Raw genomic sequence first — 57,671 nt, forward strand, 5'->3', positions numbered from 1 at the left:
CCCGATTTTTCTTGAGGGTGAGCAATTATTTTTTGTTTCCCATCTAAAATGAAAGCATAGCCTTTTTTGCCAATATTGATTAACTTCGTTGTTTTCAATAAATTATCTAAACTTAAATCTACCGCAACAACACCATTTTTATCTTCAGTTTGTTTTGCGATTGTTACGACAATATGTCCATTTCCTTGTGCCTTATATGGTTCAGTGACAACAATTCCACCTTGCTTATTCACTGCATCTTTATACCAAGAACGCGCTGTTGGATCATAATCTGCTACAATTTGTATATTTGGTTCTTGTACAAATTTTTTATCGTTTCCGGCAACATACACTTGTTCAATATCTTTGTTCAAACTAATATATTGAGATAATGTTTTTCTTAGTTCATCCTGATTATCCCCTTGATACATATCAGTATGAATCACTCGTGCAAAATTATTTACATCGTTGAATTTCGCTTCAATCATTTGATTGATTAAATTATCCAATATTTTTATATTATCCTGAGCACTACTCATAATTTGTGATTCAAAATTCTTTTTTGCTGTTTGATACGACATGCCCCCAATAATAGAGACTGCCGCAATTAATATAACAAAAAATGAAATTAATAGTTTTTTTGCTACTTTCATATCTCTAAACCAACTTACTAGTTTACGCATTATAAACCTCCTGCATTTCAATATTAAGCTCTAAAGAATAAATGAGCTAATTTTGAATATATCCATTCCTTAGTTTTTATTTTTATAACTTGTTTTGATGAACACTTTGTAAAGTTTAAACAAATTAATTCTATTTGTCTATATATATGAATAATATTAATATGAAATTTACAAATACAAAAAACCAAAGGAACAAGCCCTTTGGTTTTTTATATTTTTTTATGTTGTTTAGAAATCTTTTTCCATCTATCTCGTTCCGCTCTTGCCAGAGTAATGTTTTGTTTTCTCATAACATATGCCAATTCTCTTTGCAACTTTTTATAGCTTAGCAAGCGCTCTACAGGTATAATTCCGTTATCTATAGCACTTCGCACTGCACATCCTGGTTCACCGTCATGTTTACAATCTCGAAAGCGGCAAGTATTTGCAAGATCTTCAATATCAGAAAATGTAGTTTGAATTGCCGCGCTTCCTTCCCAAAGCTGAAGTTCCCTCATACCAGGAGTATCAATTACTAAACCGCCACTTGGTAATTGGAACAATTCACGGTGAGTTGTCGTATGTCTCCCTTTACTATCTTCTTCACGTATATCTCCGGTTTTTGCTACAACTGTTCCTATTAATGCGTTTAACAAAGTAGATTTCCCTGCACCTGAAGATCCAACTAAAGCAATTGTTTTTCCTGGTGAAACAAATTGCTGCAATGATTCTATTCCGACGTACGCTAAGCTATCAACAACAAATATTGGAACACCGATTGCTACCGCTTCAGTTTCTGCAATTTTCTGTTCCACATCTTCACATAAACTACTCTTCGTTAAAACAATAACAGGCATTGCACCACTCTCATAAGCCAATAGTAAATAACGTTCCATCCTTCTTACGTTGAAATCATGATTCAGAGCATTTACTAAAAAAAGATAATCTATATAAGTTGAATTAAAAGATTACAATCGAATGCATAATCGATCGATCACTTTTTCAGGTGTGCGATTTAATTCCTGAATAAAAGCCTGTACATTTTTTTGAATTTCATAAATCGATGAATAAAAAACATTATGAATGATGTCTGATTTGAGCCATTTCCATACCCCTTCAATTAAATTTAAATCGGGACTGTAGGGAGGTAAAAACACTAATTCTAAGCGATGACAGTGTTTCCTTAAAAGTGGTTGGATGAGCTTCGCATGATGAATACGCGCATTATCTAGAATAAGAGCTATTTTCCCGTTGGGATACAGTTCAAGTACATGCTGAAGAAAACGAAGAAATGCTTCGGCATCATACCGCTCCTCTTCTACACAAACTAACTCACCTGTTTCATAATTAAGTGTACCAATAAGTTTAACACCTTGGTGTTTCCCATAAGTAGGAATACTGCGTTGTTTTCCTTTTAAAAACCATGTATGCTGCAGTGCTTGGTAATCGCGGATCATGGACTCATCTTGAAACAGAAGATGGTCAATCTCCTCGTTTAAAAGTTTTTTTTTTATAGGCGGGGAAGGTAACTTCCCTAAACTCTTGTTGTTTCACCGGGTCTGCTTTCGCTAATGTATACGTCGGTTTTGTGTAACTAAGCCCTAAATCATGTAAAAGTCGAGACACCCCGCGAAGTGTGTAACTTACGTTCCATTCTCTTTTAATGAAAGAAGCGATAATGGATAAAGTCCAATTATGTTTAGCTGGAAATCCAACATCAACGGGTAGATGAGATGCAATCACTTGAACTAACTCCTGTTCTTGTTCAGGGGCTAATTTACGTGGTGCTCCTGTTGATTGTCCCATGAGTAAGCCATGCAATCCTTTTTCTTTGTAAGCATTCACATAATTATAGATTGTTTTTTCAGAACGACCAATCATGTTCATTATTTCTTTTATAGAAAAGCCTTGTACATAGAAATAGATCGTTTGATAACGTTCATACATTCGTTTCGTTTTAGTCGTTTTCATTGCTACAAGTAGGCTTTCTTTTTCGTTTTGGTGTACATGTGTCATTTTGCTCCGCTCCATTTGTCAATATATGTTACTTATTATATTTCGACAAACAGTAGCTGTAACCTTTTAATTCAACTTATATACATTCGTAGCTATAATTTGTTCCTCTGTTCGGTAGCCAGCCTCTTGTCTAGAAAAAGAGCTTCTCCTTGGAAAAACACGATGAATAATTGCCTTTTTCTCATTTTCTATTTTCTTTATATACACCCAATCACCAACTGCCGGATAATCCCCTTTCGTTAACACTTCATGACGAAACTTTCCAGACAGTTCCGCTACATATTCACCATCATTACAAATAATCCGATACATATGCTTATGCTCAAGTAAAATACGTCCTACTTCATAATTCTCTACAGCTTGTTCCTCAAAAAAAGAATCCCATCCGAACGATTCTAAAATATTTTGATCCAAATTGATATCCTCCCTAGTTTGAACTTAGTGGAAGGATTGTGCGCTCACTTATAGAGTATCGCCCTTTCCATCCACCTTTGTATTTGGTTTATTATTCATATACGTCAATTTCGCCATAATACATCACCCCGTTCTAATTTTAATTACTCTCATTATATGGAATATCCCATTAAAAAGCTACCTTATTTAACGTAATTTTCAAACAAATTATTTTTTAGCATTTTAATTTGTCCGCGATGACTAATTTCATCTTCTAGCACATGAAACCAAAGGTAGTGCTGATTATACACTACGCCATTAGGCCACTTTCTTTCTGGCATTAGCCATTCGTCACCCTGTTCACTCAAACACTTTAGTGTTTCTTCTCGCACTTTTTGCAAAAGTTGTACATAATACGGTATGTCATAGCCACGAATAGATTTCCCCGCTTCCCCTAAATACAGTGCATCTTCCCATATTTCTAATTCTTCTTTTGTAAAATCACGATTTTGAAAAGAAATAAGCTGATGGACTTTTTCAATAGCTGCTATATGTTTTAATAAAGCACCAATTGAATTTCCACCACTCGGCATACTTAAATCTAATTGCTCAACTGATAGATTTTTTATTTCCTGTAATGTTACAGCCCTCGTATGCTCCATCATACTTACTAATTCCCCTATATTTTTTGTATAACCATCTACACTTCTTACTCGATAATCTATATTCATATCACACACACCTTTCTGTATTCATATTATTGTATAAGCGATTCATATAATAGACTGAAATATATCGGAATTTTCTGTTATAATTAAATTGAATAAAGAATATACCCAAACAAACTTTCTCAATACGCTTATATGAAATATTAAAAGGAATCAATATGAAAAAATCGAATCTTATTCACTAAAAGGAGTGGATTCGATGGAAATGTATCAATGGCTAACCGCTGTTCTCGTTGGTGGCATTACTGGCTTCGTTTCCCATCTGATCAATAACCAAGGCAAGTTATTGCTTCCACGCCGTTTAAAAACTTTTTTTCATTTTGGATTTTTAACTGATATTTTTACAGGTAGCCTAGCCGCACTTCTTGGACTCGTTTTATTCGATGTCACCTTAATAAAAGAAATTATAAAAGTCTCCATTGTGACCGCTATTTCCGGTCAAACGTTTTTACTTCACCAAGCTCTTGGTGGTGAACAGGCTAAAAATACGCAAATTGGGAAAGTTGATGAGAAAATCCAAGAAATTGACAAACTATTACGACGTTAGTCTATACTTTCTTTAAAAATTATTGTTATAATAAAAAATAAATATTTTCTATTGCGTCGTTTGTCAGAAGAAAGGGTGTTTCGTATGACAAAAAAGAAAATAGAAGATTTCTTAACAAACACCGAAAAAGAGGAACTGCTAGAAAACTATAAATGTTTACGAGAAGCCCGCACAAAAAGCGAAGCTAACTATTTTGGTGAAGCAGTAAACCATCTATTAAATAAAGCTAAAAAACGAATTGTTGATGATGCAGGAATACATGATGAAAATGCAGCAACTGTTCAATCAAAGAGAAAAGCACTGTTTTAGCTAAAACAGTGCTTTTTATTACGGCATTTTTCACATTACTTTCATATCTATTTCACAACCGTATGTACTTCAATATAGTAAACTAGGTATATCCTTTTCCAAGGAACGATATGCCGATATATAAATCCCTATCTCTTTAGGGATTTTTTATTGTTTTGGATTTCCCCGATTTATTTTTAAAGGCTTTATGATGCAATTCCTGTTTCACTATCTTCATTAAGCTTTTCACTTTTTCTAAACAAAAATAAAGCTCCTATATATAGTAAAGCAGTAAAACTACCTACAAGTATAAAATTGTGAGATGCTGCAAATAACATTCCTGCTATTGCCGCTCCAATCATTTGACCAATATACATAGAAGCATTAGCTAGAGCGGCTCCTGTTCCTCTTGCTATACTAGACATATTTTGTAAGCGCCCCATCATAAATACAAACAAAATTCCTGTCACAAAAAATAAAACAAAGAAAAATAACTCTACAAATATAATGTTCTTTAAATGAGGAAGTATGACATATAGCACTGCTGTAAATACAATTCCACCATAGAAAGAAAGGTTATAACCAATTTTATTTACGATTCTCGGCCCAAAAATGTTACCAGTTAAATTTCCTAATCCTAATACGAGCATAGCTGTACCTACTTCATGAACTTGTAAGCCAAATTGACTGGAAAGCCACACACCAAAGAATGAAAATGCTGCAAAATTACCAGTTTGAAAAACAAAATATGCAAAATAAGAAAGTGAAACCTTTGATTCTCTAAGTAATTGTTTATAGCGCTTTAATATATTTTTTTCATTTCCACCTATTTGAACTGGCTGTATTTCTGGTAATGTAACATAAATAAGAACGACAAGTAGTGCTGATAATATACCAATAACGAAGAATGGTGTTGTATAATGTATCGTTGCTAAATATGCTCCAATTGGCAGCCCTAAAATTTGGGAGATTGATAACCCTGCTGTTGCAATCCCAATCGCTTTCACAATTTGCTTCTTCTCTATAAGTAGTGGAATAGATGCCCACACTTGCGGAGATACAAACGCTGCACTTACACCTGCTAAAAACCGAAAAATTAGCATCCATAAAAAACTAGGTGCAATTCCGCACAAAAACGTACTAATTGCGAAAAAAATCATACCTAGTATCATTACTTTTTTTCTGTTTAATCCATCTGATATAGGACCAGCGATTAGCGCAAATCCAGCATATCCTAAAGCATATGAACTAACCATCCATCCTGACAACTCAGTTGAAACATGATACACCTGTTGTAAAGTTGGCAAAAGTGGTGAAATTAAAAATGTATCCGTACCAATCATAAACATTATCATAAAGAATACAGCTAGTACTCTGTTCATTTAGACCTTCTCCTTTTATATAAAAAAGAGGGCACTACCCCTCTTTTCAACTAATCTTCTAAAATAGATTCGATTTCTTTCATAATCTTTTTATTCAATGAAACGTCCACTGCTTTTACACTTTCTCTTATTTGCTCTGCCCGTTTCCCACCAGGAATAACAGTATCAATTCCTTCTTTGTTTAATAACCATGCTAACGCTAAATGAGACACTTCTATATTATTTTCATTAGCTATACCTTTTAGCCTTTCAACTTTCTTAAAGTTACTCTTATATGTATTTTCTTCAAATAAACTTACACTTTGGCGCCAATCACCTTCATTCAATTTAAAATCTTCTGTATATTCACCACCTAATATTCCAAATGCAAGAGGTCCATACGGAATAAATGAAATATCTGCTTCAATACAATACGGCAATAGTTCTTCCCCAGCAGTACGATTTAACATATTGTAAGGCGCTTGTACAACATCTATATCTCCATATCGATTTGCTTCTTTTAATTGTTCTACACTTACATTTGAAATCCCAATCGAACGAATTTTCCCCTCTTCCTTTAAACGGGTAAGCTCTCCAATTGAATCTATGTAACTTGTTTCAGGATTTGTAAAATGTAAATAATATAAATCAATATAATCAGTTTGTAATCTTCTTAAGCTATTTTCCACAGCATTTCTTAAATAGCTTGGCTCATTGTTAATATACGTTTCTCCATTTAATAACGGCTGAATTCCACCTTTTGTAGCAAGTACAAATTCGTAGCGTTTTCCTTTCAATACTTCTCCTACCAATTCCTCTGATCTACCGAAACCATATGAATCCGCTGTATCAAAAAATGTGATACCTTGCTGAATAGCTTCTTCTATTAATCGCTTTCCTTCTTCCTCATTCACATCAGTGTATAAATTATGTCCCCCTACTGCATTCGTTCCTAACCCCAACTTAGAAATATTTAGTCCTGCCTTTTGCAATTTTGTGTACTTCATTTTTTCTCCCCCTATATTTCTATTGTTCGATTATATTCGAACAATAGAAATATACCACTTTATATGTTATAGTGCAAATAACTTAACTTATACGAGCAGGTGAAAAAATGCGTACACTCTATCATCCAAATCGAGAAGAAATTCAATTCTCTTCCGTCTTATATGCACTTAGCGATCAAATCCGTTTACAAATTGTAAATATGTTACTTGAGAAAAGCGAACAATCTTGTGGCTCATTAAACATCCCTATCGCGAAATCAACTTTATCTCATCATTTCAAAGTTTTACGTGAATCAGGTGTTATGTATACACGCCTTGAAGGAACTCAACGTTTCATTTCAATTCGTGAAGAAGATTTAAATGCTCGATTCCCTGGTTTATTAGATGTTGTAATACATGCGACAGAACCATACTAAAAAACATCTCATATTCATATGAGATGTTTTTTAGTATTTTCTATTCTTTTAATAAAGTAAAACTTTAATCAGTGAGGATTTCGTTCATCACCCACTGCTAAATCATCCATTTCCTGCAATGTTACTCCCCCCGTATGTTCCATCATACTTACAATATACATCCAGGCGCTATAAATGATCTACAAAACCATTGACACACGAAAATATATAATCCCAACAATTACTTTTTCACCCGTTAGGAATACATGCGCTTCATTCTTTTTTACTTTATTTTTGTACTGGACCCTTTGGATACTTTAAGGATTTGATTACATTTTATACACATCATTAATATAGGACCACCCACCTGTTTCAATTCCTGTAGTTGCTTATGCTCGCACTTCCCCATATGATTACCTCCCTTATCATATAATTAGGCCATTTTGTAATCACCATAACTACCAGGTCCATTCCTAATTTAAAGTTTGAATAAAACATTTAAACGCCGATACCCCTTCTTCGTCTCGTTTAAAAACACCAGCATCTTCAAGCGCCTGTACAAATTTCCATCCCACCTCTTCTCTTACAATCCCCTGTACATTTTGTTCATCTATCCGATTTCCATATTTAGTTTTTAATTGTTCTGCCCATCGTATATGATGCGATTGAATATCACTTGGAATATCAAGTAAGAATTTTTCCACTTCCCGAAGCTCTGTTTTTAAACGAGCAGGAAGTACAGCTAACCCCATTACTTCAATCAGGCCGATATTTTCCTTTTTAATATGCTGTACTTCCGCATGAGGGTGAAAAATACCCAGCGGATGTTCTTCACTTGTACAATTGTTTCGCAAAACAAGGTCCAATTCGTACATACCATTACGGTAGCGTGCAATCGGAGTAATCGTATTATGTGGAATTTCATTCACAAATGCAAATATATTAACAGAAGGATCACTATATCCCTTCCACCTCTCTAATATGTACTCCCCTGCATTTACTACTTGTTCTATGTCGTTACTTCTTAAGCGAATAACTGACATAGGCCATTTAACAATAGAACATTGGATTTCTGGAAAGTTGGTTAGTTCAAAAATTAGGTCATTCGATGAATTTGCCATTGCAAATTCATAGTTTCCACCTTGATAATGGTCATGTGTTAGAATAGATCCTCCTACAATTGGCAAATCTGCATTGGAGCCAAGAAAATAATGCGGGAATTTTTCTACAAATTTTAACAAACGTAAAAAGGCTTGGCGGTCAATTTTCATATCACGGTGTTCTGCGGACAATACAATACAGTGTTCATTGTAGTATATATATGGAGAATACTGCAGAAACCACCTTTCATCTGTAAGGTCCATATGAATCATACGATGATTCGATCGCGCAGGATGTCCAATTCTGCCCACATATCCTTCATTCTCAATACAGAGTAAACATTTTGGATAACTCGTACTTTCCAATACTTTTTCTCTTGCAATTTGTTTGGGGTCTTTTTCCGGCTTTGATAAGTTAATCGTTATATCAATGGTACCGTATTCCGTATTTACTTTATAATTTATATTTTTGGCGATTTGCTTCATTTGGATATAGTTGCTGTTTTTACTTGATTCATAGAAGTAATCTGTCGCAGCCTTCGGATTTTGTTCGTATTTTTCATAAAATAGAGCATTGATAGCGGACGGTTTGGACATAAAAACATCCATAATTGCACTTGCTAAAATCTCCTTCTCGTCCAGTACGTCCTCGATGACTTTATGTATACAAGCATATTCAATTAACTCTTCCAATAACTCCGAAATTGCTTTCTTTGCAGGTGCTGACGCTTCCACTACAAAGTCATCTAAACAAAGTAAGGAAAGGATTTTATTCCTTGTATATATTGCATCTTCTTGTTCAATCAATTGAACTTCAATAGCACTATCAATTAACTGCTGGATAGCTTGATATATCATCAGCGTTTACCTCCTCTATCCTCATAGCCGTTTGGGTTGTTGTGATGCCAGTTCCATGCATCTTTTATAATTTTATGGACAACCGTACGAGTTGGCCTCCACCCTCATGTAAGAATCGCTTTCTCCGAACAAACTATTAACACACCTCGGTTTCCCGCTCGTTTTGCAAGCTATTTTGTTAAATTATACGTATGTAAAAACTCTTTCACAATAAACATCTTGTCGTATTTTTTAGACATCTTGCTTTTCATTTGTAAAAACTCACAAAAAAAACATACAAAGGGAAAGAGATTTTTCAAGAGAAGTTTCCGATGGGTCAATGAACACAATGAGGCCTATCTCCTTGGAGATAGGCCTTTGCTTTACGATGTTACTCTAAGTATGAAACAACCTTCAACTTGAATCAAGCTCTTTACCTCAAAAACTCAATGAGCCTCTCCCCCTGGAGCCAATCTTTCAATGCGTAGATTATCTAACATAAACGTACCTGCTCCGGTATCCCCGTTTAAACTAGTTCCATCACTGAAAATTCCAACATAAGTTTGACCGTTCTCAGAACCTGTCACAGTAAACTCTGCTGTTTTTGTGTCAGTAGATGCAGTAAGAGTGTTATTCACACTCAACCCCTTTGCATTCGCAATATCTCGAACATCAATTTCTTGATCCCCTGAAATAAAGCGATATGCATTTGCTGTTGTTTGATAGTCAAATGATACTTTATATGTTACTCCAGGTTCGAAACGATAATTTTGAGGAATGGTACGATATAACAAACCTTTGTTTCCAGTGTTCACTTTAACGGACCAATTCCCACCTAATACATCATCGACTAATTTTTTACCTGCCCATCCTTTTTGCGTATATGGAGCATGCAATTCAGACAAATGAATTCTGTTGTCTTCTACACCTTCTGTGTTACCAATAACAAACGGGTAAATTCCTTGTACCACCGATTCAAAATCTTGTTTAAATTCCGTCGGTGAGACATTATTTTTTAAGGACTTTTGAACGATCCGAATATCATCAAATTTTGTGTTTCCTTTTCCAGAATCACGGCTGAGAGTTAATTTAGCTTTATTAGTTACAGCTGTAAAGCTCACTTGCATGATTTGCATTTTGCTATTGTATCCATCATTTGAGGCATGTGAATCTGCCTTAACATAGTTCTTTTGCAGGCTGCGAAGTGTGTAATTGTTAACGTCTTCTTTCCCACCTGTTACTGTAATTCCGGCCTTGACATCACTATTGTTTTCAACATATACCTCTGCTACGTAATCTTTTCCTGGTTCCAAACCAGTAAGGACACGAGAAACAGTTGTATCTTTTGATGGACTATCAATATTCAAATAGTAATCTCCACTACTTAAATTACGGTTGCTTCCAGTTTGATTCGTTCTAATGGCGCTTACAGCTTTGTTATCACCCTCAATAGTTGTATATGCACTTATTTTTCCTGTATTGAATCCAGCGTCATATATATGAGCACCCTTGCTCCAATCATAGTCAAGGATTTCCAAGCCCTTATCTTTTTTTGGTACAACAACATAAGGCGTTGCCGCACTAGCTGTCAAAGTTACCTTATTATTTACGACTTTGACTTCTTTCACATCTGTTCTACCGCGATCTGTCAATTTGTATACATAAACATTAGATATACCCTTATATTCATCTGGAAGTGTCCAAGTAGTTGTACCACCTTCCAAATTCCAGTGATACAGTTTTTCAGAATCAGAAGTTGGATTTTTAAAGTCTTGTTTCACCCAAGGAATTAAATAAGCCTTTCCATCAAGTATTACATTTCCATTCAGTGTAATAACACGTTCCCTAGCATTGTCTTTTCTAGTTACATCGACAACATCCCCATTACTTGGGTCCTTCAATTTTATTTCCTTTTCTAAGTTTGTCTTGCTTTTATCACCTTCTACATCTGTCCAATTCGTTACATAATATTTTTGTAGGAATTTAGTAGGTAAATTAGTATCAAATGTCATGCGAATAAAGTTATCGAAATTCTTATCAGATTGCCATCCTTCGAAACCAGCTAATTCAAATCCACCAAGTAATGGATGGTCAGCAGTTCCACCTACTTCAGGCCAATTCAACACCCAAGAATCTCTTTGGTGATTGCTAATAAAGCGCAGTACTTCTGAGTTAATGCCCTTGCTTTCCGGACCACCGTAGTTCTTATCAGTAGCCCAATGTTGCCACGTTGAATAATTGGCCATAGAACCACCAAATTCCGTTGTTAATCTCCAACCTCTATCTTTAAATTGATCTGCTATTCTATTTGATTCCCATTGATTTTGATACCATACATCCAAATAAATAAAGTCAAGATCTGGAGCAGCAGTTTTCAATTCATCTAGTCTTTTCGCACGCGATCCAGAATACAAATCTTTTAATTTATTAATTGTATAAGATTGATCTAACCATCCCCATCCTAAAGAACTTGGACGATCAATAAAATCATTATTGAAAGCTTTCGCTTCAGGATAAGTTTCTTGAGCATTTATATGGACACCAAATTGGGTATTATACTTACGCCCCTCTTTAATAAGCGTATTTAAATCTTTAACGCCGCCCATACGTTCACCCACATCACCATAATCTGGATGACCACTATCATGCCCTTCGTTTGCATATCCTTTTAATATTACAGCTTGCCCCAATTCATCTGTAGCAAGGGCAACCTTTTTTACATTATCTGATGTTTTTAAGAATGGTTGTTGTGCTTGTGATCCGAAATTCATTGTAATACGCATTCCAACATTATTGTTTACATCTTGGTATCCTTTAATGTCTTGCATAATATCACGGTATGCAATCGCCGCATCCTGCCAGTCTGCCTTATTATCATTATTCAAATCTTTAGCAATAGCTATTTTAATAGTTGGTTTATTCTTTTGTGGCTCTGGCATAAAATCTCTTTGGTAATAGAGTGCACTAGAACCTATTCCCATTGCTTTCGCACCATTTTTATTTACATATCGATTAGCAACTAAGTTTTTATAGCCGTCCACTTCTGAACTAGACCATACACCTGCACTCAATTCGTCAGTTGACAAAAATGCTGTATAATTTTTAGTAGATGTACCTATTTCCTCCATGGAAGAATCTACTTTTACATCTACATCACCTGTTTTCCTAACATCTGTACTAATATTCGTTAATTTAGCTTTTGCACCTTTTTGCTCCGAATTTACCGAAATAAAGTTCATATCAGCAAACTCAACTGTCTCAATTTTGGCACTACCATTATTCTTAATTTCATCGAAACTATAAATAACCTTATTATCATTCACCTTCAAAGATACTTTAAATACAGCATCAAGGTTTTTCATTTCATCCACAACTTTTAAGGTATATAGCACTTCACTATCCTTTAACTTTTCAAAGTTTACTTTAGGATAGTATAGTCCACCATTTACTTTCAATCCGTAAACAGGAGCTTCCTGTCCACTCATTACTTTATCGCCAACTTTGTATTTCACAATCCGCGGGAATACTTGGTCAATTGTGACGTCCATATACTTTGACTTTAATGTATCTTCTACTGGTGGAGTATCTGGAGGTTTTGGCGCACTATATTCTTTTATTTTGACATTTGAAATCGTAATATCGGCAGCACCTCGGCTTTTTTCAAACCCTAGTAAGCCCGCTTGATCTACACCACCTGTTAAAGTCCAAGAATCTACCTTTTTACCATCAATGTATAACGTCGCAACATCGTCCATGAATACTAAACGTAAATGGTATGTTTGTTTTGCTTTTAACGGCACGTTTGAAGTCATCGACGTCCAATTGTTTATAGGACCAAAAGTTTCACCAAAATACTGATCGTTCGTATCCCCTGTACCTACATATGTGTATGTAGATGAATTTTGAACACGATAGATTAATCCAAAGCGATTCATCTTGTCGGTATTAGTAGTAACATTCGCTTCAAAAACACCATTTTTAATCGCCTTCATTTGGTTGTAGACAATTCGATTCTTTTGGGTAGATGTAACACCGAAAGTTGCTGAACCATCTTCATTATAAGTAACTTTTCCGTCGCCTGAGATAATTTTAAAGTCTCCTTCTTCTAGTTTATTATCCGTAATGTCGACAAGTTTTTCATCTCCTGGATCCGTGCCTCCATCACCAGGTGCAGCTCCTAATTCAATGAGAACTTGACTTTTTTTATCTCCAAAAGCACCGAGTTTAACTGCTTCCTTACCTGTAAGGAGGTTATTTACATCATTAGGTAAAGTAACCGGTCCAAATAAATCTTTTCCATCTAATGTAATATTCATAGTAGTTCCGCTATAATCGATTTTTATGGAATGTGAGGTCCCAGCCTCTGGAAGTGGAACATTCGGTCTCGTTTTTAACCAATCACCTTTTCCTTGATATTTGTATTCATAGAACCATCCAAGTGAGTCGTAGCCTACAAAAACGAAGTTATTATTGTCAATATAATGAGGATAGAAACCAAATCTAGTATCTTCTCCCTTGGTTTCTGGAGTAAAGGTATACGCCATCGTTCCCGATTCTTTAGCGGCTTTATTTTGTTCTTGAAAAATTGCGGCTTTAGCCCCATTATCATTTCCAGCACCTGCTCCAAGCCTTGCATAAGACTTCCCATTTTGTTCTATTAATACATTGACTTCGTTTCCTCCAGATGAAATTGTGACCCATGGATTAGACACCTTTGCTCCTACGTGTAATGGCACAATCATACTAACTAAAAATGTCGGCACAATTAGCACAAGTGCAAGAAGGGTATTAAAAGCTCTCTTGAAATGCTTACTCTCCAATTCTTCTCCCCCTTTGAAATTTAAATTTTAGTTAAAAACAATACCTGCACATTCATTTTTAAAATATACCAAAACCTGAAAGGTACCGCTTTCACTTATGTTTAGAATAGTTTTTTTCAAGTGCCCACTCAATAAAGATATTGTTTCTTTTTTTAGATATATTGTCTTTTTAAAACGCTTACAAAATAAGGATATTGTTACCTTTTCAAGTATGTTTTTTATTGAATTTTATACGATAATTAATATTCTTCGGTTTATTTATATGTAAAGGTTGCTCTCCTCCCCTTAGTCATGATCACTGCTCCCTTAACTGTTCTTAGCTTTCACCCTAGAATTTGTGGCCATACTGAACGCAAATAAAAAATGAGCAGACGAATGTCTACTCATTTTTCTTCATTCCATTTAAAAATGGAAGAAAAGATATTGTACTAACTTTGAAGCTCAGCTGCTACTTTTACTTTAGCAAACCATGAGTTAGCTGTCTCTTTCAATACGAGATTTAATTCTTCAGTATTCCGTTTACCAATATCTTTTAACCAATCACGACCTGCTTGTTCACCGCCTATAGCAAACGGTATCACACCGTCTTTCCAGGTTGCCCGACCACATAACACTCCGTTAAAGGTAGAACCGGAGTCTTTAGCAAATTTTAATGTTTCTTGAAATAATTTTGCGCTTACTCCTGCACTCAGGAATATAAACGGCAGCTCGGTTGCTTCACTTTGTTCTTTGAAATAGGAAGCTGCTTTTTCTTTACTGTAAACAAATTCACCTTCTGTATATCCTTCCACAAAGTTCATATCTACTGGAACCTCTACTTTTAAAACATCTACTTTGTATTGTGGTTTCGAGAACTCCTTCATGGCCTCAATTACTTTATACGGTTTTATTTTTGCATATGCTTTACTTTTCACATCATCATTTTCAGCATCATAAGTCACAATCTCCAAGAAAAATGGTATGTCTTCAGCTGCACATTCAGATCCGATACGTTCCATATAGACATGTTTATAGTTATTAATTTTTTCATCTTCATTGAAATCATAGTAGAGTAAGAACTTAATAGCATCGGCACCTGCTTCCTTTAATCGTTTCACTGACCATTCCGGTAATAGATCCGGCAACCGTCCTACTTCTGACGCATCGTAGCCAGTTTTTTCATACGCTACTATTAATCCTGATTCTTTATCGCGGACCTTAGCCGCTGGCAAACCGTATTCTGGGTCCAAAAGAATCGCCGTTGCAAATGGTGTTAATTCCTCAGAAACCAATTCTTTGAAACGGATAATGCCCTCGTCTCCAACATGACTTGCACCGCCAGATGCGAGCATTTTTTTTAATGAACCGCGTTGATCAATAGCCAATGCTCCAATTATGCCATTTTCAGCAGATAAACGTTTTAGAGCTTCCAATTTATTTTTGGTTAGTTCTAACATCAACATTCTCCTCTACCAATCTATTTTTTCAACTTTAACGAGATCAAAGTAATGTTTAAACTTATTCATATTAATATAACCAGTTCCAGCTTCCATAGCATTTAATATTCCCGTAGTCATCGCTGTTTTAAGAACAGTCTCTACCGTTTGATTTTGATGTAGTGCCACAGCTAATCCTGCAACTGTCGCATCACCAGATCCAACAGGATTGACCACTTCTATTTTCGGGATCGTAACTCTGTAATATTCCTCGCCATATCTGACAAAGGCACCTTCGCCACCCAATGACACGATAGTCCACTCAATCCCAGTAAATAGTTCATGGTTTAATGCTTGCTTCAGATCAATGATTCCTGCTTCCATGTTAATGCCCAGCAGCTGAGATAATTCCGCTGTATTCGGTTTGATGGCAAATGGTTTTTCTTTATTCATCAAGGCGTTTTTCAAAGATTCCCCTGACGAATCCATAATCACTGGAATTCCGTTTTTATGACAGATTTCTAACATTTGATAATAAAAGTTAGTCGGTAATCCTTTTGGCAAACTGCCCGAAATTGTCACAAGTGAAGCTGTTGTAAGCAGCAGGCATTCAAATTTTTCTAAAAAATCCGCCCCTTCTTCTTCGGATAATGTCGGCCCAGATTCTAAAATCTCTGTTTGCATCCCTTCATGAAGAATGGCAATACAATTTCTTGATTCTTTTTTAATTTTTAAAAAGTCATTTGGAATATTGCTTTTATTTAATTCTTGAATAATGTATTCGCCAATCGTACCACCAATAATACCTGTCGCTAGGACGACTTCTTCCATTTGAGCGATCACTCGCGCAACATTCAAGCCCTTTCCACCAGCAGTTTTACGAACCGTTTCTACACGGTTGACAACATCTAACTTTAATTCATGAATCGGATAGGAAATATCGACAGATGGATTCATGGTGACAGATAAAATCATTGGTAATCCCTCTTTCAGAAAAATATTTAAGCTTGAAAACGGCACACACCATCAAGATAAGTAGCAGCTAAATCCATCGCTGGCGTCATCACAATAAAGTCAGCGGCATATCCCTCGGCAATCTTCCCACATTCGCCATCGATTTGAACACTTTTAGCTGGTGCAGTACTCGCCATGTAAATCGCTTCCTCAGGTGTAGCAATTCCCCACTCGATGACATTTTTGACAGCATCTTTTAATTGCAAAATGCTACCTGCTAAACTTCCGCTTTCCAAACGAGCCATCCCATCTTTTACTTTCACAGGAAATTCTCCCAGTTGATAAGTTCCTTCAAGCATACCTCCAGCCATCATACAATCGGATACCATCACAATCTTTTCTCTGCCGCGGACATTCATTAAAATATTTGAGGCAACGGGATGAACATGATGTCCATCACATATGATTTCGGCAAAAACATCTTTTAGATTCATGGCCGCTCCAACCATCCCCGGCTCACGATGGTGCAGCGGACTCATTCCATTGAAAGTATGAACAAAAATGGAAGCCCCTTTTTCAATCGCTCCCTTTGCTTCTTCATAAGTTGCGTCACTGTGGGCCAACGCCACTACAATCTCTTCTCCCACAGCATATTCAATAAATTCCACTGCACCTTTTCTTTCAGGTGCAATCGCAATTTTTTTAATAGAATCATTTGATAATTTCTGCCAAACTTTCAACATATCAACCGATGGATCAAAAAAATATTTCGTGTTTTGTGCCCCTTTATGCTTTTCAGTAAAAAACGGCCCTTCTAAAAAAATCCCTTTAATTTTTGCGCCTTGCACTTTCGTGTAATTGACACCAATCATTTCAACGACGTTATTCAACAATTCTACCGAAGAGGTTAAGGTTGTCGGTAAAAAGGATGTGACTCCGCAAGAAAGGAGTCCTACCGAAATTTGGTTCAGTCCTTCGAAATTATTGTCCATAATGTCGTAATTTCTAAATCCATGAATATGTGTGTCTACTAGACCAGGAGCGATCCAACGTCCTGCATACTCAATGATTTCTGCCGCTTCCTCTGGCCTATTTTCTGAAAAAACACCAAATTTACCATCTTTGATTTCCAGAAATCCAGGCCCTACGATCTTTCCCTCAAGAAAAAACTTATCTGCAAAGATAAAAATAGACATGTATTTTTCCCCTACCCTAGTTACTAATATTCGTAGATGGTAACACCTTTAACGACGCGGTTCACCGTTCCTGTCGGTGAAGGTGTATCCGGTGTATTACCTACTTTCACGGAAGCTAACAGTGAAACTGTTTGCCCAATCATGACAAAAGGTAATGCTAAGTAAGCATCTGGTACAGACTGGGCCTCTCTGCCGAATACAAACCTGTTCCCAGCATAATTGATTTCTCCATCAACCTCGATGGCACAGATATAGCTGGCAATGTTGTCCTGCTGCATTTCTTTTAACATATCTAAATCATATTGACGTGTATAAGGATGATTGGAAACAAACACAAAAACTAATGATTTTTCGTTTACAAATGATTTTGGACCATGCCGGAATCCTAACGGTGAATCAAATGCGGTGACAATTTTTCCGGCTGTCAGTTCTAATATTTTTAATTGTGATTCTTTCGCTAAGCCTTCTAAACTACCAGAACCTAAGTAAATAATTCGGTCAAAATCAAAATCTACTATCTCTCGGATGACGTCTTCCCTTTGAATAACACTTTCACCCATTTGATGAATCATCTTCACTATCTTTGATTTTTCTTCAGTCGATAAAGAATCAAAAACGAGTAATGCCGTTAACACCATGCACGTATAACTTCCTGTCATTGCAAATCCTTGATCATTCGATTTTTCAGGCATCAATAACAATAAATTATTTTCATTCCCCATTGCCTGTTTGGCTAAATTACCCTCTTTAGCACAAGTAATCGTTATCTGATACAAATCAGTTACTATTTGCTCAGCTAATTGTACGGCAGCAACACTTTCCGGGCTGTTCCCACTTCTAGCAAATGAAACGAGTACGGTTGGAAAATCCTTTTTTAAAAATTGGTAAGGGTTTGAAACCAAAGTGGTTGTCGGAATACTTAGCATTTCCAACTGTTGTTCATTGACTTTTTCTTTTAGATAAGGGGTAACTGTATCACCGACATAGGTAGACGTTCCAGCGCCTGTAAAAATAACTCGAACCCGGCTGTGTTTCGTTAATAATTTTTGCAAAAACTCTTCAATCGCTCCGCTTTTCTTCAAATACAAAGCAAAGGTTTCGGCCCATAGATCAGGCTGCCGTTTTATTTCCGCTGTTGTTATCGATGCACCTAACGAAACTAAATTTTCTTGACTTAATGTAAACATTTTCGTCCACTCCTCTACCTATTTGCCATCATTCTCTCCATAAATGAAGACCGGCGTTTCCTCATTACATACCTTCAAATACTCGTAATCCTGCACCAGCAACTCCATTATTTTGTGCCAATGTACTGATGCTCATTTGGTCCAAAAGATGTTGTTGCTCAGGAAGCTGATACATTTTCAGCTTCGCTTTAATCAACTCCAGTAGAAATGGATTTTTCACAATGACACTGCCACCAAAAACCATTTTATGCGGATCCAATAAGGAGGAAATCGAATAAAGTCCTTGAGTTAAGTAGTCGGTTACTTCATTGATAATGAACTGATATTCCGGTACCTCGTTTATATAACCAGCAAAAACATCCTTGGTTGAAATAGTATCTACCTGTAATTCCTTTTCAGCTATCCTCTGGATCCCCGGTCCAGCAGCTATTTTTTCTAATCGTTCATTGATCCCCTTTGAGAGGACAGGGATCAAACCCAGTTCTCCGGCAAACCCTGCCCCCCTAAAAAATGAGCCTTTATGAATAATAGAACAGGATATTCCCGTACTTATAGTCACATAGACAAAGGTTTCATTCCTTTTTACATGTGCTGCTCTCCATTCAGCATAAGCCGCCATATAGACATCATTGTCAACCGTGATCCTCTGGATACCAAATTGCTCCTGCAAACGGATCGAAATAGGAAACTGTCTCCAAGGTAAATTGTTTTGAAAAACGGCAATACCCTTCTCGCAATCCACTTTTCCCGGTACCCCAACGCCAATACCCTCGATATCAGCGATTGTAATCAATGATTTTCTGAGAACTTGTTCAACAGCTTCTACGACTCTACCAAACATTGTTTCACTGTCTGAAGGCGCACTTTTTACTTCCGCACGTTCAAGCAGTTCGCCCGTATCCGAAATGATTCCTGCTGCAATCTTTGTTCCTCCAATATCAATGCCGATTGCCTTTTTCATTTGTCCGCACCCCTAGGTTTGTATTTGGAGCATTGAGTAATTTTCTATAATTGTTATCGTTGAACATATATATGCGATTCCTTGATCAATTCACTTCCCCTGGTTGATTTATACATATTTCCGATTGTAATCATAAAGCAGCCCTAAGAGACCAGCTAATCCAATCAACATCATCCCCAGTTCGAATTTACCAGCTGTCTTTTGGTAGGTGATAATTAAAGACAGGCATACGATAAACAGAACAATTTTAATAATGAATAAAATATTAGCCTTCATTTGAAAAGTCCTCCCACCTAATTTCACTAGGTGCCAACGTCACTTCTTTCCTGTTTCCTTGTCCGTCGTAGACAACCGTCATTTGTTCGACCATCGAGTTGTTAACAATCGCCATTTTTTGAATAGATGGATATGCATGAACTTCACAATAAATGTTGCTCGCATGATACTTTTGAAATTCTCCTTCTTTATGGGCAGCATAGTATAACGCACGCATCAGCAGACGTGTATTTTCTTCGCTGTATGGCAGTCCTGCTATATAGACGGATCTCCCTTCTCCAAACTGATGACTAGAAAGATGAACTTCTCCATTTGAATATTCGATTATTTCGGTTTTCTCTGATAACGCATAAATGTTTTTCATTCCTTCACCAAAATCAAATTGGGTGCTGTCAGCAGAAATAAAATGATTTTGGACAGGATTAATAAAATATTTATCTGTTGATAAGCTGAATCCTAGTTCTTTGTCAACACCTAAGACGTTTGCCAATTGAAAATAATGTCCTTCATGCTGATAGGCTGTAGGTTCGCCAATGCCTATGAAACCTCCGCCATTATACATCCAGGCCCTAATGGTTGTGACTAACTTTTCATTAATCCAATTAGCCCCGCCTGAAAAAGCTGTGCCCATATCGCCGGCATTAATAATGACGTCAATATCCTCAGGCATCCCATCGTTAATGACATCATCAAAACTAATGAACGTAACTTCCACGGCAGCCCCGCTCAAGGATTCTAAAACACCTAAATAAGAATAAATTTGTTTATACCATAGTGCATGAGCAACCATATGTGTTTGCCAAGTTCTCAACTTACCCCAAGAATTCAAAATTGCAACTTTAAGACCGCTGTATGGTTTCACACCTTTGATCGTGTCATGAATTTCACGAAATTCCTCAGTAACTTTTTCAATATAGGAGATAAATTCCGGAAATTGATAGGCTAGACTTAAATAACCGCCATACCCGATACGATCAACAGGATTCCTCAGTAAAGCTCTGCGCGCCGTTAACCAATTTTCATTCGCTTCAATCGTCGGATTGTTACCTTCGTAAAAAGTATCTGGGAAGAAATAAGGTAAGAAACGCCCTTCTGTGTAACGAACATGTGGTATATCTGCAATCATACGTAGTGTGGCTCCCCCGCCCACACTGCCTACCACTGCGTCCAATCCGATATTTTCAAAGTATTTCCCATATGGTTCTGTACCAATCCAGTTATCACCAAGGAACATCATTGCTTCTTTTCCACTTTCATGGACAATATCTACAAGTTTCTTTGCTTCTTCAGCAACGAACTTATGAACAAAATCTATATAATCTAAAAAAGCAGGAGTTGGAATTCGAAACGAAGTATTGTAATAACCTTGATCAACAATGTCCTCTGGTCTTAAGCGATAGCCCTTTTCTTTTTGAAAGGCATCCAAAGCAGCAACTGAAACACTAGCACCATATCCGAACCAATCGACAAATTTTTCTTTACCAAGATTATTGAACACAAGGGTAAAATGATAGAAAAACGTTGTAAACCTGACCACATCTGTATCCGGATTTTCTGTCAGCCATTGTTTTAAATAGGTTTTCATAAATTCATTGGAATGTGGCTGTCTGACATCAAAAGGAATATCATGTGGCTTATCTCCCCAATTATTAGTAATATGATTATACATTTGGGTTGGATCCCAAATCGCATAGACTAGGAATGAAACCGTATATTCATGCCAAGGAATCGCCTTCGTAATCAAAACACGATTTTGCTCTTCGTTTACTTCCCAATCATTAACGTCAACAACTTCTCCTGTTGTCCGATCAATAACCTCCCAGTATTTTTTAGGACTGTGAACGTAATCCGGCTTTAATTGTTCCTCAAAGTATCCTTTCATAAAATCAATTTCAAGGGTATCAGTAAGCGCAGTATTGAACAAACTCATTAAATAAAGTTGCTGGCATTCATCCATGTGCTTCTCTGCGAACTCATTGTGAGCTCGAGCAACAAAATAAGTCGTATAAATTTTCGCATCCAATTGTTTAATATCATCATCTAGTTTCGTTCCATCACTATCGCGAATCGCATCTGCACCCCATCGTTCCATCAATTCTTTTGTTTCCTTAAGAAAATTTTCTTCACTCGGTAAAGTAACACGGCCTTTTTTCTTTTTCATGTAAATCCTCCTCTAATCCTTTAAACCACCAAGGGTCATTCCTTGTGTTAATTTTTTTTGAACAATGATGTATAAAATCAAAGTTGGCAGCATAACTAGAACCATTCCTGCATACATTTGACCATAATTCGCAGCAGATTTTTGAGCTGCCATCAAGCTCATTAACCCAACAGGCAACGTTTTATTCGGTCCTGGAATTAATGTTAATGCAATAATGTATTCGTTCCAAAAGGCAAGAAAATTAAATAGAATGACGGCAATAATACTTGGACGAGCTATAGGAATCATGACTGAAATCATTGTTTTGAAATATCCGGCACCATCGACCAACGCCGCTTCCTCATACGTGGATGGAAGCGATTGAAAAAAACTAGACAGCAAGTAAATGGTAAATGGTAGCGCTGTCGCCGCATATACCACAGCTAAAATAAATAAATTGTCTAGTAGAAATCCATCACCAAGTTGGCCTCGTAAAAAGGTATCTCCGTCCAATAACATCAAGAAAATTGGAACAACAATGTAGTTCACATTGATGAATAATCCAGCTTTAAAAAAAGTATTTATTAATTTGCTTCCTCTAAAAGTATATCTTGCCAACACATAGGCTGCTGGTAAGGCCACAATCAATAAAATAAACAGAGCCAACGCAGTTACCATGACTGAATTCAACATATAGGTACCCATGTTTGCCTTTTGGAAAGCATCGATAAAGTTTTGAAAATAGAAACTTTTCGGCATGGCCCAAGGACTTCCATAAAACTCCGAGTTCTTCTTCACTGAGGCTAAGAAAACCCATGCAACAGGAATAATAATAGAAATTGCTAACGTAATCAGTGCTACATATATAAAACAGCGATATATTGCTTCTGTAGTCATTCCTTTTTGAGTCTTCACTGTTTTTGGGGCTTGATAAGCTGTTTCTACAGTCATTTCTTTTTGGCTTTCCATCGTTTTTGGATCTTGGTACGCTGTTTCTGTAGTCATTCTTTTTTGTGTTTCCATCGTTTTTGGACCTCCTTAATACTCCAACACTTCCCTTTTAGTGACACCACTGATAATTGCAGATAATGCGAATGAGAATAGGAAAATGACCACCCCAATAGCCATACCGTAACCGTAAGAAGAATTGGTGTAAGCCTGCTTATACATATAGCTTAAAAACACTTCCGTCGATCCGTCAGGTCCGCCGCCAGTCATTGCTTGAACGAGAAGAAAACTTAAATTAATAGTACTAATAACGAAGAAAGTTAACGTCGTCCGCATGTTATTCCAAATTAACGGTAAAGTAATACTGAAAAATTGTCTGACCCGTCCAGCACCTTCCAAAGCAGATGCTTCATAAAAACTTTCCGGGATACTCGCCATCGCTGCCATATACATGACCATATAGTAACCAATTGCTTGCCAAATGAGTGCCCCGCCAATGCTGTAAATAGCAATCTTTTGATTACCGAGCCACATCTTTTGAAGGTTTTCAAGGTTAAACAAAGCAAGTATATTATTTAACAACCCTGTAGTTGGGTCATAAACTGCAGAAAATATTCCCGCGATAACTACAACGGATAAGATATTAGGGATATAAAAAATAATCCGAAAGAAGCTTTTACCTTTTATTTTTTCTCTTGTTAACAAAGTGGCAAATAAGATCGCCAGCACCATCGTGATAAATGTAACGATAACAATCAATACAATACTGTTTTGGAGAGATCGAAAGAAGTTCATATCATTCCATAAAATTTTGAAGTTATCGAGCCCAACAAATACCTTATTATTAGAAAATCCTCCCCACTTATATAAGGACATCCTGAATACCTCAATCGTAGGAACAATCATAAAAATGGCTAACAGGATTAGTGCGGGTGCAGTACAAACAAAAATAAAAATTCTTTTTTCTGTTGTCTTATTCATGCCATCACCTCAGTTAATAAGTACAATGGTGAGACTAGCGACTCACCACTGTACGTAGTGAAAACTAATTTATTTTAATGCAGACCGTAATTGGTCACTCACTTTTTCAACAGAGCTTTGCCAATCTTTCACCTTTTTATCACCAGAAATAACACTGTCAATTGTTCTAAATAATGTATCTGGCATACTTACACCTTCAACGGCTTTTGTTGCAGCAAATCCACCTACACCCACTTTCACTCCATTATCATAGATACTATAGAATGATTTATTTTCACCTGTCAGTTTATTAGAAAGGCCTTTGACAGGTTGAATCGCACTGGATTCCGCAAAAATTTCAACGGCCTTATCAGAATAAACAAACGTCATGAAATCTTTAGCTGCTTGTTTATTTTTAGCTGCCGAAGGAATCCACATTTGTTCAAAGAAAGTAAATGCATAACGGTCGCTACTAGTATCAATTGTCGGTAAAGCCATCATGCCCCATTCAAAACCTTTAGATCGAGGGGCTTCTTTCATTTCGCCAACAACCCACGTACCATTTGGCATAAACAACGCTTTGTTATCGAGAATCAATTGTTGATTTTTCTTGTAGTCTTTATCATTTGCATTAGCAACAGTTGTTGGTTCTGTATATTTTCCTAATTTTCCGACAATTTCGAAGGCTTTTGTTGCTTCAGCAGTTTCCCAAGCACCATCTCCATATTTCATAGCCTTATTGTATAATTCAGGTCCACCCACCCCTAATAGTAGGGAGTAGAAGAATGTATCAAAGTAACCAGTGGTAGGATAAGTAAATAAAGAAATCCCTTCAGTTTTCGCTTTATCGCCCAAAGCCCACATCTCATCCCAAGTCTTTGGTACTTCCCAACCTTTTTCCTTGAATAAGCTGGCATTATAGAATAATCCAGTTGGACTATAGAACATTGGTGCCATATAAGTTTTGCCGTCGTTATAAGGGTTAGTCGCAGGTGTACCAGTAAGCCCTGGTACCAACTTATCTTTGACTTTGACATCTTCACCATAAACATTCCTATCTAAAACATCCGTAATATCTTCTAAAGCTTTATCTTTAATCAATGTTTCTGTCAGCGCCTGTTTTCTCCCGGTTGCCAATAACACCACATCCGGATAGTTTCCTGCTTTCATATTCGAGCCGATAACATCCTCGAGATTTTTATCCACCGTCAATTTAACATCAACTTTTGGATTAGCAGCTTCATATGCGTCAATCATTTTGGTCCACATCTCTTTGCCATAAGCCGATTCAAGCGCCGCCACATGAAGGATTTGTTTTTTACTAGAGTCTGTACCGCTCTTAGAGTTATCAACCTTTGTAGTATCACTCTGGCAGGCTATTAAACTAAGAGATAATAAAGCTGTCATTCCAGAAAACAAAATCTTTTTTTTCATCTTTATCTTACCCCCATCTCCTAATCTTCCTTTCATAATTAAAGAATACAAAATAGATAACGCTTTCACAATAAACATCTTGTCCTGTTTTTTAGATATCTTGCTTTTTACTGAATATCCCACTAAAATCTTTATAATATAGATAAAAAGTCTACGAAGGAGGGATTCATTTGTCCAATGAAGTATATGAGATTCCGCAATTTCAACGAAACCATCTTCCAGTAAAACTTCTTTATATAACAAAATCAAAATACGATAAAGATTGGCATAGCACCATTCATGCGCATCACTTTACAGAGCTATTGTATATTACCAAGGGCAAAGGAACTTTTATCTTTTACAAAGAAGAAATCCCCGTCCAAGAGCACAATTTGATTATCATCAATCCAAATATCGAGCACACGGAAAAGTCTGATAGTAATCACCCACTCGAATACATCGCACTCGGTATTCAAGGTCTTTCCTTTTCATCCATAGAAAATCCTAGTCAAGTCACTATTCATAATTATAAACAGGATCAAAAAAATTTCCTCTTCTACCTTCAGCAATTGGTCGAGGAAGTGGAAAACCATCAAGAAGATTACGATTTAATTATACAAAATGTTCTGGAAATTTTGTTACTTAAGATGATGAGAAAAAAATCTTTCAATGTAGAGAAAACATCTACTCAAAAAATCAATAAAGATATTGAATTTATTAAAAACTATATTAAGCAACATTTTCACGAAAATATCAGCCTGGATACATTAGCAAGAATCAGTCATATTAATAAATATTATCTATCCCATTCCTTCAGGAAATTCGTCGGTGTTTCGCCTATTGAATACTTAATTCAAACTCGTATTAGAGAAAGTAAAATATTGTTAGAAACTACCAACTATTCGATTTCTAATATTTCAACTATTACCGGTTTTTCTTCCCAATCATTCTTTGCACAATCATTTAAACGAGAAACGAATCTATCTCCTTCACATTACAGAAACGCTATAAATTCTAGCAAAAACAAACCAGATTCTAGCGCAAAAATTTAAGAATAATTGCAATGAATCTATACTTCTTTAATATATTGTTGCTATTATTTTAGAAAGGGGAGTGTTCCTATGATTCAACAATTAAAAACATATTATGGTGAGGATATAAAAATCAATGAAGCTGTGTTGTCTGAGGATTATAGCTGGTTTTTAGTTGAAGGAAACAAAGTCGGAATTCGAAAAATCCGATTGCATCAAAGGGAACATCAATTGCTTTCATCCATCTTAACACCCATCCATACTGATACATTTTATAGAACAGAAAAAGAAAAATCGTGGTATGAAGCATTATACAAAAATAATATTATCTCTATACTATCAGTTCGTTTTTTACACTTCTTCACAACACAACCTATAGTAGAGAGAGAAGAATTTCAAGATGCTTTACAGTCTATGTTTTCTTTTACTACTACAATGATATGGGAAACTTCACAAGCCGGTGTTCTCATCTTAGAAGAAAACATACCAGAATCTGTATTGCAAACAGCCTTAGATACACTAGAAACAGATTTTTTTATATCCCTATCCTTCTTTGTTGGAAGACGCTATACGCAAACAACTGAATTTGCTTATCTGTATCAATGGGAGCAAAAATTATTTTCTGTTCTTTCTCCCTATCTATATAAGTTGAATTAAAAGGTTACAGCTACTGTTTGTCGAAATATAATAAGTAACATATATTGACAAATGGAGCGGAGCAAAATGACACATGTACACCAAAACGAAAAAGAAAGCCTACTTGTAGCAATGAAAACGACTAAAACGAAACGAATGTATGAACGTTATCAAACGATCTATTTCTATGTACAAGGCTTTTCTATAAAAGAAATAATGAACATGATTGGTCGTTCTGAAAAAACAATCTATAATTATGTGAATGCTTACAAAGAAAAAGGATTGCATGGCTTACTCATGGGACAATCAACAGGAGCACCACGTAAATTAGCCCCTGAACAAGAACAGGAGTTAGTTCAAGTGATTGCATCTCATCTACCCGTTGATGTTGGATTTCCAGCTAAACATAATTGGACTTTATCCATTATCGCTTCTTTCATTAAAAGAGAATGGAACGTAAGTTACACACTTCGCGGGGTGTCTCGACTTTTACATGATTTAGGGCTTAGTTACACAAAACCGACGTATACATTAGCGAAAGCAGACCCGGTGAAACAACAAGAGTTTAGGGAAGTTACCTTCCCCGCCTATAAAAAAAAAACTTTTAAACGAGGAGATTGACCATCTTCTGTTTCAAGATGAGTCCATGATCCGCGATTACCAAGCACTGCAGCATACATGGTTTTTAAAAGGAAAACAACGCAGTATTCCTACTTATGGGAAACACCAAGGTGTTAAACTTATTGGTACACTTAATTATGAAACCGGTGAGTTAGTTTGTGTAGAAGAGGAGCGGTATGATGCCGAAGCATTTCTTCGTTTTCTTCAGCATGTACTTGAACTGTATCCCAACGGGAAAATAGCTCTTATTCTAGATAATGCGCGTATTCATCATGCGAAGCTCATCCAACCACTTTTAAGGAAACACTGTCATCGCTTAGAATTAGTGTTTTTACCTCCCTACAGTCCCGATTTAAATTTAATTGAAGGGGTATGGAAATGGCTCAAATCAGACATCATTCATAATGTTTTTTATTCATCGATTTATGAAATTCAAAAAAATGTACAGGCTTTTATTCAGGAATTAAATCGCACACCTGAAAAAGTGATCGATCGATTATGCATTCGATTGTAATCTTTTAATTCAACTTATATATCTAAAAAAATTACATACATTGAACAACTCCTCCCTTATCAATTAATAATCTCATTACCGAAAGAAGAAAGAAAAAAATACACGAATCAATTATTGGCACACATTTCAAATGACAAAGAACTAATAGATAGCGTTAAAGTATTCTTCCAATGTAACTTAAATGTATCTCTTGCAGCTAAACAATTATATTTACATCGTAATACTTTACAATATCGAATTGATAAATTTATTGAAAAGACAGGAATTAATATAAAAACTTTCGAAGGTGCAGTAACAGTTTATATGGCGTTTCTTTCATTGGATATTTCGTAAACTTGCATAAAAGCCTCTTATTCTTTTGTGCACTATGCCGATTTACTTACGGTTTTAATAATCTTATAATTCAATTAATTCAAAAAAAGGAGTGAGTAATCATGACCGAACTTGTATTAGATCATATTTTTAAAGTTTATGATAATAAAACCACTGCTGTTTCTGACTTTAATTTACATATTGAAGATAAAGAGTTTATCGTATTTGTAGGTCCTTCTGGATGTGGAAAATCAACAACTCTACGTATGATTGCAGGTCTAGAAGACATTTCTAATGGTTCGTTTTATATTGATGGGGAGCGTATGAATGATGTCGCTCCAAAAGATCGCAACATTGCGATGGTATTTCAAAATTACGCACTATACCCACATATGACTGTTTATGATAATATCGCTTTTGGCTTGAAACTACGCAAACTTCCAAAAGATGAAATTAATCGCCGAGTAACGGAGGCGGCGAAAATCTTAGGGCTTGAAGATTACTTAGAACGAAAACCAAAGGCATTATCAGGTGGACAACGCCAACGGGTTGCACTAGGAAGAGCTATCGTCCGTGACGCAAAAGTGTTTTTAATGGACGAGCCTCTATCCAATTTAGACGCAAAATTACGCGTAAGTATGCGTTCAGAAATCTCTAAACTTCATCGCCGGTTAAATACGACCACTATATATGTGACACATGATCAAACAGAAGCAATGACAATGGCATCACGCCTTGTTGTTATGAAGGATGGGCTCATCCAGCAAGTTGGTACTCCAAAAGAAGTATATGATAATCCTGAAAACATTTTTGTTGGCGGATTCATTGGTTCTCCAGCTATGAATTTCTTTACCGGGACATTACAAGGTAATTATTTTCATATAGAAAACATCCGCTTCAAAATACCAGATGGTCAACTAAAAACGTTAAAGAATAAAGGATATGATAAAAAAGAAATCATACTTGGTATTCGCCCTGAAGACATTCATGATGAACCCATTGTTCTTCAATCTTCTCCTGAATCGACCGTCGAAATTACAGTAGAAGTTGCTGAATTATTAGGAGCTGAGACGATGATTCATGGAAAACTTGCGAGCCAAAATTTTATTGCACGAATCAATGCTCGTTCAGAAATTAAAGCTACCGATAAAATTCCGTTAGCTTTTAGTTTAACTAAAGCTCATTTTTTCGATATTGATACAGAACAACGTATACGTAATAATTGATGGATGAATTCTTTCTAATTTTGGACAGACTGGTCCCGTAAATCAAGCTCTTCTTTTTTAATCATATGCATAGCTTCTACTTCAGAAAGAATAGATGTAGCTGTGTCAAAACATTTCGTGAAGAAGATTTAAATGCTAGATTCCCCGGTTTATTAGATATTGTATTAAACGAGACAGAACCATACTAAAAAACATCTCATATTCATATGAGATGTTTTTTAGTAGTTCCTATTCTTTTAGCAAATCTATTAATCCGTTACCTTCAGATGTACGTTCATACCCTAAAGGTACAGTCCTTTTAATAAGTTGTGCGTATATTTCTGGCTCTGATAACTTTCTGCCATATTCTCTCTCGCATTGCTTAATGAGTAGTGCGAGAGCCCCAGCTACATGCGGCGTCGCCATTGAAGTACCACTTAATACCGCATATTTCCCTTCTGGATACGTAGATAGTATTTCATCACCTGGTGCTACTAAATCGATTTCTTGATTCGAATTACTAAAGCATGAAATTTTCCGCTCTAAATTAACAGCCCCTACTTCAATCACTTCAGAATAAGCACCTGGAAAATCTAATTCTTCAGTTTCATCGTTACAATCTCCATCATTTCCAGCAGCACATACAACGAGAACATCTTGCCTCACCGCATTTTGAATAGCTTCATGTAACTCTGGTACATCTTGTGGACCACCAAGTGACATTGAAATAATTCTCACTTTCTCTTTATTCGGTCCTCTCCAATTTACAGCATAATGAATAGCCTCAATAATTTGCTCATAACTTCCAGAACCGTCTCCTGCTAATACTTTTAATACTAACATTTTAGCAAGTGGTGCTACACCTAATACACCCACTCCATTTTCAGTCGCTGCAATTGTACCCGCTACATGAGTACCATGCCCGTTATTATCAAGATAAATATTGGAATTTCCTTCATAATCTTTCGTGAAATTTCTCCCACCAACAATACGATCTTTTAAATCTACATGATTTATATCACAACCTGTATCTAAAACGGCAACGACAATGTCTTTTCCTTTCGCGCTCTTTTCCCATACTTGCGGAGCATGAATCAATTGTACACCTGGTGGAATTTCATTTACTTGTTCAACCACCTTATTTACAGTAAACGGAATTAATTTAATGCCTTTTTGTTTATTCGCTGTACTACTATTCATCGTAATCCCTCCTGAAAATGTATTATTTTCATTTCAGACCACTATTGAGTACGTTTAAACTTAACATTCGTTTTATTCGTTCCATTTCCCTTCCTCTCAAATATTTCTCAATAAACAAAAGAAAAGGACCCATTAAATGGTCCTTTTCTTTTTTAGTTTTTCAAAAGAATAATATAAAGTGAAACTATAATCAGTGGGGGGTGTTCATCCCCCACTGATTATTAGCCCTCACCAATCGGGCGTTTACGGGCAGTCCGACTCCCACCTAACTTCTTTGCTTCAGCCGAGTTTTGAGGTGGGAGTTTTACTGCCCACAAATAGCGGGATAAATTAAGACTAAATCTCACTCTTTTTCAAAAACTGCTCAATTTCTTTTATTACATGTTTTGCGCCTTCTATACTAACAGTAATGTTTCCATTTGCTAATGAAATATTTTGATCTGAAACATCACCTGTTATTTGACAAGCATTGTAAGGTTGATATTTTTGTAAAATAACTTTATCTTCTTCTACAAAAATTTCAAGTGGTGATTTGATTTGTATTCCTAATACATCTCGTAATTCTTTAGGAATAACTATCCGTCCCAATTCATCTACTTTTCGAATAATTCCTGTTGCTTTCATGTTACTCCCCCCTTACTCTCTATTATTTTTTTCACCTCGCTATTTTCATTTTATCACTATATATTTGGTAATGCCTTACTCTTTTTAGAAAATATAGGACAAAAGTTAAAAAAACACATTTAACGAATATTCAATCTTTCTTTCAATTGTTTTAAATAACGAGCTCGTATAATGACGAAATACAAAACTTGAATACTTACAAAAATACTTAATACAATCGTATTCTCTTTAAACAGTGAGTACTCAAACATTTGTCCTAACGCAGTTAATGCTACTGCCCCATGTAATGTTGCAACTCCAACTGGAACGAAGAATAAAAGCGCTAAGCGGATTGTGACTACTTTCGATAATTCGCCTCTCGTCAATCCAACTTTTCGAATCATTTCAAATAAACGAGTATCGTCCTCCAAATCAGAAAATAAGCGGAAGTAAAGAAAGCTTCCTGCACAAACAAAAAATACAATACCTATAAAGAAACCTACAAATAAAATGGGTCCTGCAATTTGTAAACTTTGATTTTGATCGTACTCTTCTGCACTAAACGTTGCATGTTCTTGATAAGGCTTAATCTGATGTGTAAGCTCTTTACCAACCTCAATTTCATCTTTCGTTCCTTTTGTTTTATACATATAATCTTTTTCTTCTTTAAATCCATCTTGTAATGAATCATATTGATTATTAGAGATTACATAAACATTACCTCTTAATATTTTACTCAATGAAGACGAAGTAACTTTTTTCACTTTTAACTGTTCATTCATATTGGGTAAAGCGATTTCTTTTCTTTCTTTCATTGGTGGTCCAGGTATTTCAACTGACAAAAATAAAGCCTCTTTATTTGATACAGTATTAAATGGTTCTCCTGTTAATTTTGCATATTCCTTATAATCCGATTCTTTTATAAAAGTAGCGCTTCTTAACGACTGCTCCTCCGTTTTTTTCGTAGAAACATTTATTTTTGAAGCTTCTATATTATATTTCTTTAATCCTTTGTCAATCATTTGTATATGCTGTATTTCGCTAGTATTTTCTTTCTTAGAGTGGTAATAAAACGCAATTGGTCTGTCCATAATTTCTTTCGTCATTGATGCAAATCCAACCAATGTACCTATTGCTGAAAATGCTACTGTTGAAATAATCGTTACAATAAAGAACATTCTTGCGTTATCTCTCATACGGTACGCTAAATCTGACAAAGTAATAATATTTGTTTGTGTCCAATAGAAACGTTTACTTTTTTTACATAATCGAATAATAAAGACGCTCAACTGCTTGTACAGCAAATACGTACCGATAGTGACTACCGTTGTAACAGGAATCATCATAATAAATACCATTGCACCATGTGACATAAGCGCTCCTGCATAACCCGCACTAAGCAATACTACTGCTAATATAGAAGAAATAATTGATGCTTTCGGTTCTGGCTTCGCCTCTGCTGATCCTCTAAACAACTTCATAATTTTATTTTTATGAACCATTCCGGCACTAAATAAGGAAATGATAATAAATAATATGAAAAACATAATACTCGTTACAACTATCGCTTTCATCGGTATGTAATAGGATAAGGAAATATCTAGTTTTAATATCATTGGGGCTACAAAAATTAGTACTCCTGAAAACAGCATACCTGAAAGAATCCCGAAAATAATTGCCCCTATTCCAATCATGATATTTTCAAAGAAGATAAGACGCTTTAATTGATATTTCGTCATTCCAAGCATCATTAATATCCCTAGCTCACGTTTTCTCGTTTTTAAAAACATTCCCATAGAATATAAAATGAAGAAAAATGTAAACAAGTAAATAATAGACTGTGCAAAAGACATACTTACGAATACGTACTGTCCTAATTGTCCAGCACTTAATGCCGGATGAAACGCAAAAAATGAATACACAAAAAAGGCCATAATAGCAAATGCACTACTCAAAAAATATGCTGAGTATGTCCGTCTATTTCGCGTTACATTTCGAAATGCAAGTTCTCTAATGTTCATACTACTTCTCCGCCCTTCTACTAACTTTGCTTTTTTATATTAGTAAAATTCGGAAATACCTTCCATCGATTCAAATGACAAAAACCTTACATTATTGAAAGGTTTAAAAAAATTGCTTATACAAAACAGTTTATTTATAATAACTTCATTCATATTCATACACGCATCCTATTGTATATTCGTTAGTTTTGCGAAATAATAAAGGATAGAAGTATGTACCAATATACATATAAACTTATTTACCGCTTTAATATGAATAGGAGGAAACATAATGACATTACAAGAACAGATTATGAAAGCATTACATGTTCAGTCTGTAATTGATCCGAAAGCAGAAATCCGTAAACGTGTTGATTTCTTAAAAGATTATGTAAAAAAAACAGGTGCGAAAGGATTTGTACTTGGAATTAGTGGTGGACAAGACTCTACATTAGCTGGACGTTTAGCTCAGCTTGCAGTTGAGGAAATTCGTAATGAAGGTGGGAACGCAACGTTTATCGCTGTACGTCTTCCTTACAAAGTGCAAAAGGATGAAGATGATGCACAATTAGCATTACAATTTATCCAAGCTGATCAATCAACTGCATTTGATATCGCTTCAACCGTTGACGCCTTCTCAAATCAATATGAAAACTTATTAGGTGAATCATTAACAGATTTCAATAAAGGAAACGTAAAAGCACGCATTCGCATGGTTACACAATACGCAATCGGCGGACAACAAGGACTACTTGTTATCGGAACAGATCACGCTGCAGAAGCTGTAACAGGATTCTTTACAAAATTCGGAGATGGTGGTGCGGACCTATTACCATTAACAGGATTAACGAAACGCCAAGGACGTGCTTTATTACAAGAATTAGGTGCGGACGAGCGACTTTACTTAAAAATGCCAACAGCTGATTTATTAGATGAAAAACCAGGTCAAGCTGATGAAACAGAGTTAGGTATTACTTACGATCAATTAGATGACTATTTAGAAGGTAAAGCAGTTCCAGCTGACGTTGCTGAAAAGATTGAGAAGCGTTACACAGTAAGTGAGCATAAAAGACACGTACCAGCGTCAATGTTTGATGATTGGTGGAAATAACACATAAAAAAGAAGCTAAATGAGATTAGCTTCTTTTTTATGTGTTAGCGATATACCCCAACTCTTTTCTCTAATAAATCCTGTAAGCAATCTTCATGTTGTTTACAAAATAACGGAGGCATTTTGTCTAACGGAAAAAACTTCAAATCCAACGTTTCATCGCCGTCTACTTTTTTCTCTCCTCCGGAAATTGAGCATGAAAAGACTATCACAATTGACTGGGCTCTGTCTCCATTTGGATATGTTTGAAAATATTTTGTATACACCCCGATAAGCTCATTTATTTCCACATCATAACCTGTTTCTTCTTTTATTTCTCGAATCGCAGTTTCTGCGGCAGATTCTCCGATTTCCATTGCACCGCCAGGAAATCCCCAAGCGTTAAAATCACCTCTTTTTTGCAGTAATACTTCTCCATGTTCATTCAACACACAACCACCCGCAAAGTTTAAGAAAACGCAGTCGTGCCCTACTTTTTCACGTAATTCTTTTATATAATTAGCCATGCTCTTCCCCTTTTCATACATCTTCTATCGCTATTTCTTATCTTTTTCAAACAATTCAATAATTCGATCTAGCTGCTAGTTCATATTGATCACATGTTGTTTTTTCATAGTGTTGTTTTGCAATAATCTTTTAATGAACAGAGTAAATGATATGAAAAACAAAACGATAAGCCCGACTACTAAACAAGTATATATATCAATGTAAATATATTTTTTTCGAACAAATCCATTCAGATTCCACATCCTTCCTCTTTTTATTTTATCATACAATTCCGATTTTTGAAGCAATACATAATAAAAGAACACCTTTTACAGGTGCTCTTTTTCATTTCTTAATACGTAAATGTAATTGTCGCTAATGAATAATCTGCCATTGCACTATATGGTGCTACTTGATAAGATACACGCTTTGCACCTTTTGGCCAATTTATTTCATTTAATACTTTCTTTATATCTTGCATTGTTCCATCCATGGACTGCTTATATCGTACTTCTACCTTTTCTGGCTTAGAAGCGAATTGCTGCTGTAATTTTTTCTTGAATTCATTGTAAGTTTCCGCTCCATATTGTGCAGATAAATACTTTAAATTTGTTTCTTTTAGCATTTGTTCATATGCAGCAGTTTTTGAACTACCGGCTTTTATTTTACTTGTTAATTCACCAAAGTAACTTGTAGTTGCTGCTGGGTATTTACTTCGATCCCAATCATGGTCTTTACTTAATTGCTCGTCAGACATATTAAAATATGAATATGTTACGCGCCCAGCTTTATCTGGTACTGGATCATCGAATGTAGTATCAAGATGATACCATTTGTTTTCAATGTCCACTAAATTCCATGCATGAGCCTGTCCATTTCCTGTACCTGTTACAATATGATTTTGAATACCTGCTTCTTTTAGTAACTCATATGTTAATAATGTATATCCTTGGCAAACTGCAGAACCATTCGCTAACGCTTCATATGCTGTATACGCTTGATAAGACGTATCATAAGATACATGTTTTACAACGTAATCATGAATAGCTTTTACTTTCTCATGCTCATCCATTCCTGGTTTTACAATTGAACCGATAATTGCTTTTACATGAGATTTTACATATTGTGTTTGCTCTTTTGATTCACGATATTTCACTTGTAATGTAAACGTATAATTCCCTGGCATCCCTTTTATAGAATATTTAGTAGACGCTACATTATATTTTACATACTCATCAGCATCTACAATTTTATTATACTCTTTGTATAATTGATCCATAACATCTCTAGCATTTCTATCTTTTGTTTTATATGCGATTGTAATATTTTCATCTCGATTATCAATATGTTTTTTTAATTCTTTTCTGAAATCATTTAACAACTTTGCATCTGATTGTGCTGTCACTGTAGTCGGATTCGTAGCCGCATAAGATACAGATGACGCCTGTAAGCCTCCTATTGCTATAGTTGAACAAAGTGCGGCAACTGTCACATACTTACTTGTCTTTCCCATCTTGTCACTCCTTACATTCTATAACTATACGAAAAAGTATCGTATAGTTTCAGAGTATACAATACTTTTCAAAATAGGTCATATGAGATTATGCATATTTAACATTGTAAAAAGGTTGTTCTTTTTACAAGAACAACCTTCTTCATTAACAAGTTTGTAATACACAGCATGTATTTTCAAAACATCGATTTTTCAAATCTTCATTACTAATACAGAAATACAGCATTCCTAATTCTCCCCAAACCATATTACAATTTTTATGATCTGAATCAATTTGGAATAAAAGCGTCATTTGCTGTGGCTCTATCCCCATATATTCCCCTGTCTCATATAATACTTCCTCTTGTACAGAGAATGGCTCACCAAACATTTGATGATTATCATAGTTGTCTGGAATTAGCTCTTCAAGTAATTGCAAAAAACGATCTGAATCTGCCTCATCTTCAATGAAAAGTTCTGGTAATTTATAAGTCAGTTCAAAAGTAATTGCGCATTGAGTATACTTCGCTTGCGTTTCATTTGCTATACATAATTGTTCTACAGGGAAATCATAATAAAGTACACGTCCAGCTTTGGTTTGATCCACGTCTTCTTCAAAGTAATTTTCAATACTAAAGAAATATAACATCCCTGTTTTAGGAAGATTGTGTTCCATACGAACGTTTTGTAAATCACTTAAATTAAATTGTGCAATAAAATGTAACGGGGTTCCTTTATACATTGGATATTCAAATGAATCCGGCAAATCAGGAACTCCCCCCATTTTCGAACTACCTATCGCAACTCTTTCCTCCTGCTTTGGCACAACTTTTACACAAGGAAATACAGTATTAATAAGTTCCTCTTTTAAATGTGACAGTCCATATTTATCAATTAATACTTCAATTTTTTTATCCATAAATTCTCCTTACATTTACATACTTATTTGTATCATAGCACAAAGATTATACTCCATTTATCGTAAAATCAACAAGCCTTCAAAAACGGGCTTATCCCTCATACGCGAACAAGTTTAAAAAAGCATAGTATACATTGTTCCTACAAACACGATAGTTCATTATTTCTTCCAGTACATTTTCCCCTCGTTCATTTTTATTTTTAATTTAAGGAGGAATTCCACATGGGTTACGGATATAGTTGCGGTGGTTATGGCGGCGGTTACGGTTACGGCGGTAGTTGTGGTGGATGTGGTTATGGAGGTTTCGCTTTATTAATCGTTTTATTTATCCTTCTAATCATCATCGGAGCTAGCTGTTGGGGCGGCTTTGTAGGCTGCTAGTAAACTCAAAAACTATTGTAAAAAAGCACGTACAATACGTGCTTTTTTGCCATTTTCAAATCTTTTATTCGAAAGGAAGTATGATTGATGAAGATTGATGGTGTTTTTGAAGGAGGCGGTGTACGCGGAGTTGCGCATGTAGGAGCAATTTGCGCGTTAGCTGAAAAAGGCTATGAATGGGAGCGTGTTGCTGGAACATCAGCTGGTTCAATTATCGCAGCGCTCCTAGCAGCAGGATATTCTTGTTCAGAGTTAAAAACGATAATAACTGATATTGATTATAATAAATTTATGAAGAAAACCTTTATTGACAGAATCCCGTTTATCGGCAAAGGATTAAGCGCATGGACTACTCTTGGTATTTACTCTAATATTTTTATAGAAGAATGGATTGAAGAATTACTTCGAAAAAAAGGAATTCACTTATTTACAGATTTACCTGATTTAAATAAGCTTAAAATTATCGCTTCTGATATAAGTAATGGTAAAATGGTTGTCTTCCCCGATGATTTACCGAACTATGGATTTTTAAATTATCGCTTCTCTATTGCTAAAGCTGTAAGAATGAGTAGTACAATCCCCTTCTTCTTTGAACCCGTAAAATGGAGAACCCCAAAATGGAAGCAACCCTGTTATATGGTTGATGGAGGGATTTTAAGCAATTATCCAATTTGGATTTTCGACTCACCCACCTCTCCTCGCTGGCCGACTTTTGGGTTTCATTTTGTAAAAGATGAGATTCAAGCTGATCCTGCCCACTATAACGAGCCTATCTCCATGTTCAAAGGACTATTTAAAACAATGATGCAAGCCCATGATTTACGTCATTTAGACAAGGAATCTAAAGCAAGAACGATTACAATTCCAACAGGATCCATTACAAGTACAAACTTTGAGTTAACAAAGGAAGAAAAAGAGTGGCTTTACAATTCTGGTTATAACGCTGCAAATAAGTTTATACAATCTTGGAACTTCAGACAATATATTGATGAATATAGAAACGGAAATCAGGACCGAAAAACAAATCGGTATTTCCGTCAACTTGACTCATAATACTATTATTTTTCATACGAGAACACTTAACGCTTTCAAAAAAAATAAGCCTAGTAATATCATATATTACTAGGCTTATTTACTTCTTGCATAATTATTATACGTTGCTTAAGGATAAGTTAACCCTTCAGCTTCCTCCGCAGTAATAACTGTGTATCTATTTCCCGTTCGTAATCCTAACAATTCTGCTTTTTCAATTGCATCCTGCTTCGTCTCCGCATAAGCAGCTAAATATTTATCCCCATCGATAATTTGGCAAATTACATATCGTTTCATTATTTTCTCCTCTTACATTTTCATTAGTTGTGCAAATTTTTTTATACCTATTTCAATTTCTTCTAACGTTGCGTATGAATATGATAGGCGCAAAAATTGGTTTGCACTTCTATCATACAAAGTACCTGGATTTAATAAAATCTTTTCTTTCAAAGCTTTGTCAAATAAGCTACGGTTCGAAACGGGTACATTCAAATGTAACCAAATATAAAAACCACCTGCCGGTTCATACCATGTGGCTATACCATGACAATATTTCTCTAACATTTGTAACATAAAATCTCTGCGCTTTTTCAACTTAATTCTTACAAACTGTAAATGTTCATCATACAATCCATTTGTAAACCATTCCGCTGCAATTTGCTGGGATATAGAACTTGAACCATAATCTGTTTGCATTTTTATGTCTGCCAATCTTTGAATGACTGGCTCAGGTCCAACAATCCATCCAATTCTTAATCCTGGACTAATTACTTTAGACATACTCCCTATATGTAGTACAATTCCGTTTTTATCATATGCCTTTAAAGGCTTTGAAACAGGCTCATCAAACCATAAGTCTTGATACACCGCGTCCTCTATAATAGGCAATCCAATTTCATTACAGATTTCCATCACTTCTATTCGTTTCTTCGCATTCATACTAAAGTTCGTAGGATTATGAAAAGACGGGATTGTATATAAAATAGATGCATTAAATTGCTTCTTATATTTCGTAATATATGATGCATTTAAACCATTCTCATCCATTGGTATTCCAATTAAACGCATTCCTGCTGATTGAAATACATTAAGCGAATATAAATATGATGGTTTTTCTAATAAAATTGACGCTCCTTTCGGAAGAAGCCCCATAGAAATAAGTTGCAGTGCTTGAATTGCCCCTGAAACAATTAAAATAGAGTCAGGAGATACATATACCCCATGCCCTTTTAAATATTCCGCAATTTTTTCTCTTAAATAAAGATTTCCTTTCGGTTCCTCATACCCAAGTGTAACATTTGATTGTAAAATTTTATTAATAATTTCCTTCATCTTTTTCTCAGGTAAGAGGCTCGGCGCGAGCTCACCTGTTCCTAATCGAATTACATTGGGAGTAAATTCAGCTTGATTAATCTCTTGTACAGCAGGAAGATTTGGATAATGAAGCCCTGTTTCCACATAGGACCGCCAGTTAGGAGGGGGTGCATATGTGGCAGCACTCTCACTATTATTTATAACAATTGTTCCCTTCCGGCCATCCCCCTCAATATACCCTTTTGCTACTAATTCATCGAAAGCCATTACAATTGTACTTCGATTTACTTCAAACGTATGCGCCAAATCTCTTTGTGAAGGTAATTTAGTTCCAACTGTCCATTCCCCATTAACAATTCTTTCTTTTATATAAGATTCTATTTGTTTATATAATGGAATAGGTGAAGACATATTAGGTTTCCAAACTAACCTTTCCATCATATCACCTCACATTTTTTTGGTTGGTAACCTATCCAACCATATGGATGGATACAAACTTTCATTTCTTCTATACAATATACACTATCATAATTAATCACATTAAGTAGGAGGTAATATGATGAATGAAGCAATTATTCACGGTATCATCCTTGCATTTGGTCTTATTATTCCATTAGGTGTCCAAAATATTTTTGTCTTTAACCAAGGTGCGAGCCAACCAAATATTTGGAGAGTAGCCCCTGTAGTATTAACTGCATCTATATGTGATACGTTGCTAATTTTAATTGCTGTACAGGGTGTCTCCCTTGTGCTCCTAACTTTCTCTTGGTTAACAACCACCTTGTATTTGATTGGATTTTTCTTTCTTATGTATATGGGCTGGGTTATTTGGAGAAGCGATCCTGCAAATGATGTAAAACAAGAAAAAAGTATGCCTTTAAAAAATCAAATTATTTTCGCAGCATCGGTTTCATTACTAAATCCACACGCAATTTTAGACACAATTGGTGTAATTGGAACAAACTCTATCCAATACATAGGAAGTGAAAAATGGGCTTTCACTTTTGCAACAATTATAGTTTCTTGGATTTGGTTTATTAGCTTAGCTTTAGCTGGAAAATTCCTAAAAGGATTAGATTCAACAGGAAAAACGATTACGGTATTAAATAAATTTTCAGGACTAATCATATGGGGAGTCGGGCTTTACATGTTAAAACAAGTTATTTTTCCTAGCTAAATAAAATGAAACTTTAATCAGTGGGGGTTTCCCCACTGATTATTAGCCCACAAATAGCAGACAAAGAGAACCGCATGCTAATTACATAGCATACAATTCTCTTTCTAATTATGAAGTCGGTTCCGGTTTTTGTTTTACCATCATTGTATCTTTTGCTGGTTTAATCCAAATGATTGCTATGACGGCACCAATAATAGCGAAAATACTTGTTAAATAAAACACTTCATGATCCGTCCCTTTCATAAAAAAAGAATAAAGGGGTGGTCCAGCTGCTACACCGATAAATCGCATTGAACTATAAAATGACGTAACTGTTCCTCTCTGCTCTTTTTCAATTCCTTGTGTAAGTAGAGCATCTAAACAAGGTAGTGCAATACCTATTCCAATCCCCATAATAACAAGACAAAGAACTAGTAAATAGATTCCTTTTAGGAATAAAGGTAAGAAGACCGATACAGCAGCCAGTAAAAATCCAATATAAATACACTTTTTCATAATATCTTGTTTATCTCCAATTTTTTTACCAGCCATATATGAGCTAAGTGATAGTACAAGCAAAGGAATAGCGAGTACACACCCTTTCCATATACCATGAATTTCGTACTTCGACTCCAGTATAGTTGACAGATAAAAAAGGATTCCGAATAAAATAAGCATAATAATTGCACCTAATATAAAAATGGCAATTAACCATCTTCCCTTTTCCCGAAACGTAGAGATAATAGATTGAACAAACTCTTTCAATGGCGGGACTTCTTCCTCTTGCTTCTTCGCCTTTACTAGCACCAATAATAAAACAATCGATATTACACATAAAACTGGAATTGCCCAAAATGGTAAGAACCATACAATTGCCGCAAGAGCTGATCCTAATATGGGACTCAATACTTTTCCAAATGTATTTGACGTCTCAATGATTCCTAAGCCTGCACTAACCTGTTTTTCATCTTTGTATAAATCACCTACACATGGTATCACAACTGGCATAGCACCAGCAGCACCGATCCCTTGAATCGCTCTTCCGATAAGAATCCAAACGTAAGGATTATCAACTTTCCATGATACCCAGCCCGTTATCGCTCCTCCAATAGCTGCAATTAATAAACTTGGAACCATTACCATCTTTCGTCCCCATCTATCTGATAAATAACCAGCAATCGGTATGAGTATAATTGCAATGATAGAATAAATTGTAATTATCATGGATACTTGGAAAGATGAAATATGTAATTTCTTTTCAATGGTTGGCAGGATTGGAATAAGCATTGAATTACCTAACGTCATAACAAGTGGAACTGATGCAAGTGCAATTAAACAACAGTTTTCTTTTTTTAACATGTTGATTTCGGAACCTTTCATCATATATTTCTTACCATATAATAGCCCTGCTGGAAATTATGTTCACATTCCACCAGGGCTATTTCATCTTTACTACATTCCATTTACAACAAAAGAAATTGGATAAAATATAGCATTACTCTTATTCTTTGAATCCTGTTCACAATATATCCATACCAATTACTTGAAAATAAATAAAAAAGAAAGGAAGAATCCTTCCTTTCTCCTATAACCTTCTACATTTAGCGAGTATATCCGCCACCAAGCTGTTGTTCTGCCATCGCTACAAGGCGTTTTGTAATTTCACCACCTACAGAACCGTTTGCACGTGAAGAAGTATCAGCTCCAAGTTGTACACCAAACTCTTGTGCAATTTCATATTTCATTTGATCTAGAGCTGCTTGTGCTCCATGTGATGCTAATTGATTAGCGTTACGATTTCTAGCCATTACCGATCACCTCCTTATATATATTAAATTGTATCAAATCCAAAATTAAATACATGGTAATTTTTGGTTATTTATAAAATAAAATAAAAGAGTCTCCTAAACGAGACTCTTTCATCATTTCACCTTATGAAGTTACTACTTCTAATTTTTTATTCGTTAATGCTCTCATTTCATCTTTTAATATATCCTTCGCATTATGTCCAAACCACTCAAGTGAAGCAAAATGTTCAGTATCTCTCACTTCCCGGATGATTTCATCATAATTTACTATACCTTCAAATAATGGAACCATTCCTATACGACTTCCAGCAGCGGCATATACATTATTTGGTTCAAACACGTGTAAATACTCCGCCGATGATATATTCTTAAAATGGTAATGTTGTATCCACGGCTTTAGTCGCTGGAAACTATCTATCGGGTCTGCACCAGATTCCCATATATGAAGAAAATCTAGGTTTATTTTCAAATATGGATGATTTACTTCTTCTAACAATTTCACAGTAGACGGTAAAGTATCCGTTAACGTGTTTGGATGTGTTTCTAATAGTACATACATATTATGCTGGGAAAATTGATCACAAATCATGCGAATTCGCTTCACATACTCTACTCTCTCTTGCCCCGAGAAATCCTCACTACCTTTTTGCCCGGCAAACGTACGAATTTTATTTGTATTAAACCAATTAGCTAGTGTTACCAGCTGTTCACATTTTTCCATCGTTTTTTGAAAATCTGCGGATAATGATATGTCCAAGTAATCACTTATCATCGTGACCTCTAAATTTTTATCCTTTAAACAATCTATTTCTCGTTCTGTCGTTTCACGCTCTTGTATATATAAATTTTGTGCATGAGTCCCCCACAACTCAATTCCTTTAAAACCGTTTTCATATGCAAATTGAACAATATCAGTAAATGAAATTAATTGATGGCGAAATGAAATTGTACATAGCGAATATTTCATAGGTTTGAACTCCCTTATCTTAAATTCAATGAACTTATATTAGTTAAAACAGACTGATTTGTTTTTCATATCTTTCCATGACAGAAACTGTTTTTCTAATTCATTCTTAATCTGCAGTTCAATTGTATTCATTTCATCAAGTTTTCCAACAATCGCTAATAACATATCTTTATTTTTTGTCATTGCCATTTTAATAGCACGGTACTGTACATTTGTAAATCCTTGTACAATCTCTTCCACTCGATCACACCAATAATCAAATTCTTGCTCCGAATATTGTAAAGTTTCACGGAAGTATGCAAAGGCATGTTCATAGCTATATTTACGTATTGCTAATACGGGTATTTGCTTTACTGCCGCTACAAGCCCGGAAAGTGAATACCCATCCTCTTCATTTACCATTTTTATTATTAATTTTTTTAATTCCATAGTTAGCTCATTATCATCCTTTTTGAATGTCTCCATGAAATAACTTTCTACCATCTCTTGTGTTGGCTCCTGAATTCCTTCTATATCAATGAAATAGCCTCCACCAAATGGGTTGCCTTTAACAGAATGGAGCACTTCTTCTCTTTCCATATTCCCTTCCCAGCGAAAATCAGGATCAAGCATGAACCATTCGTCTTCTTTCTCTGTCTTCGATATCATTAAGTAATGCGGAAACGGTTTTTGATGAAATTTATTTTCTCTCTCCGGCAATAAAGACATATCAACCATTACAATTACGTAACGATTTTCCGGTTTATTTTCTACTAATTCTAAAAATGTTTCTACATTGATACTCTTATCTTTTGAATGATCGTACCATTCGTTCACTTTAATACCATACAATTTTTCATACCAGAGCAAGTAGTTATCATGGTTAATGTTTTCGGAATGATAAGAAATAATCCCGCCTTCTGTTATATCAAAATCTCCATCCCATAATCCGAAATAAAATGGACGGTAATCTATATCGCTACGCCTTTTTATAATTTCACAAAAACAACTCACTAAACAGTGAACTTTAATTGAAGTCATACTCTCATCCACTTTCCTAAAGGTTAGTTATTCACATTTACTTCGTGTAACGGCTGCAAATCTTCCATAAAATCGAGCAAAGATCCTACAGTAAGAAACGCCTTTGGGTCTATCTCATCCTCTGGAACGCATAACTTTAAATCCATTTCTATGTATACTATGAGCTGTAACATCATTACCGAATCTATATATAAATCTTGATTTAAATGCATCGTTTCTTCTAAATGCGTTACATTTTTCAGTTCCATTTTTTCTCTCATAATGCTTAAAACTGCTTCTTTTAACATTTCACGACTCATGGTGTCATCTCTCCCATCTCTAATAACTTCCGACTTACTTTCCCTGTTTTATTTTTCGGAATCTCTGCTACATTTTCAATTTCATACGGCACTTTATAAGACGGTAAATGCTGTATGCACCATTCTCTTATTTGTACTGGTTCAATACGAGAGACTACTTTTGCTTTTACTATTTCTCCCATCACAGGATGCTTCCCGCGATATACAATTGCCTCCTGAATACCTTCTAATCGAAGCATCGTTTCCTCCACTTCTATAGGAAATACCTTTAAACCGGATACATTAATAACATCATCCATTCGCCCCATAAAATGAAGGCCTTGCTCAGATTTATACCCTAAATCTTTTGTATAAATCTCCTTTCCAGCAATTTTCACTACGATTTCTTCAGGTTCATCTTCATTTGAACCTATGTTAATACTTACATGAGGAAGTGGTTTTCCTAAATCTAAATGTGTTTCCATAGCATGACATATACTAATGCAACCAGCTTCAGAACAGCCGTACTGCTGCATCATATATTTCGTCATTCCTTTTAACTTATAAAATAGCGTTTCTGGTAATGGTGACCCTGATGTCATAATTTTATGAAACTGAAAAGTCCCTTGCGGAAAACTCCCCATAATATGTAGCATAAGTGGTACTGCATATATGATATGTTTTTCGGTATTACGAACTATATTTAATGCGAATTTAGGGTTTTTATTTGTAATGATTATAGGTTTGCTACCTCTCGTAATTGCTGATAACGTACCACAAATTAATCCATATGAATGTGAAACTGGAGCCATTACAATTGGAACTTCGTCTTCTTCACATTTTAAAGCTTCATTGTAAGCAGCAATTTCCGTTTCAATTTCCGTCCATGCTCTACGAATTAGTTTTGGCTCTCCTGTTGTGCCTGAACTATATTGTAATAAAGACGGTTCTTCTTGTAACAGATTTGGAACTTCTAATTTTGTAAAATCGTTACTTTCTCCGTATAAAAGTGCAGTACACTTTGCACGCTCTGCTATTTCAATAGCTGTATCCTTTGGCGTATCTTCATGAATAAGTAGTACAGATGCTCTTTTTACTTTTAGGAAAAACACAAGCGTAATAATATCGAATGGATTTTTCAGACAAAGTGCAAATCTATTTCCTTTTGCTTCTTGAAATTGTTCCACTCCCTCGTAACCTTGTAATCTCAATTCAAAATCATTTTTGCTAAATTCTTGTTTATTAACGATTAGCATGATTTCCCCCTGTAACAACTGATTTTTGTATTGTAAGTTGCTTTGCACTATACAACGGATTTGGAACTTCATGAACAAGTGATTCCACATCCATATATAAGCGCCGCTTCGTTAATTGCTCTGCATGAAATGTAGGTGCATATAATTGTAATGCTTCAAAACGTTCTTTCAGATGCGAAAATCTTTCAAAATGATTGTCTATTTCTTCAACAAGAATGATCCAAAATTGTTCCTCTTTCAATTGATACTCATCTGCCAGCACGAAAGCCAGTTCACCTAGATTGAACAAGAACAGCGCATCTAAAACCATTTCTTGCAAACATTCAATACGGTCCATTTCAAAGAAATCATTTTTTTGACCATTCGCATATGTTTTATGCATTTTAGTAAAGTCAGGACTTTTTTCGATTTCTTTCAAAAATGGACGATAAAACTCCAGCCCTTCATGAAAATCTTTTAGTGCAATACGGACAGGGATCCCTTCTCTATGGACGAAAATCATATTTTGACCGTGTGATTCTAATGCAATTCCATGCTCTATAACAAGATGTAAAACAGGTATTATCGCTTTTCGAATGAGTAATTGCAGCCAATTTTCTATTCCATATTTGTTTAACCATGGATCAATAATTGGTGTCCCATCTTTCTCTTTTGCATATAAGCCATTAAAGGGAATTGCATCCTCTTGAGTATCCAAATACTTACGAACGCTTTCACGCCAAATACATCCTAATGAACCATATACAGATTTCTTATTCGTATCATACGTTACACTCGAAAACTCATGTAACAAAATTATGCGCGATTCATCTCGTAAATACGAATCATTGCTTACGACATCATGTAACCAATTCGATATAGCTGGTGCACTCACAACAGAATATGGTTTTAACGTACGGAGCGTTGAAGTGTTGAGTATATTCAGCGATAACTTTACATATGGTTTCTTTGGATTCGTAACATTTCTTAACGTCCTCATAGATTGTTGCGCACAATATTCATCCTCTGATTTTCCTAAATAAATAATAAATTTATCCTGTATATGATCAGCATAATTCGGGATAATGAAATTCTCCCACTGCCATGGATGAACAGGTATAAACACGTACTGTTTTGGATTACATCCCACATTATGAATTCGTTCCAAATACTCTTCTAATTTACGCTCTCCAATCTCCTCTATTAAAATGTTGTCATAAGTCACTTCATTTTTATAACCTACACTTGAGTATTTTTTATGAGCTGCAATCCATATGAGTTTCATTGGCTGCATAAACTCATATCCGTATTGAAAATTGTCACGATATTGAAAACCGATACGTGCTTTATAACTAGGATGATAGGGATGACCATCTATTAAATGACTTTCAAACTCATCATAAGATTTTTGAGTGTATTCTTCCTTATTATCTCTTTCATATTGTGCAATCGTGTCTTTAAATATCGTTTGTTCTAATTCGTGAATAAAAGAATCTAATCTGGCTTGTTCCACGTTAACAACTCGAAAAATTTCTTCCAAAAATTGCGACACAGATTGTATTTCTTGTTGTTCATCTTGGACTCTTACTATTAATGAGTCTAAAGAAATACGACCGAATGTCATCCGCTCTCTTCCATAACATTGGTACGAAACACTTTTGTCTTCTTCATCAAGTCCTTGTATAATAAACAGAATTTGTCCTTCCTTCTCAATACGAACTGGCGTTATAATCCCCTCATAAATTAACGATTCTACTAATTGACGTAACACCCTTCTTCGCACTGAAATGTAATCTTCTGATTCGAGTGCCCTCAATATTTTCGTGTGATACATGTCCACTCTTATAAATCCCTCCACTTTATTACGAAATTCCATTATTTGTATTACGTGAAATTTTAACGCTATTTAGGAACGAACAGCCACTTCTCTAACGAGCGGATTATGTACTTGTACATAAATAGCTTGCTCTAACGGATTACTTAACTCATCGACATCGAAAAATCTCGTTAGCAAATTCGCTTTGCATGCCAACTTATCCTCGTCCAACAATTCTCTTAAAAATGTAGAAGGTTCCCGGTTATATGGAAGGAATGATTCAAGTACAGACCTTAATTCAGAAAGTAGAATTTCCTCCTTAATTAACCCTGCTGTACCAAAACCGTTAATAAGTCCAAACATATGATTAAAAATTAAATAGTAACGAAACCTTTCATCTACAATATAATCGTCATATAAATTTCCAGTACGTTCTCCAATACCAGCTAGCTCATTATTAAGTATCTCTTTCATTGAATTACAGAAATAAAACCCTTGATTATCACGGAAATAATATTTTACTGGATAACCATCCTTTAGCTGAACAACGCTATTTTGCTGATGTGCCTCTAATCCAACTCCATACTGTAAATACATCCATACCATCGGCTTTAAAGAAATATTCATATATCGTCTAAACCACTCTAAACTTACCTCTTCACAGCTTCTACTTTCTAAATCTGCTAGGCGATGGATGATATTCGATAAACGATTACGTTCTCCAGGTATAGCGTCTTGAACTAACCCAGCAATTAATGTAGCGTCATTTGCATGTTCACTATAAAAAGGATTCTCTCGAATAATCACTTCAAATCCAGATTCTTGTGTCCCATAATTTAATGTAATAAAGGCTGGGTCACAAATAAAATCAAAACCTGGAAACCTTTCTCGTACTTCACCAATTGCCGTATTTAACATTTCCTTCCCTTCAAGACCACTCTCAAGTTCTTTCAATTTATTAATACGTATTGAATTCGTTACTTTCACTGGAAATGAAAACTTAAGCATATACTTCGAATCAGGATGATATAGCGTTCTCAGTGATGATGTTGCCATATAATACTTGCCTATAGGACCAACATACTCAAGCAATTCTTGATCTATCCAATCCTGTACGTAAGATTGGTGTAATAGCCATTCTGCTTGAAGCGGATGAATAGGAATTAATGAATACCCATCTTCCTTACAGTACTTCTCTATAAATTCCTTACTAACTATCTCATCATTACTTAATTCTTCTTTTATAATTGTTGTTGTAGAATCTGATAATAACGATTTTTCATTTACTATACTTTTATGTGCCCGAAAATAATGAAGCTGACATTCTCCTTTTAATTCTGGAGAATACATTGCACTTTTCCAATCCAATATACCCTGTCTACTCTTTGGGGTAGGATGAGTTAAATGCCCAAATAATAAAGACTGCTCCGCTTCTATAAAAGTTGTATGGAAACCATATAATGCAGATGTATCTTCTGTTCTACCTTTTGTAAATTCCTCAATATTTTGGCAACTACGAATGACTCGAAGCATAAGTTCAGCAGGATTCGTACCTTCTCCATAGTTGATAGACATCTCTTTTATTAAAAACGTAATAACTGTAACATAATCTGCTTTTATAACAGTTTTGCACTCTCCAATTTGATAATAAAACTGTTCTCCAAACAAATGGCGATCTGTTGATGATTTATATAAAACTTCTCCATACAAAGTAACGTTCTGTGCTGATAACCGACAACATAAATATGTGGGGACTGTATCTCTATTTAACGTATTACTGAAGATACTTTCCATTCTTTCATCCCCTGTAATCCATTCTCCACTCCCTGTTTCTCTTAAATAACAGTTTAAAAAGCTTTGTATTGTTGCATGTTCTGCGATTTGTTTCGCATGCTGCATACTGGTCCTCCTCTTTATATTAAAGCTATCGAAATTTTATTTAATAAACAATAATTGAATATCATTATCAATTATGATTCTAATTGAATATCATTATCAATTCAAGGGTATGTTTCAGAATTTTTTCATCTGACCGAATTTTTATTATTTTTCAACATATCTTTAATCTCATTAAAAACATGATTAAAAATATCTTCCTTTCAAACTAATTACTTAATATTTTCTGCATTTTTCATTATTATCGATCCAAAACAAGCAAGCAGGTATACTAAACGTATACCTGCTTGCTTGTTTACATAATATTATTATTTTATATTGAATCCTGTAATTTTTTATATAAAATATTCAAATCTCTCCAGCAATACGCTGTTTCTTCTACCTGTACTCTCTCTAAAAATTTCTTATCAATTTTTTCAGGGTTAAATTTTTCATAAAACGTTTTACAAGAATTATTAGTAACGACCCAAACTAAAAGAGATTGCATATCATTTTTTATACATTCTGATAGCAATGCTTGAAATAACTTTTGGCCTATTTTCAGTCCTTGATACTGTTGTAAAAGGTAAATTGCATATAATTCCCCATCACAATTATATGTACCGCTCCTTTCAACTCCCCCATCAATGAATCCGATTATAGTTCCATTTAATGTCTCTGCTACAAATCTAAATTGATGATTACCTTCTTTTTGAAAAATGCTTTCCCACTGTTTTTCTCGTTGTTCATATGTTATATTATCTAAAATTTCATTAGCGAATATCCCTTTATACGTTGTTTTCCAACTATCAGCGTGTACCTTTGCTATACCTGATATATCATCTTTTATCGCTCTTCTAATATGTACCTCCATCATTTTCTCCCCCTTGTTTACTCCTCATTATATCAATTTTTTTCCTTAAAAATCCAAATAAAAAAGAGTGAATTCACTTCACTCTTTTTTATCTACTTTCAACTTCAACTGAGACAACACGATCAATCTCTTTTAGAGAACTGTATAACTCAGTTGTATATAAATCTTCTGGAGCTAAAATAACCATCTCCAATTGCTGAAATGCTCCATTATCAATATCTTTAATTTTCACTCGTTTCACATGCATACCTAAATTTTTTATTTGCTTAAATATACCATCTAATTCTTGATGCTCTTTTACAGTAATTTTTATAGATAAGTCCTTTTGTCTTAATGAATACGGGCCTGCAATTTTCACAATTTGAGGAAGTACGTTAATTGCTAAAATGATTAAAATCATAGCAACCGTCGCTTGTATATAAAATCCTGCCCCAATTGCAATACCTAGTGCAGAAGCAGCCCATACCATAGACGCAGTCGTTAACCCTGAAATAACGTCATTACTTCTTCGTAAAATTACCCCCGCTCCAAGAAAACCGATACCACTAACAATTTGGGCAGCTAATCGCATTGGATCCATATTCGTATGACCCGGTACAGAATATACATTTACAGATTCAATTGAAACCATTGTAATTAAACAACTTGCTACAGAAATAACCATACTCGTTTTCACACCAAGCGGTTTATTCTTTAGCTGCCTATCTATCCCGATGAATAATCCTAAAAAGAGTGCTAAACCTAATTTGAATAAAAATTCATATGACATATTTCATTCTCCTTACTTTACAATGTTTTCCTTCGAATAATACACTATAACTCTTTTATGATATCAATTCCAGTCTTTTCTATTCATCCAGCAACAAAAGCCGAAAAAACATTTTTATTACAATGTTTTTTCGGCTTTTTCTATAGTTTTTTATCGAGATTAAGATACTCCTTTATTTCTGTTCTTTAATCTTAATCTGTGCATCTTTGTAAAATGCTAATTTACTGTCATTATACTCTTTTGTATGTTTGTTAAATTGTTCTTTCGCCTTTTGAGCTTCCACATTTAACTCATTAACAGTTTTAACTTTTTCACCAATTTCTTTTAACTTCGTTTCTTTTACTTTTAATTTTTCATACAGCTCTTTTTCATTCGCTAACGCCTTCGTGTAATCCTCATTCATTTTTTGGAATGCTTCATAACGGTTTTTATACGACTCTTCTACTGCTTTAGCTTGTTTTTGTAATTTCTTATCTTCAAGCTTCTCTATATTGCTTTGAACTGATTTCGTCTCCTTCTGAGCTTTCTCTAACAGTTCTTTCTCGTTTTTCAATACTTTCTCACGTTCATTTACATTTGCAGTAGCTTCCTCTATCTTCTTCGTGACTGCTTCATTATGTTCTTTACCCTCTTGTAAAATTTGAGAATATAGTTCTTGCCCTTGCTTTTCTAATTGCTCTAACTTTTTCGTATCATCAGCTAACGATTTTTCTTGTGTCGCTGCTGTTTCAAAAGCCGTATATAAATTTTCTTCTGGTTTTTCACCGAAACAACCTGATAATAATCCTACTGATAATGCTCCAACTACTGCTACTTTTCCATACTTCAACTTCAATTCCTCCAATTACATACGGTTATCGTGCCAGAAATTTACTGGGAAGTGATTCTCTTCATGGTATGCTTCAAATTCATAACCTTTTTCTTTTAGACCCTTTAAAATTGCTGGTACAGCAGCAACTGATTGCGGGTGAATGTCATGCATTAAAATGACCTCTTGCGGTTTTGTTGCACCAGCTAATACATTTTGAGCGATTTGCGCTGCCGCTGCATCAACTGGTACTTTATTGTATTTCCAGTCTAAAGAATCAATTGTCCAGTCCCACACTTTTAAACCATCCTCAACTACTTTATTTCGGAGACCTTCATTTAAACCAGGCATCGATCCGTATGGAGGACGTGTTAATTTAGGGGCTTTCCCAATAATATTTGCGATTAAGCCTTGATCTTCTTTCATTTCATTAACATACTCGCCATTTTTATATAACTTCGCAAAATTGTGTGTCATACTATGCATTCCAACATAATGTCCTTCTGCATTTTCACGTTTTACTAAATCAGGAAACTGTTTCACATTCGCACCAATTAAAAAGAATGTCGCCTTCGCATCATGCTGTTTTAACATATTCAATAATTCAGCCGTATATTTTCCTGGCCCATCATCAAATGTAAGGTAAGCAACTTTTCTTTCCTGTCCATTAAAACGACTTGGTGCCGTTTTATTCATTTCAACTTTCGGTTGTTCACTTGCAAGCTGTATTACATTTTCTTGTTTCGCAACAGCTTTTGCTGGTGAAGTAATTGATTGAAACATAAAATACCCAATAGCTACTGTTGCAATCGCTATTATAACAACTACTACTTGTTTAATTTTAAAAGCCTTTTCCATTCTATCGAATTCCTCTCCCTATTAATCTTATATATAAATCACCCAATATAATTATACATCTATTTATTTTTATTACACTATATAAACATACTTTATGTAAAAATTATAGTGGGAGTGTTATCAAAATTGTTGTTCCTACTCTTTCTCTACTTGTAATACTAAGCGTACCACCATGAAGATCCACCATTTTTTTGACGATAGCTAATCCAATACCTGCGCCTTCAATATGGTTATTAATCTGATAAAATGACTGCTCTATAAATGGTAGATGTTCTTTAGCAATTCCAATACCTTGATCTGTCACCTTAATCACGGCTTTTCCTTCACTTTTGGCCGCTTCAATGTAAATTGTACCTTTTTCATTTGAATATTTAATAGCATTATGAATAATATTTAGAAAAACTTGTTTTAATCTATTTTGATCTCCTACTAGTTCTACTCGTTCTAAATTAGCAACTAGTTGAATCTGTTTCTCTTCTGATTTAGGAGTTAATTGCCAAATCGTCTCTTCTAGTATATCGTACAATTGCACTTTTTGTTTATATAAATTAAAATGATTTGACTGCAATCTTGAAAAATCTAGTAACTCTTCTACTAAATATATCAATCGGTCTGTTTCACCTGAAATAATTCCCATACCTTGCTTTATTTCTTCATCTGTTAAATGATCTACTGTTTTTAACGTCTCACTCCACCCTTTAATTCCTGTTAAAGGTGTTCGTATTTCATGCGAAATAGAGGCAATAAATTCATTTTTCATTTGCTCAGCTTTTTCTATTTTATCGGCCATATAATTTAAACTATGTGCTAACTCACCTAATTCACCAGGATAATCTTCTTTAATTTGCTCCTTTAATGTACCTTCTGCAATTTGCGAAGAAGCATGAATAATAGATTCGAGAGGTTTCACAAACGAATTCGCCAATCGTCTACTTATTAAAAATACGATACCTGAGATGACAATTCCAACTGAAATAGTAAACATAATAATTTCAATAATCTTTGCATTTACATCCGTTAAAACAATCATATATTTCAAAACACCGATAGTTTGTCCTTGATGAATAAGTGGACTAAACACTTCTAACTGTTTCACGTTATCTTTCGTAGTAGTAACTTGATGATACATTTCCCCTTCTAGTAAAGAATACGGAATAACTACTTTACCTTCTACCTTTTGTCCACTGGACGACTGTATAATCGTACCGTGACGATCCATCAATTGTAATTCCGTTCCTTCTAATTGGAAACTCTCAATTATTTCTCCACTATATTCTTGCAATCGAATAAAATATAGTGAATTGTATTCCGAGAAAAAACGTGTACTTGTCTTTGCATGAGATTCAACATATTGCACAATACTATTATAATAATATCGATAAATTGAAACTGAAAATGCTACTTCAAATAATACAAGCATTAGTGTAATGACCGTCATAAAATATAAAGTCACTTTCCGTCTCATCTTATAGTTTCCTTCCACACATATCCTTTTCCCCACACAGTATGGATAAACTCTGGTTCTGACGGATTATATTCTATCTTTTGACGTAACCGTCTCATATTTACATCGACTACTTTCGTCTCGCCTACGTAATTAGTTCCCCAAATCATATTTAAAATTTCATCACGCGAAACCGGCTTCGAAGCCTGATTCATTAAATACTGTAGTATCATGTACTCTGTAGGGGTTAAATCAACTAATTGTCCACCTTTATATAATCTTTCTTCTATGATATTTAACGAAAACGGACCAGACGTGATTGTATTCGTTGTTTCTTCATGTACTTCTATCCTTCTTAATAAAGATTGTATACGTGCAATTAATTCTACTGGACTAAACGGCTTTGCGATATAATCATCTGCACCAATTCCTAGCCCCTGTACTTTATCTTCATCTTGTACACGCGCTGTTAACATAATAATGCCCATTTTTTTATTTTCTTCCCGGATAGCTTTACATACTTGAAAACCATCAATCCCCGGTAACATAACATCAAGTACCGCTACATCAACAGTATGTTCACTTAAAATCTGTAACGCTTCTTCTCCAGTACTAGCTTCTAATACATAAAATCCAGCACGTTTCAAATTTAAGACAATAAAGCTACGGATTGGTATTTCATCTTCTAAAACTAAAATTGCTGACATAATTCCCACCTCCCTACTCTTGTTGATAATCCGCTAGCGGTTTTATATATGCTTTTACTTTTTCAAATTTAGACTGCTTCGGTACTGCATATACGTGAGAAGCCGTTTTAACTGCTGCCTCGTATCCTTTTATTTTGAACCATTCTTTCCGCTTAAAAATATGGACTTCAAGCCATATTTTATTTGTAGTTACATCCATAAATTTTTGAACATCCGATGCTTCTTGCTGAACTGGGACAGTTATTTTTCCAATTAGCTCTTGAGGGATTTTGATAAAATAACCTTTATCTATATTGACATATCTTTCTTCTATCGGTTTAATTCCCTCTTCACTCCACTGTATATAACGTTCAAACATTGTGCTCTCTCCATACGATACCTCTTCCCAACCTTTTGGACGCACAGTACGAACAAATTCAATAATGCCGTCTTCATTAACGTCTTTACTTTCCACAACATAATCATTAAATAAATCTTCTTTCCCGTCTATAGGTAGTCCCTCATAATGATCCTTATCAAATTTCGCTACATATGTTATACCTGAATGAGCCCCCACTCCTGCATCAATTACAACTGCCTTTGACGTGTTAGAAATACGTCCCATTTGTATTCTTTGAATACTATTTATATAAGGATCAAATGTAACTTCTGACATTGTATTAAACTGCTCAATGAGCTCAACTTTCAATTGCTCATCTTTTTTATAAGTAACAAGACTTATATCATTAAGGCCATTTTCATTTAAATCCTCTATAAATAACTTCGTATATTGCCGATTATAAATCTCCTTCATATCATCATTTTCTTCCGAAAAAGCATACATTACATGTTCTAAAGATTCACGACTTACAGAGATTCCAATTAATAACTCCCGCTTCCCGTTCCCTGTAAAATCACCGACTTTAACGATATCTATATCCTCACCATCAAATGTATGAGTGGACTTTAGTTTCCAGCCCTTGCTGCTTTCCGCATAAATAGCTAAATATATACTCCGATCTTCATTCGGTAATTTATAAAAGACGATTGCTTCTTTTTTATTATCTTGTTTAAAATCCATTGACCAAATCATCTGTTTATCTTTATTAGACATTGGAGTAAGCAATCGATAATTAACAGGCAAATCTTTATCTATTTGCTCTCTTAATTCATTAATCCACTTTTCATTTGCAGGAGCTTCCATTAAACTCGTCGGAGCTTCAGATATTTTACATCCAGTCAATATAAAGACGATTCCCATAATGCTTATCCATTTCGGCATATGATATCTTTCCTTACTACAGATTTTAAGTATTTTTTTACACTTTTTGCTTCTCCAATATTCTCATACATATGAGTATAATTTTTCTAAAATAAAAAATCGTTACAGAAAAGTTACAATTGTATTCCCATAAAAAAAGATTGGCTAAGGCCAATCTTTTTTACTATTCATTTCGAACTGACTTTGGTGTTACACCTAAATGCTCATTTAACTTATTCGAAATATCTTTCACATTTTTTTCGTTTGGAATGTAATAATAAATACCACCAATACGTTTATCAGTACCTTCAATTTGCATTTTTTCCATTTGCAAGTCAGATCCAGCCATATTTTTCGTAATAGCAAGCATGTCATC

49 protein-coding genes and 8 pseudogenes (2 of these 57 running past the window's edge) are annotated in these 57,671 nt (G+C 35.1%); 12 read left to right on the top strand and 45 right to left on the bottom strand.

What is annotated here, in order from left to right:
* The 5 genes and pseudogenes from ACP6L7_RS02420 to ACP6L7_RS02440 all read right to left on the bottom strand — a co-directional run.
* On the bottom strand, window positions 1-662 hold the start of the coding sequence (locus tag ACP6L7_RS02420) for a HAMP domain-containing methyl-accepting chemotaxis protein (RefSeq protein WP_097829753.1). The gene continues 1,321 nt to the left of window position 1, outside the view; only the first 662 of its 1,983 coding nucleotides appear in the window; it begins with the start codon at window positions 660-662; the stop codon falls past the left edge of the window.
* Window positions 663-871: 209 nt separating this feature from the next.
* Window positions 872-1,591: pseudogene (gene rsgA, locus ACP6L7_RS02425) on the bottom strand (ribosome small subunit-dependent GTPase A); the annotation flags it as partial.
* An 18-nt stretch (window positions 1,592-1,609) separates the two neighbouring features.
* Window positions 1,610-2,657, bottom strand: a pseudogene (locus tag ACP6L7_RS02430) (IS630 family transposase).
* A gap of 81 nt (window positions 2,658-2,738) precedes the next feature.
* A pseudogene (locus ACP6L7_RS02435) lies at window positions 2,739-3,071 on the bottom strand (ribosome small subunit-dependent GTPase A); the annotation flags it as partial.
* Window positions 3,072-3,253: 182 nt separating this feature from the next.
* Window positions 3,254-3,781, bottom strand: a complete 528-nt coding sequence (locus ACP6L7_RS02440; protein ID WP_097829755.1) for a DinB family protein — start codon at window positions 3,779-3,781, stop codon at window positions 3,254-3,256.
* 196 nt (window positions 3,782-3,977) lie between these two features.
* Here ACP6L7_RS02440 and ACP6L7_RS02445 point away from each other — a divergent pair, with 196 nt between their 5' ends.
* The gene (locus tag ACP6L7_RS02445; RefSeq protein WP_097829756.1) at window positions 3,978-4,325 is read left to right on the top strand and encodes a DUF4257 domain-containing protein; all 348 of its coding nucleotides are present in this window, start codon (window positions 3,978-3,980) and stop codon (window positions 4,323-4,325) included.
* Between the two features lie 84 nt (window positions 4,326-4,409).
* Window positions 4,410-4,634: a hypothetical protein gene (locus tag ACP6L7_RS02450; protein ID WP_000162605.1), complete on the top strand. Its 225-nt coding sequence runs from the start codon at window positions 4,410-4,412 to the stop codon at window positions 4,632-4,634.
* 185 nt (window positions 4,635-4,819) lie between these two features.
* Here the strand turns inward: ACP6L7_RS02450 and ACP6L7_RS02455 are convergent, their stop codons facing one another.
* Both ACP6L7_RS02455 and ACP6L7_RS02460 read right to left on the bottom strand, forming a co-directional pair.
* Window positions 4,820-5,995 (bottom strand): MFS transporter, encoded by a 1,176-nt coding sequence (locus tag ACP6L7_RS02455; RefSeq protein ID WP_097829757.1) that lies wholly within the window; start codon window positions 5,993-5,995, stop codon window positions 4,820-4,822.
* 50 nt (window positions 5,996-6,045) lie between these two features.
* On the bottom strand, window positions 6,046-6,981 hold the full coding sequence (locus tag ACP6L7_RS02460; RefSeq protein ID WP_097829758.1) for an aldo/keto reductase: 936 nt from the start codon (window positions 6,979-6,981) through the stop codon (window positions 6,046-6,048).
* A gap of 107 nt (window positions 6,982-7,088) precedes the next feature.
* Between ACP6L7_RS02460 and ACP6L7_RS02465 the strand changes: the two genes are divergently transcribed.
* Entirely contained in the window at window positions 7,089-7,397 is a 309-nt protein-coding gene (locus ACP6L7_RS02465; RefSeq protein WP_097829759.1) for an ArsR/SmtB family transcription factor, read from the top strand.
* Between the two features lie 452 nt (window positions 7,398-7,849).
* On the opposite strand, the gene galT is transcribed toward ACP6L7_RS02465, so the two are convergent.
* The 12 genes from galT to ACP6L7_RS02525 all read right to left on the bottom strand — a co-directional run bounded on the left by galT (window position 7,850) and on the right by ACP6L7_RS02525 (window position 25,604).
* Window positions 7,850-9,334: a UDP-glucose--hexose-1-phosphate uridylyltransferase gene (gene galT, locus ACP6L7_RS02470; RefSeq protein ID WP_097829760.1), complete on the bottom strand. Its 1,485-nt coding sequence runs from the start codon at window positions 9,332-9,334 to the stop codon at window positions 7,850-7,852.
* Between the two features lie 425 nt (window positions 9,335-9,759).
* A complete protein-coding gene (locus ACP6L7_RS02475) occupies window positions 9,760-14,133 on the bottom strand; it encodes an endo-alpha-N-acetylgalactosaminidase family protein (protein ID WP_430528883.1) in 4,374 nt (1,457 codons plus the stop codon).
* A 428-nt stretch (window positions 14,134-14,561) separates the two neighbouring features.
* Window positions 14,562-15,569: a tagatose-bisphosphate aldolase gene (gene lacD, locus ACP6L7_RS02480; RefSeq protein ID WP_097829762.1), complete on the bottom strand. Its 1,008-nt coding sequence runs from the start codon at window positions 15,567-15,569 to the stop codon at window positions 14,562-14,564.
* A 12-nt stretch (window positions 15,570-15,581) separates the two neighbouring features.
* The gene (gene lacC / locus ACP6L7_RS02485) at window positions 15,582-16,523 is read right to left on the bottom strand and encodes a tagatose-6-phosphate kinase (RefSeq protein WP_097829763.1); all 942 of its coding nucleotides are present in this window, start codon (window positions 16,521-16,523) and stop codon (window positions 15,582-15,584) included.
* Between the two features lie 26 nt (window positions 16,524-16,549).
* The gene (nagA, locus tag ACP6L7_RS02490) at window positions 16,550-17,698 is read right to left on the bottom strand and encodes an N-acetylglucosamine-6-phosphate deacetylase (protein ID WP_097829764.1); all 1,149 of its coding nucleotides are present in this window, start codon (window positions 17,696-17,698) and stop codon (window positions 16,550-16,552) included.
* Between the two features lie 23 nt (window positions 17,699-17,721).
* Complete coding sequence (locus ACP6L7_RS02495) at window positions 17,722-18,885, bottom strand: SIS domain-containing protein (RefSeq protein WP_097829765.1); 1,164 nt, start codon at window positions 18,883-18,885, stop codon at window positions 17,722-17,724.
* A 64-nt stretch (window positions 18,886-18,949) separates the two neighbouring features.
* A complete protein-coding gene (locus tag ACP6L7_RS02500; protein WP_097829766.1) occupies window positions 18,950-19,846 on the bottom strand; it encodes an ROK family protein in 897 nt (298 codons plus the stop codon).
* A 108-nt stretch (window positions 19,847-19,954) separates the two neighbouring features.
* Entirely contained in the window at window positions 19,955-20,122 is a 168-nt protein-coding gene (locus ACP6L7_RS02505; RefSeq protein ID WP_170961051.1) for a DUF6903 family protein, read from the bottom strand.
* Window positions 20,112-22,283: a 1,3-beta-galactosyl-N-acetylhexosamine phosphorylase gene (gene gnpA, locus ACP6L7_RS02510; protein ID WP_097829767.1), complete on the bottom strand. Its 2,172-nt coding sequence runs from the start codon at window positions 22,281-22,283 to the stop codon at window positions 20,112-20,114. Before gnpA ends, ACP6L7_RS02505 begins: the two co-directional genes overlap by 11 nt.
* A gap of 12 nt (window positions 22,284-22,295) precedes the next feature.
* On the bottom strand, window positions 22,296-23,285 hold the full coding sequence (locus tag ACP6L7_RS02515; protein ID WP_097829768.1) for a carbohydrate ABC transporter permease: 990 nt from the start codon (window positions 23,283-23,285) through the stop codon (window positions 22,296-22,298).
* Between the two features lie 15 nt (window positions 23,286-23,300).
* Window positions 23,301-24,191, bottom strand: a complete 891-nt coding sequence (locus ACP6L7_RS02520; protein WP_097829769.1) for a carbohydrate ABC transporter permease — start codon at window positions 24,189-24,191, stop codon at window positions 23,301-23,303.
* Window positions 24,192-24,260: 69 nt separating this feature from the next.
* Window positions 24,261-25,604 (bottom strand): carbohydrate ABC transporter substrate-binding protein, encoded by a 1,344-nt coding sequence (locus ACP6L7_RS02525; protein WP_097829807.1) that lies wholly within the window; start codon window positions 25,602-25,604, stop codon window positions 24,261-24,263.
* A gap of 170 nt (window positions 25,605-25,774) precedes the next feature.
* On the opposite strand from ACP6L7_RS02525, the gene ACP6L7_RS02530 reads away from it, so the two are divergent.
* From ACP6L7_RS02530 to ACP6L7_RS02550, 5 genes and pseudogenes are all read left to right on the top strand, one after another.
* On the top strand, window positions 25,775-26,635 hold the full coding sequence (locus tag ACP6L7_RS02530) for an AraC family transcriptional regulator (RefSeq protein WP_097829770.1): 861 nt from the start codon (window positions 25,775-25,777) through the stop codon (window positions 26,633-26,635).
* A gap of 69 nt (window positions 26,636-26,704) precedes the next feature.
* Window positions 26,705-27,262: pseudogene (locus tag ACP6L7_RS02535) on the top strand (PucR family transcriptional regulator); the annotation flags it as partial.
* Window positions 27,263-27,337: 75 nt separating this feature from the next.
* Window positions 27,338-28,385, top strand: a pseudogene (locus ACP6L7_RS02540) (IS630 family transposase).
* A pseudogene (locus ACP6L7_RS02545) lies at window positions 28,386-28,718 on the top strand (PucR family transcriptional regulator); the annotation flags it as partial. It lies immediately after the preceding pseudogene.
* 101 nt (window positions 28,719-28,819) lie between these two features.
* A complete protein-coding gene (locus ACP6L7_RS02550) occupies window positions 28,820-29,923 on the top strand; it encodes an ABC transporter ATP-binding protein (RefSeq protein WP_097829772.1) in 1,104 nt (367 codons plus the stop codon).
* A 14-nt stretch (window positions 29,924-29,937) separates the two neighbouring features.
* Here the strand turns inward: ACP6L7_RS02550 and ACP6L7_RS02555 are convergent.
* From ACP6L7_RS02555 to ACP6L7_RS02570, 4 genes and pseudogenes are all read right to left on the bottom strand, one after another.
* Window positions 29,938-30,039 (bottom strand): annotated as a pseudogene (locus tag ACP6L7_RS02555) (IS6 family transposase); the annotation flags it as partial.
* A 112-nt stretch (window positions 30,040-30,151) separates the two neighbouring features.
* On the bottom strand, window positions 30,152-31,102 hold the full coding sequence (locus ACP6L7_RS02560; RefSeq protein ID WP_097829773.1) for a serine protease: 951 nt from the start codon (window positions 31,100-31,102) through the stop codon (window positions 30,152-30,154).
* 336 nt (window positions 31,103-31,438) lie between these two features.
* Window positions 31,439-31,726: an AbrB/MazE/SpoVT family DNA-binding domain-containing protein gene (locus tag ACP6L7_RS02565; RefSeq protein ID WP_000648281.1), complete on the bottom strand. Its 288-nt coding sequence runs from the start codon at window positions 31,724-31,726 to the stop codon at window positions 31,439-31,441.
* Between the two features lie 119 nt (window positions 31,727-31,845).
* The gene (locus ACP6L7_RS02570; RefSeq protein ID WP_097829774.1) at window positions 31,846-33,726 is read right to left on the bottom strand and encodes an FtsX-like permease family protein; all 1,881 of its coding nucleotides are present in this window, start codon (window positions 33,724-33,726) and stop codon (window positions 31,846-31,848) included.
* A gap of 271 nt (window positions 33,727-33,997) precedes the next feature.
* Between ACP6L7_RS02570 and nadE the strand changes: the two genes are divergently transcribed.
* On the top strand, window positions 33,998-34,816 hold the full coding sequence (nadE, locus tag ACP6L7_RS02575; RefSeq protein WP_097829775.1) for an NAD(+) synthase: 819 nt from the start codon (window positions 33,998-34,000) through the stop codon (window positions 34,814-34,816).
* A 44-nt stretch (window positions 34,817-34,860) separates the two neighbouring features.
* Here nadE and ACP6L7_RS02580 read toward each other — a convergent pair whose 3' ends face one another.
* From ACP6L7_RS02580 to ACP6L7_RS02595, 4 genes and pseudogenes are all read right to left on the bottom strand, one after another.
* On the bottom strand, window positions 34,861-35,322 hold the full coding sequence (locus tag ACP6L7_RS02580; protein WP_097829776.1) for an NUDIX hydrolase: 462 nt from the start codon (window positions 35,320-35,322) through the stop codon (window positions 34,861-34,863).
* A gap of 75 nt (window positions 35,323-35,397) precedes the next feature.
* Window positions 35,398-35,552 (bottom strand): annotated as a pseudogene (locus ACP6L7_RS02585) (DUF4083 family protein).
* A 102-nt stretch (window positions 35,553-35,654) separates the two neighbouring features.
* Window positions 35,655-36,815 (bottom strand): transglutaminase domain-containing protein, encoded by a 1,161-nt coding sequence (locus tag ACP6L7_RS02590; protein WP_097829777.1) that lies wholly within the window; start codon window positions 36,813-36,815, stop codon window positions 35,655-35,657.
* 145 nt (window positions 36,816-36,960) lie between these two features.
* A complete protein-coding gene (locus ACP6L7_RS02595; protein ID WP_097829778.1) occupies window positions 36,961-37,713 on the bottom strand; it encodes a YwqG family protein in 753 nt (250 codons plus the stop codon).
* A 222-nt stretch (window positions 37,714-37,935) separates the two neighbouring features.
* Here ACP6L7_RS02595 and ACP6L7_RS02600 point away from each other — a divergent pair, with 222 nt between their 5' ends.
* On the top strand, window positions 37,936-38,094 hold the full coding sequence (locus ACP6L7_RS02600; RefSeq protein WP_000540422.1) for a YjcZ family sporulation protein: 159 nt from the start codon (window positions 37,936-37,938) through the stop codon (window positions 38,092-38,094).
* A gap of 87 nt (window positions 38,095-38,181) precedes the next feature.
* Window positions 38,182-39,147, top strand: a complete 966-nt coding sequence (locus ACP6L7_RS02605) for a patatin-like phospholipase family protein (RefSeq protein WP_097829779.1) — start codon at window positions 38,182-38,184, stop codon at window positions 39,145-39,147.
* A gap of 108 nt (window positions 39,148-39,255) precedes the next feature.
* Here ACP6L7_RS02605 and ACP6L7_RS02610 read toward each other — a convergent pair whose 3' ends face one another.
* Together ACP6L7_RS02610 and pdxR are read right to left on the bottom strand one after the other, a co-directional pair.
* Window positions 39,256-39,423, bottom strand: a complete 168-nt coding sequence (locus tag ACP6L7_RS02610; RefSeq protein ID WP_097829780.1) for a DUF3933 family protein — start codon at window positions 39,421-39,423, stop codon at window positions 39,256-39,258.
* 12 nt (window positions 39,424-39,435) lie between these two features.
* Window positions 39,436-40,881, bottom strand: a complete 1,446-nt coding sequence (gene pdxR, locus ACP6L7_RS02615) for a MocR-like pyridoxine biosynthesis transcription factor PdxR (RefSeq protein ID WP_141533547.1) — start codon at window positions 40,879-40,881, stop codon at window positions 39,436-39,438.
* A gap of 118 nt (window positions 40,882-40,999) precedes the next feature.
* Between pdxR and ACP6L7_RS02620 the strand changes: the two genes are divergently transcribed.
* Window positions 41,000-41,617, top strand: coding sequence for a LysE/ArgO family amino acid transporter (locus ACP6L7_RS02620; protein ID WP_097829782.1), 618 nt, complete (start codon window positions 41,000-41,002; stop codon window positions 41,615-41,617).
* A 108-nt stretch (window positions 41,618-41,725) separates the two neighbouring features.
* Here ACP6L7_RS02620 and bcbE read toward each other — a convergent pair whose 3' ends face one another.
* From bcbE to ACP6L7_RS02700, 16 genes are all read right to left on the bottom strand, one after another.
* Window positions 41,726-42,976, bottom strand: a complete 1,251-nt coding sequence (gene bcbE / locus ACP6L7_RS02625; protein WP_097829783.1) for a bacillibactin exporter BcbE — start codon at window positions 42,974-42,976, stop codon at window positions 41,726-41,728.
* 221 nt (window positions 42,977-43,197) lie between these two features.
* The gene (locus ACP6L7_RS02630; RefSeq protein ID WP_000113539.1) at window positions 43,198-43,404 is read right to left on the bottom strand and encodes an alpha/beta-type small acid-soluble spore protein; all 207 of its coding nucleotides are present in this window, start codon (window positions 43,402-43,404) and stop codon (window positions 43,198-43,200) included.
* A 124-nt stretch (window positions 43,405-43,528) separates the two neighbouring features.
* Window positions 43,529-44,371: a sugar phosphate isomerase/epimerase family protein gene (locus ACP6L7_RS02635; RefSeq protein WP_430528884.1), complete on the bottom strand. Its 843-nt coding sequence runs from the start codon at window positions 44,369-44,371 to the stop codon at window positions 43,529-43,531.
* Between the two features lie 39 nt (window positions 44,372-44,410).
* Entirely contained in the window at window positions 44,411-45,391 is a 981-nt protein-coding gene (locus ACP6L7_RS02640) for a DUF6005 family protein (RefSeq protein ID WP_141533548.1), read from the bottom strand.
* Window positions 45,392-45,414: 23 nt separating this feature from the next.
* Window positions 45,415-45,690, bottom strand: a complete 276-nt coding sequence (asbD, locus tag ACP6L7_RS02645) for a petrobactin biosynthesis protein AsbD (protein WP_097829786.1) — start codon at window positions 45,688-45,690, stop codon at window positions 45,415-45,417.
* Window positions 45,687-46,925, bottom strand: coding sequence for an AMP-binding protein (locus tag ACP6L7_RS02650; protein ID WP_097829787.1), 1,239 nt, complete (start codon window positions 46,923-46,925; stop codon window positions 45,687-45,689). Before ACP6L7_RS02650 ends, asbD begins: the two co-directional genes overlap by 4 nt.
* Window positions 46,912-48,750, bottom strand: a complete 1,839-nt coding sequence (locus ACP6L7_RS02655) for an IucA/IucC family protein (RefSeq protein WP_141533551.1) — start codon at window positions 48,748-48,750, stop codon at window positions 46,912-46,914. The genes ACP6L7_RS02650 and ACP6L7_RS02655 overlap by 14 nt, the downstream gene beginning before the upstream one ends.
* Before the next feature lie 60 nt (window positions 48,751-48,810).
* A complete protein-coding gene (locus tag ACP6L7_RS02660; protein WP_097829789.1) occupies window positions 48,811-50,619 on the bottom strand; it encodes an IucA/IucC family protein in 1,809 nt (602 codons plus the stop codon).
* Between the two features lie 310 nt (window positions 50,620-50,929).
* A complete protein-coding gene (locus tag ACP6L7_RS02665) occupies window positions 50,930-51,472 on the bottom strand; it encodes a GNAT family N-acetyltransferase (protein WP_097829790.1) in 543 nt (180 codons plus the stop codon).
* Between the two features lie 85 nt (window positions 51,473-51,557).
* On the bottom strand, window positions 51,558-52,238 hold the full coding sequence (locus ACP6L7_RS02670) for an MgtC/SapB family protein (RefSeq protein WP_000119498.1): 681 nt from the start codon (window positions 52,236-52,238) through the stop codon (window positions 51,558-51,560).
* A gap of 172 nt (window positions 52,239-52,410) precedes the next feature.
* Window positions 52,411-53,067, bottom strand: coding sequence for a YkyA family protein (locus ACP6L7_RS02675; protein WP_071745653.1), 657 nt, complete (start codon window positions 53,065-53,067; stop codon window positions 52,411-52,413).
* Window positions 53,068-53,082: 15 nt separating this feature from the next.
* Window positions 53,083-53,904, bottom strand: coding sequence for a peptidoglycan-N-acetylglucosamine deacetylase (locus tag ACP6L7_RS02680; protein ID WP_071745654.1), 822 nt, complete (start codon window positions 53,902-53,904; stop codon window positions 53,083-53,085).
* Window positions 53,905-54,007: 103 nt separating this feature from the next.
* Complete coding sequence (locus ACP6L7_RS02685; protein ID WP_097829791.1) at window positions 54,008-55,369, bottom strand: sensor histidine kinase; 1,362 nt, start codon at window positions 55,367-55,369, stop codon at window positions 54,008-54,010.
* Window positions 55,366-56,055, bottom strand: a complete 690-nt coding sequence (locus ACP6L7_RS02690) for a response regulator transcription factor (RefSeq protein WP_097829792.1) — start codon at window positions 56,053-56,055, stop codon at window positions 55,366-55,368. Before ACP6L7_RS02690 ends, ACP6L7_RS02685 begins: the two co-directional genes overlap by 4 nt.
* Window positions 56,056-56,068: 13 nt before the next feature.
* Window positions 56,069-57,316, bottom strand: coding sequence for a hypothetical protein (locus ACP6L7_RS02695; protein WP_097829793.1), 1,248 nt, complete (start codon window positions 57,314-57,316; stop codon window positions 56,069-56,071).
* 163 nt (window positions 57,317-57,479) lie between these two features.
* Window positions 57,480-57,671: the 3' end of an LCP family protein gene (locus ACP6L7_RS02700; RefSeq protein WP_097829794.1), read on the bottom strand. 810 nt of this gene lie beyond the right edge of the window; the window shows 192 of its 1,002 coding nt (coding positions 811-1,002); its start codon lies beyond the right edge, outside the window; the stop codon is at window positions 57,480-57,482.

The organism is Bacillus silvicola (genome assembly GCF_050524305.1).
In the GTDB taxonomy this organism is placed as follows: domain Bacteria; phylum Bacillota; class Bacilli; order Bacillales; family Bacillaceae_G; genus Bacillus_A; species Bacillus_A cereus_AT.

Excerpts from the sequence above, each read along its gene's own strand:
- ACP6L7_RS02440 (WP_097829755.1), bottom strand. The coding sequence starts at position 3,781 with ATGAATATAGATTATCGAGTAAGAAGTGTAGATGGTTATACAAAAAAT.
- ACP6L7_RS02445 (WP_097829756.1), top strand. The coding sequence starts at position 3,978 with ATGGAAATGTATCAATGGCTAACCGCTGTTCTCGTTGGTGGCATTACT.
- ACP6L7_RS02450 (WP_000162605.1), top strand. The coding sequence starts at position 4,410 with ATGACAAAAAAGAAAATAGAAGATTTCTTAACAAACACCGAAAAAGAG.
- ACP6L7_RS02455 (WP_097829757.1), bottom strand. The coding sequence starts at position 5,995 with ATGAACAGAGTACTAGCTGTATTCTTTATGATAATGTTTATGATTGGT.
- ACP6L7_RS02460 (WP_097829758.1), bottom strand. The coding sequence starts at position 6,981 with ATGAAGTACACAAAATTGCAAAAGGCAGGACTAAATATTTCTAAGTTG.
- ACP6L7_RS02465 (WP_097829759.1), top strand. The coding sequence starts at position 7,089 with ATGCGTACACTCTATCATCCAAATCGAGAAGAAATTCAATTCTCTTCC.
- galT (WP_097829760.1), bottom strand. The coding sequence starts at position 9,334 with ATGATATATCAAGCTATCCAGCAGTTAATTGATAGTGCTATTGAAGTT.
- lacD (WP_097829762.1), bottom strand. The coding sequence starts at position 15,569 with ATGTTAGAACTAACCAAAAATAAATTGGAAGCTCTAAAACGTTTATCT.
- lacC (WP_097829763.1), bottom strand. The coding sequence starts at position 16,523 with ATGATTTTATCTGTCACCATGAATCCATCTGTCGATATTTCCTATCCG.
- nagA (WP_097829764.1), bottom strand. The coding sequence starts at position 17,698 with ATGTCTATTTTTATCTTTGCAGATAAGTTTTTTCTTGAGGGAAAGATC.
- ACP6L7_RS02495 (WP_097829765.1), bottom strand. The coding sequence starts at position 18,885 with ATGTTTACATTAAGTCAAGAAAATTTAGTTTCGTTAGGTGCATCGATA.
- ACP6L7_RS02500 (WP_097829766.1), bottom strand. The coding sequence starts at position 19,846 with ATGAAAAAGGCAATCGGCATTGATATTGGAGGAACAAAGATTGCAGCA.
- ACP6L7_RS02505 (WP_170961051.1), bottom strand. The coding sequence starts at position 20,122 with ATGAAGGCTAATATTTTATTCATTATTAAAATTGTTCTGTTTATCGTA.
- gnpA (WP_097829767.1), bottom strand. The coding sequence starts at position 22,283 with ATGAAAAAGAAAAAAGGCCGTGTTACTTTACCGAGTGAAGAAAATTTT.
- ACP6L7_RS02515 (WP_097829768.1), bottom strand. The coding sequence starts at position 23,285 with ATGGAAACACAAAAAAGAATGACTACAGAAACAGCGTACCAAGATCCA.
- ACP6L7_RS02520 (WP_097829769.1), bottom strand. The coding sequence starts at position 24,191 with ATGAATAAGACAACAGAAAAAAGAATTTTTATTTTTGTTTGTACTGCA.
- ACP6L7_RS02525 (WP_097829807.1), bottom strand. The coding sequence starts at position 25,604 with ATGAAAAAAAAGATTTTGTTTTCTGGAATGACAGCTTTATTATCTCTT.
- ACP6L7_RS02550 (WP_097829772.1), top strand. The coding sequence starts at position 28,820 with ATGACCGAACTTGTATTAGATCATATTTTTAAAGTTTATGATAATAAA.
- ACP6L7_RS02560 (WP_097829773.1), bottom strand. The coding sequence starts at position 31,102 with ATGAATAGTAGTACAGCGAATAAACAAAAAGGCATTAAATTAATTCCG.
- ACP6L7_RS02565 (WP_000648281.1), bottom strand. The coding sequence starts at position 31,726 with ATGAAAGCAACAGGAATTATTCGAAAAGTAGATGAATTGGGACGGATA.
- ACP6L7_RS02570 (WP_097829774.1), bottom strand. The coding sequence starts at position 33,726 with ATGAACATTAGAGAACTTGCATTTCGAAATGTAACGCGAAATAGACGG.
- nadE (WP_097829775.1), top strand. The coding sequence starts at position 33,998 with ATGACATTACAAGAACAGATTATGAAAGCATTACATGTTCAGTCTGTA.
- ACP6L7_RS02580 (WP_097829776.1), bottom strand. The coding sequence starts at position 35,322 with ATGGCTAATTATATAAAAGAATTACGTGAAAAAGTAGGGCACGACTGC.
- ACP6L7_RS02590 (WP_097829777.1), bottom strand. The coding sequence starts at position 36,815 with ATGGGAAAGACAAGTAAGTATGTGACAGTTGCCGCACTTTGTTCAACT.
- ACP6L7_RS02595 (WP_097829778.1), bottom strand. The coding sequence starts at position 37,713 with ATGGATAAAAAAATTGAAGTATTAATTGATAAATATGGACTGTCACAT.
- ACP6L7_RS02600 (WP_000540422.1), top strand. The coding sequence starts at position 37,936 with ATGGGTTACGGATATAGTTGCGGTGGTTATGGCGGCGGTTACGGTTAC.
- ACP6L7_RS02605 (WP_097829779.1), top strand. The coding sequence starts at position 38,182 with ATGAAGATTGATGGTGTTTTTGAAGGAGGCGGTGTACGCGGAGTTGCG.
- ACP6L7_RS02610 (WP_097829780.1), bottom strand. The coding sequence starts at position 39,423 with ATGAAACGATATGTAATTTGCCAAATTATCGATGGGGATAAATATTTA.
- pdxR (WP_141533547.1), bottom strand. The coding sequence starts at position 40,881 with ATGATGGAAAGGTTAGTTTGGAAACCTAATATGTCTTCACCTATTCCA.
- ACP6L7_RS02620 (WP_097829782.1), top strand. The coding sequence starts at position 41,000 with ATGAATGAAGCAATTATTCACGGTATCATCCTTGCATTTGGTCTTATT.
- bcbE (WP_097829783.1), bottom strand. The coding sequence starts at position 42,976 with ATGAAAGGTTCCGAAATCAACATGTTAAAAAAAGAAAACTGTTGTTTA.
- ACP6L7_RS02630 (WP_000113539.1), bottom strand. The coding sequence starts at position 43,404 with ATGGCTAGAAATCGTAACGCTAATCAATTAGCATCACATGGAGCACAA.
- ACP6L7_RS02635 (WP_430528884.1), bottom strand. The coding sequence starts at position 44,371 with ATGAAATATTCGCTATGTACAATTTCATTTCGCCATCAATTAATTTCA.
- ACP6L7_RS02640 (WP_141533548.1), bottom strand. The coding sequence starts at position 45,391 with ATGACTTCAATTAAAGTTCACTGTTTAGTGAGTTGTTTTTGTGAAATT.
- asbD (WP_097829786.1), bottom strand. The coding sequence starts at position 45,690 with ATGAGTCGTGAAATGTTAAAAGAAGCAGTTTTAAGCATTATGAGAGAA.
- ACP6L7_RS02650 (WP_097829787.1), bottom strand. The coding sequence starts at position 46,925 with ATGCTAATCGTTAATAAACAAGAATTTAGCAAAAATGATTTTGAATTG.
- ACP6L7_RS02660 (WP_097829789.1), bottom strand. The coding sequence starts at position 50,619 with ATGCAGCATGCGAAACAAATCGCAGAACATGCAACAATACAAAGCTTT.
- ACP6L7_RS02665 (WP_097829790.1), bottom strand. The coding sequence starts at position 51,472 with ATGATGGAGGTACATATTAGAAGAGCGATAAAAGATGATATATCAGGT.
- ACP6L7_RS02670 (WP_000119498.1), bottom strand. The coding sequence starts at position 52,238 with ATGTCATATGAATTTTTATTCAAATTAGGTTTAGCACTCTTTTTAGGA.
- ACP6L7_RS02680 (WP_071745654.1), bottom strand. The coding sequence starts at position 53,904 with ATGGAAAAGGCTTTTAAAATTAAACAAGTAGTAGTTGTTATAATAGCG.
- ACP6L7_RS02685 (WP_097829791.1), bottom strand. The coding sequence starts at position 55,369 with ATGAGACGGAAAGTGACTTTATATTTTATGACGGTCATTACACTAATG.
- ACP6L7_RS02690 (WP_097829792.1), bottom strand. The coding sequence starts at position 56,055 with ATGTCAGCAATTTTAGTTTTAGAAGATGAAATACCAATCCGTAGCTTT.
- ACP6L7_RS02695 (WP_097829793.1), bottom strand. The coding sequence starts at position 57,316 with ATGCCGAAATGGATAAGCATTATGGGAATCGTCTTTATATTGACTGGA.